Genomic DNA, 57671 nt, shown 5'->3' on the forward strand with positions numbered 1-57671 from the left:
GATCGAACGGCGACCCAGCTCGGGCGGCCACCCGGGCTGGGCCATTCCTCACGGAACGGCTCAATATAATCGATCGCCCTAATACAAGGGTGGGCAAAGGCGCGCAGCGCCGTGCCCACCATTCTCCAGCTACGATCGTGAATGGTGGGCACGCTCCGCTTTGCCCACCCTACCGCACCGCTCTCGCGGCTGCTTTCTTGGTCGATCTCTTCTTCGCTGCAGCCTTCTTTGCAACCTTCGCTGGCTTGCTCGTCGCCTTCTTCTCCTTCGGCCGTGTCTTCACCTTGGCACGCTGGGCGGCGGCGAGTGCCGCCCTCGCCCATTGCACCAATTCCTCGGAATCGTCGAACAGGCGCGCCGGCAGCTCCCAGTAGGAGTTGACCGTCACGGTCTTGGCGCGGGTCGAATACTGGAACGGCTTTGAGCCTTCGGCTTCAAAGTCTGGGATGGTCACCTCGTCGGCGCGGAAGAACAGGCCGGCCCGCAAGGCCAGGGCGAAGTTGATGCCATCGGCGGAGATGCCGTAGCCGGAGAACATCTTGCGGATGGTGACGGGGCCGAAATCGGCGAACAGGTCGGTCAGGAATTCGCGGTCCATGCGCACGCTCCCTCCTGCCCCAGCCGCAGCGCGCCCTGCCATAAGCGCGTTTACGCGCGTCTTCGACGCGCTATGGCGCTGCTGAGCCGGGGCCCAGTCCCTCTACGACGGGAAGTATAGCGTGGGTCCCGGCTCCGCGCAGCAGCGCAAGCGCGCTGCAGCGCGTCCGGGACACGGGAGAGCGTGGAGACGAAACTACCCCTCGATCTTCGCCGGGCGCAGCTCGACCGACTCGCCGCAGCCGCAGGCGGAGATCTGGTTGGGGTTGTTGAAGACGAACTGGGCCTGCATCTTGTCGGCCTTGTAGTCCATCTCTGTGCCGAGCAGGAACAGCACGGCCTTGGGGTCGACCAGGATCTTGACGCCCTTGTCCTCGACGACCTCGTCGGTCGGGCGGACATCGTGGGCGTATTCGACCGTGTAGGACTGGCCGGCGCAGCCGCCGTTCTTCACGCCGACGCGCAGGCCGACGATTTCGGAATCGGCGCGCTGGGTCAGCTCGGTGATGCGCTGGGCAGCAGCGTCCGTCAGCCGCATCACCTGCGGGCGGGGCCGCCGGGGCTTTGGTGTCGAAGCTGGTGTTGCCTGGGTCATGTTATGTATGTGGTCCGTTGCGGAGCGAATTCAATGCGAGCAGAGACCGTCACCACATGTTGAGGACGAGGCGCGCCTCATCGCTCATGCGTTCGGGCGACCACGGCGGCTCCCAGACGACCTTGACGTCGACCACGCCGACCCCGGGCACGCTGGCGACCGCGTTCTCGACCATGGTCGGCAGCTCGCCGGCGGCCGGGCAATTCGGCGTCGTCAGCGTCATCTGGACGTCGACGGAACGGTCGTCCTTGATCTCGACCTTGTAGATCAGGCCGAGCTCGTAGATGTCGGCCGGGATTTCCGGATCGAACACGGTCTTGAGGCCCGCGATGATCTCGGTGGTCAGACGCTCGGTCTCCTCCGGCGGCAGCGCCGAATGGGTCTCCATCGGACTAGCTTTGATTTCGGCCGTGTCACTCATGCGAACAAATCCCGCGCCTTCAAAAGCGCCTGTGCCAGATGATCGACTTCTTCCCGCGTATTATACATGCCGAACGAGGCCCGGCAGGTGGCCGTGACGTTGAACCGCTCTAAAAGTGGCATCACGCAATGGGTGCCGGCGCGCACCGCGATGCCCTGGCGGTCGATCACGGTCGCGACATCGTGGGCGTGCGCGCCCTTGAGCTCAAAGGAGATCACCGGGCCCTTGCCCCGCGCGGTGCCGATCAGCCGCAGCGAGTTGATCTCGCGCAGGCGCTCCTGGGCATAGGTGGTGAGATCGTGCTCGTGGGCGGCGATGCGTTCCTTGCCGATCGAATTGACGTAGTCGATGGCAGCGCCCAGGCCGACGGCCTCGACGATCGCGGGCGTGCCCGCCTCGAATTTGTGCGGGGGATCGCCATAGGTGACGATGTCGCGCGAGACCTCGCGGATCATCTCGCCGCCGCCGTTAAAGGGACGCATCGCGACCAGATGGTCGTATTTGGCCCAGAGCACGCCGATGCCGGTCGGGCCGTACACCTTGTGGCCGGTGAAGACGTAGAAGTCACAGCCGATGTCCTGGACATCGATGGGCAGATGCACCGCGCCCTGGCTGCCGTCGACCAGCACCGGAATGCCGCGGGCATGGGCGATCTTTACGACCTCCTTGACCGGCACGATGGTGCCGAGGGCGTTCGACATCTGCGTGATTGCGACCAGCTTGGTCTTGGCCGTCAGCAGCTTCTCGAACTCGTCGATCAGGAAGTTGCCTTCGTCGTCGACCGGCGCCCATTTGATCACGGCACCCTGGCGTTCCCTCAGGAAATGCCAGGGCACGATGTTGGAGTGGTGCTCCATGATCGAGATGACGATCTCGTCGCCTTCTCCGATATTCGGGCCACCCCACGAAGACGCGACCAGATTGATCGCCTCCGTCGCGTTGCGGGTGAAGATCACTTCCTCGGTTCGGGGCGCGTTGATGAATTGCGCAACCTTGGTGCGGCCACCCTCATAGGCTTCGGTCGCGGCGTTGGCGAGGTAGTGCAGGCCGCGATGCACGTTGGCGTATTCGGACTGATAGGCCTGCGTCATGCGGTCGAGCACGGCGCTCGGCTTCTGCGCAGAGGCGGCGTTGTCGAGATAGACCAGATTCTTGCCGTAGACCTGCATGGCGAGCGCCGGAAAATCCTGGCGCACGCGCGCGACGTCGTAGGCGCCGTTCTTGACCGCCGGATGCGTGCTCATGACCGCCGCTCCAGCCAGTGCTCGGCAATGCCGATCACGTGCTCGCGCAAGCCGTCATCGGCGATCTGCTCGATCGCCTCGCCTACGAAGGCCTGAATCAGCAGCGCCTGGGCCTGCTTCTCCGGCAGGCCGCGCGCCTTCAGATAGAACAGCAGGCTGTCGTCGAGCGCGCCGGCGGTGGCGCCGTGGCCGCAGGAGACGTCGTCTGCAAAGATCTCGAGCTCGGGCTTGTTGTCGGCCTCGGCTTCGTCCGAGAGCAGCAGCGCGCGCGTCATCATCTTGCCGTCAGTCTTCTGCGCGTCGGGACGGACGATGATGCGGCCCTGGAACACCGAATGCGCGCGGTCGTCGATCACGGCGCGGAAGATCTCGCGGCTAACGCAGTTCGGCACGGCGTGGTCGACCACCAGCGTGGTGTCGCCATGCTCGGTCTTCTGCAACAAGTTGACGCCGTTGGCGGAGAGCTCACTGCCCTCACCCGCCAGCGTGATGAAGCCCTGGAGACGGCTGACCGCGGCGCCGGTGGTCATGTTGAAGAAGTTGAACTTCACATTGGCACCGATGGTGACGAAGTGCGACGAGACGTTCACCGCGTCAGGCGCATCGTCCATCAGACGGATATGTGCGACGTCAGCATTGTTGCCGACAGAGACGATCACGGCGTCATTGACCTGGTAGGCCTTGCTGCCCGCCGCAACGAAGCTTTCAACGATGGTGGCACGCGCGTCGTTCCCGATCGTGACCTGCGAGCGGGTGAACGCCGACGCCGACGAAGCGGTCGCGATGTGAATGATCTGAATCGGCGCGGACAGCTTGGCGCCGTCGGCGATCGACAGCACGACGCCGTCGGTCGCCATCGCCGCGTTCAGCGCGATCACGGCATCGGTGGACGCGGTCTTCAGCAGACCGGCGTCCTTATCCAGCGTCTCCCGCAGCGTTTTGAAACCTGCTTCAGAAGCCAGCGCTTTGACGTCCGACAGATCGGCCGCGAACACGCCGTCGACCAGCACCAGCTTGCGGGCGCCGTCGATCGCATGCGCCTTCACCGCATCCGCAGCGCGTTTCAGCGCGGCCGCATCGGGCGCAGCCGCCAGCGTCAGTACCTCGCCGACCAATGCACGCAGGTCAGTGTATTTCCATTCCTCGATCCGGCGGTGCGGCAGGCCGAGACGCTCATACGTCTCGAACGCCTCGCGGCGCACTGCGGTGACCGCGGACGAACCCGGCAGCCGGCCCTCGGCGCTGGTGAAGAGATCGCTCACCGCGCGGCCCTTTCCGGTCTTTGCCACAGCAACGTTCATTGCAAACATCCTTACGCGGCATCCTCGAACTGGGCGTAGCCGGACGCTTCCAGCTCCAGCGCCAGTTCCTTGCCGCCGCTCTTCACGACACGGCCCTTCGACATCACGTGCACGACGTCGGGCACGATGTAGTTGAGCAGCCGCTGATAATGGGTGATCACGACCATCGCGCGCTTGGGCGAGTGCAGCGCGTTGACGCCGTCGGCCGCAATGCGCAGAGCGTCGATGTCGAGGCCGGAATCCATCTCGTCGAGGATGCACAGGCTCGGCTCGAACAGCGCCATCTGCAGCACCTCGTTGCGCTTCTTCTCACCGCCGGAGAAGCCGACATTGACGCCGCGCTTGAGCATGTCCTGCGGGATGTTCAGCGACTTCGAGACCTCGCGGACCTTCTTGAGGAAATCCGGCGTCGAATATTCATCCTCGCCGCGCGCCTTGCGCTGCGCGTTCAGGGCCGTGCGCAGGAAGTTCATGGTGGCGACGCCGGGAATCTCGACCGGGTACTGGAACGCCAGGAACACGCCCTTGGCCGCCCGCATATCCGGCGACATCTCCAGGAGGTCCTCGCCCCGAAACAGGATTTGGCCGTCGGTGACCTCATAGCCGGGCTTGCCGGCGATGACGTGCGAGAGCGTCGATTTGCCGGATCCGTTCGGCCCCATGATGGCGTGGATCTCGCCTTCGTTCACGGTCAGCGTCAGCCCGTGGAGGATCTCACGCTCCTCGACACGAACCTTCAGGTCTTTCACTTCAAGCAAAGCCATAATGTTTTTCCATCTATCCCCTCACCCTGAGGAGCGCCGAAGGCGCGTCTCGAAGGAATGAGGCCAACAATCTTGCGGTATCCATCCTTCGAGACGGCCGCTTGCGCGGCCTCCTCAGGATGAGGCCGGAGCTAGCCGACCGACCCTTCAAGCGAGATCGAGATCAGCTTCTGCGCTTCCACCGCGAATTCCATCGGCAGTTGCTGCAGCACGTCCTTGACGAAGCCGTTGACGACGAGGCCGACCGCTTCTTCTTGGCTAAGCCCGCGCTGGATGCAGTAGAACAGCACGTCCTCGGAGATCTTCGAGGTCGTCGCCTCGTGCTCGAACGTCGCCGAGGAGTTCTTGGCCTCGATGTACGGCACGGTGTGCGCGCCGCATTTGTCGCCGATCAACAAGGAATCGCAGGCGGTGAAGTTGCGGGCGCCGGTCGCCTTGCGATGCGCCGTCACGAGCCCACGATAGGTGTTCTGCGACTTGCCGGCGGCGATGCCCTTGGAGATGATCCGGCTCGACGTGTTCTTGCCGAGATGGATCATCTTGGTGCCCGAATCGACCTGCTGGAAGCCGTTCGAGATCGCGATCGAGTAGAACTCGCCGCTCGAATTATCGCCACGCAGGATGCAGCTTGGATACTTCCAGGTGATCGCCGAACCCGTTTCGACCTGGGTCCAGGAGATCTTGGAACGGTCGCCGCGGCAGTCGCCACGCTTGGTGACGAAATTGTAGATGCCGCCCTTGCCTTCCGAGTTGCCGGGGTACCAGTTCTGCACCGTCGAATATTTGATTTCGGCATCGTCGTGCGCGACCAGCTCGACCACGGCCGCGTGGAGCTGATTCTCGTCGCGCTGCGGCGCGGTACAGCCTTCGAGGTAGGAGACGTAGGAGCCCTTGTCCGCGATGATCAGCGTGCGCTCGAACTGGCCGGTGTTGCGCTCGTTGATGCGGAAATAGGTCGACAGCTCCATCGGGCAGCGCACGCCGGGCGGCACGTAGACGAACGAGCCGTCGGAGAACACCGCCGAGTTCAGCGTCGCGTAGAAATTGTCGGAGGTCGGAACCACCGAGCCGAGATACTTCTGCACCAGCTCGGGATGCTCGCGGATCGCCTCCGAGATCGGCATGAAGATCACGCCGGCCTTCTTCAGCTCGGCCTTGAAGGTGGTCGCGACCGAAACCGAATCGAAGACTGCGTCGACCGCGATCTTGCGGCGGGCCGGGTCTTCCTCGCCTGGCTTGGGTTCCACGCCTTCAAGCATGGCGACTTCCCGCAAGGGAATGCCGAGCTTCTCGTAGGTCTTGAGGATCTCCGGATCGATCTCGTCGAGCGAGGTGACCGTCTTCTTCGGCTTCGGCGCCGCGTAATAATAGAGGTCCTGGAAGTCGATCTTGGGATAGTCGACGCGCGCCCAGGTCGGCTCAACCATGGTCAGCCAGCGCCGATAGGCCTCAAGGCGCCACTGGAGCATCCAGGCGGGTTCGTTCTTCTTCTGCGAGATGAACTTGACGATCTCTTCCGACAGCCCCTTGGGGGCCTTCTCGGTGTCGATCAGGGTTTCAAACCCATAACGATATTGGTCGACGTCGATGCGCTTCACGCGCTCGACCGTCTCTTGTACGGCTGGCATTCCATCCTCCGCTCGCGGTTTCAAGGACCGCGGTGGATCAAACTCGGACGAGTATTACGATGTCTATTACGATGTTTTTTGGTGGAAAGCACGGGCTTAGAACCGTTCAAGCCGTGTTTCGTCGCTTACCCTTTAAGTAGGGTATTACCGAGCTTTCGCCAAGCCTCTAACGCCCTATTGATGTCATCTGGTCCCGTGGACCAGCCCAGACTGAGACGCACCGCTCCCTGGGACACCACCGGGTCATAGCCCATGGCCGAAAGAACGTGGGACGGCTGGACCTTGCCCGAGGAACAGGCCGAACCCGAGGACACCGCGACGCCTTCGAGGTCGAAGCCAATCACGGCAATCTCCGCCTTGAGGCCAGGCGCCGTGAACAGGACGGTATTTGGCAACCGTTCAACCTCGTCCGAGAAGATCGTTGCGCCCGCAATCCCCCGGATGCCATTTTCCAAGCGACTTCTAAGGGTTGCCATGCGCTTCGCATCCTCGCGCAGAGCCTGAAGCGCGGCCTTCACCGCCGCGCCAAAGCCGGCGATGCCGGCAACATTCTCGGTTCCGGCACGACGGTTGAGCTCCTGCCCCCCGCCCCGCAGCACCGGCTCCAGTCCGACGATCCCCTCGGCCACGACCAGGGCGCCGACCCCCTTGGGGCCGCCGATCTTGTGCGCAGAAAAGGTCGCAAGGTCGGCGCCTACAGCCTTGATGTCGAACGGGATTTTTCCCAACGCCTGGATCGCATCGACGTGCAGGAGGCCGCCAGCCTCGTGGACGATCCGTGCGGCTTCAGTGACCGGTTGGAGCGCGCCCGTTTCATTGTTCGCGGCCATGACCGAAACCAGCGCGGGCGGACCGTTCTTGAGCTGCGCCTTCAGATGCTCAAGGTCGATCAATCCGGAGCGCGTGACGCGGATCAGGCCGATCGTGGCACCCGGGAACCGGCCCCCTGCCAGCACCGAGGCGTGCTCAACCGCGGAGACCAGCAGCCGTTCGACAGGACCGCGGGACGGTCCACGCAGACCCGGTGAAAGTGCCAGCGCATTGGCCTCAGTTCCGGCCGAGGTGAAGACGACGTTCCGCGGCACCGCGCCGACTGCCAAGGCAAGTTCGGCGCGGGCCTCCTCGACCAATCGCCGCGCCTCCCGCCCCTCGGCATGGACCGACGACGGATTGCCGAGGAGGTCAAAGGCCGCGACCATGGCCGCCCGCGCCTCGGGGTGCAGCGGCGTGGTCGCGTTCCAGTCGAGATAGACACGGGTCGGCATCTCGCCCTCTTAGCACCTTTTGCCATCCGACCAATCGGACAGCCGCGCGCATCAGGCCGGCTGATGCTGCTCGATCCTGGCAACCGTCCGCGGCACCGCCCGCAATCCGAACAGCGGCCTCAGCCAGGCGATGCGCCGGACGATTTCATAGGTAGCGACACATGTGAGTGCCGTTCCGATGATGACAATGGAGGCCTCGATCCCGGCCGGGAGCCCGCTGTCATGCAATGCATGCGCGATCACGATGATCGCGGTCTGGTGCATGATGTAGTACGGGAAGATCGCGTCGGTCAGATAGCGGCGCACGGGAGTGTCGGTGGTGAGGTGACGTCGCGCAAAGCCCAGCACGGCGGCGATCGCGAGCCATTGATAGCAACCATAGGCCGAGGCCGCGAACCACTTCAGCGCGGACGACGGCGCGAACAGACCGGCGCGAACCAGGATGAAGGCAGAGAAGCAGGCGGCTCCAGCCACCAGTGCCGCCCAGCGCTGGCGCTCGACATTGCGCCAGATCGCCTCCTGCTTCGCCAGCAGGAAACCCAGCAAGAAGGCCGTCGCGTGGTCCGCATGGTTGTACCAGTCACCGAACAGCGCATGCGTCGACGGGAAAGCCGGGAACAGCACCAGGCGCCAGACCGCAAACAGCAGGCAGGGCACGATCAGGAGCCACGGCCCGGCGAGCGCGACAGCCAGCTTCCGACCAAGCCAGTCGGCGCCGGCCGGCCATAGCGCGAGCACGCCGATCAGGGCCATCGTGTAGACCCACAGATAGACCACGAACCAGAGATGGTTCCAGGTCGGCAACACGATGCATGGGTTCGGACAGAATTGCGCACCGAAGGCAAAGTAGTGCCTGGCGTAGAAATCGAAGAAGCCGGCGGGATAGCCGAGGCTTTCCACGATCTGGAGATAGGACTGCGGCGGCACGATCACGAGCATGCCAAAGATCAGCGGAATCAGCAGCCGGGCCGAACGCGCGGCGGCGAGCGTGGCCGGACTGGACTTGCCGAGCATGAAGCGGGTGGCAACCCCCGACACCAGGAACAGCAGCGACAGCCGCCAGGGGTTGAGGAACAACATCACGGGTTCGAGCCAGGTCAGCCGGTGGACGCTCTTGATGTGAAATCCCCAGGACACGTAGAGCATGCCGACGTGGTAGAAGATCAGCAACCCGAAGGCTAAAATCCGCACCCAATCCAGATCGATACGCCTTTCCGGGTTTTGGAATTGCTGTGGTGTTGTCATGGTTTTCTGCTCCTTGACGGGACGACAAATGCGGTTTTCGGGCCATGGCTGACACCGAAAATGCCCCGCCGACGGAGCGCGTCGAGCCGGTTTGGGATCAGAATCGGAGCCGAGGGGATGAGCCGCCGGCGGCTGGGACGAACAGCGGGCCTCTTGGGATCAGCGGCGGCGACCGGACGATGTTCGCTGCGATTGCGGCCGTGGCGCTCGCGATCGGAATCGTCAATGCGTTTTCGGGCGCTCAGGACGCCGCCTGGCGCGGCGACAGCTACGACATCGGCCGGCGGCTGTTCTGGGAGATGTCGAGCATCGCCGTCATCCTGCTGCTGCTGCCGATCCTGGTGCTGGCAGTCCGCCGCATGCGCCGAACACCCGGCCTCGCCGCGGGCGGGAATCGGGGCGATCGCCCTGCTCGGCTTCTCCGCCCTCCACATCACCGGCATGGTCTGGGTGCGGAAGCTTGCGCTTTGGCTGGCCGGAAGCGCCTACGACTTCCGTTTCTCGCTCGCGACGGTTCTGTACGAATTTCGCAAGGACGCCGTGGCCGTTGTCCTGATCGCCGGCACGCTCTGGCTGATCGAAAGCCGGCGTGAGCTGAGGAAGGCCGCAGTCGCTCCGTCGGCGCCGCCCGCCCCGCAACGCTCGTCGTCCCCCGATTTGATCTGGCTGCGCGATGGTACGAGTCGCATTCGCGTGGTGCCGCGCGACATAATCTGGGTCGCCTCCGCCGGCAACTACATCGAATACAGCCTCGCCGACGGCACCCAGCACCTCATCCGCGGCACCCTGGCAGCGGCAGAAAGCGAGCTGGCGCGCTTCGCCATCGTTCGCGTTCATCGGACCAGGCTTGCCAATCTCGACCGGGTGCGCGGCGTGGACCTCAAGGCGTCCGGAGATTTCGAGCTCGCCTTCGACAACGGGCAGACGCTCGGAGGCAGCCGGCGTTACCGGCCGGCGGTCGCCTCGCTCGGAAGCCGAGCCGCCCCGGTGGGAATCGCTCCCGTCGATCGGCCGGAGATCTATAAACAGTCGTGATTCCAATCGGTTGATCGGTGCGCTACGGCGGAGCAGCCGCCCCTGCCATCTCCCGATTGAACCCAGGCAACGTCTCCATCATCCGCGGTAGGCCGGGCATGACGCTGCGATGACTGGCTAAGCTCTTGAGCCCATTGAGAGATGTCGAAGAAGCTTGCTTTTTGACCCTCGCCTCGTGTTAGAAGGCGCGCATCAGTTCACCTGCGCGCCACTCGCGCATCATCCGAGGGCGCGCCTCTCCAACCTCCATTCGTGCTCTTGTCGGCGGCAACGCTGATGGAGCCACAATCGGTTGATTGCGCAGGGATCACCTCCAAGGACTCAATCAGAGACATCCATGCCTGAAGTTATTTTCACTGGCCCTGCCGGCCGCCTCGAGGGCCGCTATCACCCGGCCAAGCAGAAGAACGCGCCGATCGCGATGATCCTGCATCCGCACCCGCAGTTTCACGGCACGATGAACCATCAGATCGTGTACCAGTGTTACTACGCCTTCGCGCATCGTGGCTTCTCCGTGCTGCGCTTCAACTTCCGCGGCGTCGGCCGCAGCCAGGGCTCGTTCGACCACGGAACCGGCGAATTGTCGGATGCGGCCGCCGCACTCGACTGGGCACAGACCATCAATCCCGAAGCGCGCGCCTGCTGGGTCGCCGGCTTCTCCTTCGGCGCCTGGATCGGCATGCAGCTCTTGATGCGCCGCCCCGAGGTCGAGGGCTTCATCTCGATCGCACCGCCGGCCAATCTCTACGACTTCTCGTTCCTCGCGCCCTGCCCGTCGTCAGGGCTGATCGTGCACGGCGAGAAGGATGCGGTGGTGCCGCCCAAGGACGTCAACACGCTGGTCGAGAAGTTGAAGACGCAGAAGGGCATCGTGATCGACCAGCAGGTCATCCCGGGCGCCAACCATTTCTTCGACGCCAAGCTCGAGCCGCTGATGGAAACCATCACGGCCTATCTCGACATGCGCCTCGCCAACGTGCGCTGAGAGACTTGTAGCCCGGATGAAGCGCAGCGGAATCCGGGAAACTTGAACCGCCGAAAACGCCCCCGGATTGCGCTCCGCTCCATCCGGGCTACGGGACTGAGCTCGCCGCTCAAACCAATTTGAGCGTGCTGGAGGCTCTGCGCGTCCCTTGCGAAGCCGCTGCGGTTATAGCATCTGGCCGCCCGAGATATCGAAGCAGGTGCCGTTGGCCCAGCCCATGTCGTCTGAGAGGATTGCGGCGACCGCGCCGCCGATATCGTCCGGCAGGCCGACACGGCCGAGCGCGATACCCTGCGCGACGAAGGCGTTGACGGCCTCGTTGTCGCGCACAGCACCGCCTGCAAAATCGGTCGCGATCGCGCCGGGCGCGATGGCATTCACCCGAATCCTGCGCTCGCCCAGTTCGACGGCCATGAAGCGCGTCAGCACCTCGGTCGCCGCCTTCATTGCCGCGTAAACGCTGTAGCCGGGCAGAGTGAAGCGTACGAAACCGGAAGAGACATTGAGGATACGGCCGCCGTCCTTGATCAGCGGCAGAAGCTTTTGGGTGAGGAAGATCGGGCCGCGCAGATGTGTCGCCACCAGTGCGTCGAACTGTTCTTCCGTCGTCTCTGCGAAATTGGCGCGCACGCCTATCCCGGCATTGTTGACGAGATAGTCGAACTGCTGGCGGCCGAAGGTGCCGTGCAGCGCCGCAGCCACAGTTTCTGTAAAGCGCGGAAAGCCCGACGTGTCGGTGACGTCGAGCGGGATCATCGCGGCCTTGCCGCCCTTCGCTTCGATTTCGTGCTTCAACGCTTCGGCTTCGCCAGCGCCGGTGCGGTAAGTGCCGATGATGCCGGCCCCACGGCCGGCGAGGTGAAGCGCCATGGCGCGGCCTAGACCGCGGCTGGCGCCGCTGATGAGAGCGATTCTGTCAGTCATGTTCTGCCTTTGGGAGAGATGATGTGGCGAGAGGCAAATCACTCGCGATGAGCGCCGCCTGCCTCTGCAAAGTAGCTTCGGCCCGTCCCCCAAACCCGCCTGATCGGATCAACATCTTGCCCGATTGTCTCAACCGGCTTGTCCCCTGCCACGAGAACTGACATGGTCCGTGCATGACCGGGGTCTTCGAACCGCATCTTGACATCGCCTTGCGCCACGCAACGCCTGATACGGCGCACACGCCGATCCCGCGTGTCGAGCTAAGTGTCGGACATCCCTCGACCGGTGAGACGCCGTGCCTCTACCGGTCGATGGTCTGCTTCATCCTTCAGGGCTCCAAACGGGTCGCGATCAACAACAGCGTGCTGAGCTATGACAGTTCGCAATACCTGATCAGTGCCCTCGATCTGCCGCTGATGGGCCAAGTGCTCGATGCCGGCCGCCATCGCCCTTATGTCGGCGTTTCGCTGACACTCGATCCCGCCTTGCTGGCAGAACTGGCGGCTACCATGCCGCCTATGAGGGAGAGCGGCGGCAAGGGGATCGGCCTGTCGATCAATCCGATGACGGTCCAGCTTCGCGATGCGCTGCTTCGGCTGCTTTTGCTGCTGGACACGCCGGCCGACATTTCAATCCTCGCGCCCATGGTTGAGCGGGAATTGCTTTATCGTCTCCTACAAGGCCCTCAGGGACTCCTTCTCCGCCAGATTGCGCAGCCGGAGGGGCCGTTGGTCCGCATCCGGCGCGCCATCGCCTGGATCAGGGACAACCACGACCAGCAATTGCGGATTGATGCCCTGTGCGAGGCGAGCGGAATGAGCCGGGCGAGCCTGCACCGGCACTTTTCGGCGATCACCGGCCTCAGCCCGCTCCAGTACCAGAAGCAGCTTCGCCTGCAGGAGGCACGCCGTCTGCTCCTGGGGGGCGAGTACAGCGCATCGGACGTCGCCTTCGCGGTCGGCTATGAGAGCGCATCCCAGTTTAGCCGCGAATATCTCCGCCAATTCGGTGCGCCGCCCGCCCGAGACATTCGCCAGATGCGGGAACAAATCGATGCCGCATTGGCGGATTGATCCGCCCGTCCGCTAGGCAAGCTTCAGCGCGACGATCCCCATCAACACCAGCGCGATGCCCGCAAGCTTCGTCGCGCTCAAGGTCTCGCCGAACAGCACGACGCCCATGATGAAGGTGCCGGCCGCGCCTATGCCGGTCCACACCGAATAGGCGACGCCGACCTCGAGCACTTTCAAGGCACGCCCGAGCAGGAAGACGAACGCCGCGAGCAGCACGAGCGAAGCGATGCTCCAGCCCACGCGGGTGTAACCTTCCGCGTATTTCATCGAGATCGCCCAGCCGACATCAAGCGCGCCGGCGATCACGAGCATCAGCCAAGCCATGGACGGCGACATCGGAATGCGCTCAGGCCGCGAGCTTGAGCAGATGCGCGTCGTGACGGACAAGGAAGGCGCGCAACAGTTGCGGATAGTCTTCGTCGACAGCAGTGCGGACGCTTGGGCGCTTCGCCAGTTCGGCACGCCATGCACGAACCTTTAGCACATCCTTGAAGATGCCGTGCTCCGTCAGGTCGTCGAACAGGTCGAAATAACGGAAGACGGGTGCGAACACGGCGTCGACCAGACTGAACTGCGAGCCGGCGAAGAATGGCCCCTCGCCAAGCGCAGCTTCAACCCGCGCAAATTTTGCGACCAGCGCCTGACGCTTGCTTTCGAACGTCGCCGGATCCGTCGTCGTTTCCAGGCCCCAGAGATCGCCGAGGATCGCCGAGCCGAACTCCATCCAGGCACGGTGCTCCGCACGCTTCAACGCATCCACCGGATGCAGCTTCGCGCCGCCTTGCGTCTCCTCGATGTACTCGCAGATCACGTTGCTCTCGAACAGCGCGACCTCGCCCTCGTCGGTCGTCACCACCAGCACCGGCACCTTGCCGAGCGGCGACAGCTTTAGAAACCAGTCGGGCTTGGCAGCAAGATCGATATCGATCCGCTCGAACGGGACGCCCTTTTCCTTGAGCGCGATCACGGCGCGCTGCACGTAGGGACAAAGCTTGTGGCTGATCAGTTTGAGGGTAGCGGTCATGGCATGATCCCGAAGGTTTGATGCAACTGCATCCAACATTGATGCATTTGCATCCATTCGTCAAGTTCTATGCAACTGCATCAACCCCGGTTTGCTGGACCTCAGGGCCGCGCGATAACCCCGCCCGTCATCGGCATCGGTACGCCCGTGGTCGCCGGATAGGACAGCGGCAGCCCCTTCAGGCCTCGGGCGGCGAGGAAACCGAAGGCCTGAGCCTCGATAGCGTCGGAGGCCCAGCCGAGCGTCTCGGCGGCCTCGACGGTCGCCGATCCTACCCGTTCCCGGAGCATGCGCAGCATGGTGAGGTTGCGGGCGCCGCCGCCGCAGACGATCCAGTTCCGCGGCCGCCGTGGCAACAACGGGATGATGCGGGCGATCGCCGCCGCGGTGAAAGCGGTCAGGGTCGCCGCGCCATCGGCCGGCGCGACGCCGCCGAGCTTGAGCGCAGCGAAGTCGTTGCGGTCCAGCGATTTCGGCGGAGGCAACGCAAAGAACGGCAGCTCCAGCGCGCGGGCGATCCAGGCCCCATCGACCTTCCCGAGCACTGCGAACTTTCCTTCCGCATCGAACGCCTGGTTCATGGTGCGGTACATGAAATCGTCGAGCAGCGCATTGCCGGGGCCGGTGTCGCAGGCGATCAGCGTGTCGTTGCCGTCGATATAGGTGATGTTGGAAACGCCGCCGATATTGACCACGACGATCGGCCCTTCGCGGTCCAGCGAATGGGCGAGTGCGCGGTGGTAGACCGGCACGAGGGGCGCGCCCTGCCCGCCAGCCTCGACGTCGGCGGCGCGGAAATCGTGCATCACCGGGATATGGATCGCCCTGGCCAGTGCCAGCGCGTCGCCGATCTGCACCGTTAGCCGCTTCTCGGGGCGGTGCAGCACGGTCTGGCCGTGGAAGCCGACGATGTCGACATCCTCCGGCTTCATGCGGTTCTGGGCGAAGAAGGCGGCCACCGCCTCGGCATGCGCCTGTGTCACAGCGCGCTCGGCCTCGGCCAGAATCCCCGGCCGGGCATCGCGTTGCAGTAGGTGTACAGCCTCGGCGAGCGCCTGGCGCAGCAAATTGCGTTCAGCCGGGTGATAGGGCCGATAACCGGACGGCCCGAACGCCTTCACCTGCTTCCCGTCGGTCTCGATCAGCGCGACATCCACCCCGTCCAGCGAGGTGCCGCTCATCAAACCGAGTGCCGTCAACATCATGGGATCAGCGTCCTCAAACACCCTCTCCGGCATGCCGATCTTGTGCCAGAGGGACACATCTTATAATGCCACAGCGCCAAGTGGCGGGCGGCCATCGGGTTCCCACCCAAGACACTTAAATTGCCCCCAAAACAGTAAACCAAGAATTGTCAGGCACGCCGACAGATGACTGCATTTAAATCGGATTTCCTCAATATCCTGCAGGAACGTGGTTTCATCCACCAGTGCTCCGATTTCGAGGGGCTGGACGCGCTCGCCGCCAAGGGCGAAGCGACCGCCTATGTCGGCTACGATTGCACCGCCCGCTCGCTGCACATCGGCAACTATCTGACCATGATGATGCTGCACTGGCTCCAGGAGTCCGGCAACAAGCCGATCACGCTGATGGGCGGCGGCACCACCATGGTGGGCGATCCCTCCGGCAAGGACGAGACCCGCGCGATGCGCACCGTCGCCGAGATCGAGGCCAACAAGGAATCGATCCGCGGCGTGTTCGCAAAGGTGCTGCGCTATGGCGAAGGCAAGAGCGACGCCGTCATGCTCGACAACGCGGAGTGGCTGACCAAGCTGAACTGGATCGAGATGCTGCGCGACGTCGGCCGCCATTTCTCGGTCAACCGCATGCTGACCATGGACTCCGTGCGGCTGCGCCTCGAGCGCGAGCAGGAGATGAGCTTCATCGAGTTCAACTACATGGTCTGCCAGGCCTACGACTTCGTCGAGCTCGCCAAGCGCACCGGCTGCAAATTGCAGATGGGCGGCTCGGACCAGTGGGGCAACATCATCATGGGCGTCGATCTCGGTCGCCGCATGGGCACCCACCAATTGTTCGCGCTGACGACGCCGCTGCTCACGACGGCATCGGGCGCCAAGATGGGCAAGACCGCACAGGGCGCGGTGTGGCTGAACGCCGACCAGTTCTCGCCGTATGATTTCTGGCAGTACTGGCGCAACACCGAGGATGCCGACGTCGGCAAATTCCTGAAGCTCTTCACGACGCTGCCCATAGCCGAGATCAAGAAGCTCGAGGCGCTCGGCGGCTCGGAGATCAACGAGGCCAAGAAGGTGCTCGCGACCGAAGCGACGGCGCTGCTGCACGGCCGCGATGCCGCGAACGAAGCAGCGGAGACCGCGCGTCGCACCTTCGAGGAAGGCGCGCTCGCCGAGAGCCTGCCCACGGTGGAAATTCCGCGTGGCGAGCTCGACGCCGGCCTCGGCGTGCTCAACGCTTTCGTCAAGGCCGGCCTCGTCGCCTCGAACGGCGAAGCACGTCGCCAGATCAAGGGCGGCGGCCTGCGCGTCAACGATGCGCCCGTTACCGACGAGAAGATGGCACTGTCGGCAGGCAATCTGACGCCGGAAGGCGTGATCAAGCTGTCCTTCGGCAAGAAGAAGCACATCCTGATCAAGCCTGCATAGGCGTATGAGCTTTTCGCTGCTTGTCAGGGTGCGCTGAAGCGCGCTCCCTGACCGGCAATGGATCAGAACACGCCCAGGGAAACGAGCAAGGACGGCGTCGCGACGCCGCCGCAAAGCGCCGTGCGCACCGCGCTTGTCGTGCTCGCGCTCTGCTTCACGCTGGCCGTGCTCGGCCGCGGGCTCGGCGACAGTTTTACGGTGTTCCTGAAGCCGATCTCGGAGAGCTTCGGCTGGGACCGCGCGCAGATCGTCTCGGTCTATTCGCTCACCTGGCTCGCGAGCGGTCTCACCGCGCCCTTCGTCGGCCGTCTGTTCGACCATTCCGGACCGCGCATCGTCTATGCGCTCGGGCTGCTGCTGCTCGGCGCGGCGTTCCTGATCGCGGCCCACGCCCAGCATCTCTGGCAGTTCCAGCTTTCGATCGGCCTCTGCGTCGGCATCGGCGTCGCCTTCATCGGCATCGTGCCGAACTCGATCCTGCTCGGCCGCTGGTTCGGGCCCCGTCTGCCGACCGCAATGTCGGTGGTGTATTCGGCAATGGGCGGCGGCGTGCTGGCGTTGCTGCCGGCATCGCAGCTCTTGATCGACCACATCGGCTGGCGCGACACCTATCAGCTGTTCGGCCTCGCAGCATTGGGCCTGCTGGTCCCGCTGATGCTGCTGCCGTGGCGGCTGTTCGCCGCGGGCTCGCCGCATGTCGTGAAGAAGACCGATCCCGACTTCGTTGACAATGGCTGGACGCTTCTCGGCGCCATGCGCCACCACGCCTTCTGGGCGCTGTTCGCGACCTTCTTCTTCACCGCCGTCGGCATGTACGCGATTGCCGCGCAGATCGTGGCCTATCTGATCGATGCCGGCTTCCCGCCGCTGCAGGCTGCGACGGCCTGGGGTTTTTCCGGCGTCGTCCTGGTGTTCGGAATGCTTGGCGTGTCCGCGCTCGACGGGCTGATCGGGCGGCGGCCATCGGTGCTGCTCAGCTACGCGATCTCGATCATCGGCATCTTCCTGCTCTGGCTGTTGCAGTATTCGCCGAACATCCTCCTGCTCACCGGGTTCATCGTCTGCTTCGGCAGCATGATGGGCTCGCGCGGCCCGCTGATCAGCGCCACCGCAATGAGGATCTTCCAGGGCAAGCGCGTGGGAACCATCTACGGCACGATCTCGATCGGCAGTGGCCTCGGCTCGGCGTTCGGCTCCTGGAGCGGCGGCCTGATCCATGACGCGACCCATGGCTACAACGCGCTGCTTGCCTTCGCGCTTGCGAGCGTCGTGCTCGGGATGATCCCGTTCCTGATCGTGCCCGCCTTACGGCGGTAGGTGTCTCAGAGGTAACCTGCACGCATTGACGTCACCGGACAATTACGGATGGGCGTGAGGCGAATACACTCAAAAAACGCGGATCGCACGCGGCTGAAACCTCCGCCCGCGTTGTTTTGTCCGTCATGACAAAAATGTCAGCGCAAATTGACGCGGAGCCGCTTGCGGGGTCGAACTGAATACGGTCCAAGTCGCGCATTGGATGGAGGGCACAAACCAATGGACTTTCCCTATCTCACTCGCTTTCAACCGGTTCTCTTGAGCCTGTTTCGCTTCATCACGGGGTTGCTGCTGTTTCAGTACGGCGTCGCCAAGATCTTCAAGTTTCCGGTGCTTCCCTACTTCGCCAACATCCCGCCGCTGATCTACGCGGCTGGCGCGCTTGAGCTCGTGCTCGGTGCGCTGCTGATGCTCGGCCTGTTCACCCGCCTCACCGCTTTCATCCTCGCCGGTGAAATGGCCTTCGCCTACTTCATGGGCCACATGCTCAAGGGCGAAACGCCGGTGTTCCTGCCGCTGCTCAATGGCGGCACCGCCGCGATCCTGTTCTGCTTCGCCTGCCTCTATCTGTCGGCGGCCGGCGGCGGCTCGGTCAGCGCCGATGCAGCGATGGGCAAGAAATAGCGGCGCGTACGCGTCCATAATTGACCCGCAAGCAGGACGGCACCGGCAGATCCGCCGGTGCCGTCTCAGCGCGCCCCCAGCACGTTCCAGATCAGAACGAGGGCCGCGACGAGCAGCACGGACATGATGATGCGGTGAGCGAATCGGTTCACTGCCGCTCCGGCCGCGCTTGATCACCACCAACTTCCGACATCATTTGTCTCCGCGACCTGACCCGCCACGCGCGGCGAGGCGCGTTCGGCCTGCATGTTTGCGCACGCGGCTGCAGACGCCGCGCGCGGCAGCACGTCGCACGCGTCCATTCATGATTGGTAAGAACTTCATGCTACCGACGCGAGCAATAACAACCATTTCCCATCGAGGCTGCGATGAAGCTGCTGAGTCACCTCAAGATCCGCACCAAGCTTGCCAGCATGGTGTGTCTCGCCGCGCTCACGGTTGCGGCCATCATCGGGGTATCGGCCGTGCTCAGCAAGAGCCGCATGATGGAGGATCGGGTCCAGCAGATGCGGACCGCCGTCGAGCTGCTCTACAACTACGCGCAATCGCTTCAGGATGAGGTTACCGCCGGCAAGCTGACGCTGGCCGATGCCAAGGCCCAGTTCCATCAGCGCGGCCGCCGCATGAACTTCAACGGCAACCAGGGCTATCCGGTGGTCTACAATCAGGACGGCTCCCTGGTCGTGAACGGCGCCAACCAGCAGCTCGAAGGCAAGATCACGGGGGCCAAGGACTCCAACGGCGTGCTGATCGCGGACGCCATCATCAAGGCCGGCAGCGACACCGCGCAGGGTGGCGTGGCCTCCTATCTCTATCCCCGTCCCGGCCAGACCGAACCTGTCCGCAAGACCGTATTCGCGCGCAAATTCGCGCCCTGGAACGCGACCATCAGCTACGGCCTCTACGTCGACGACATCGACGCCGACGTGCGCGCGCTGACGCTGGAGCTGGCCGCGATCGGCATCGGCCTGATGCTGCTGATGGCGGCGCTGTCCTGGCTGATCGCCCGCGACGTGCTCAGCGCGCTTGAGCGCCAAAAGAACCGCATGCAGGAGATTTCCGAAGGCGCCATCGACAAGCCGGTCGAGGAAACCGGCCGTGGCGACGAGATCGGCCGTATGGCCGAGACCCTCGAAGTGCTGCGTCAGACGGCTTTGACGGCGCGCTCGCTGGAAGCCGAACAGGTCGCCACCAAGACGCAGACCGAGCAGGAGAAGCGCGACGCCCTGATCGCGCTCGCCGACCGCTTCGACGCCTCCGTCGGCCAGCTCGTCGGCCTGATGGCGTCCGGGTCCGGTGAGCTCGAGACCACCGCCAAGTCGATGTCCTCGACCGCTGAAGGCACCAACCGCCGCGCCGCATTGGTCGGCTCGGCCGCCACCGAAGCCAGTCAGCGCGTCCAGACCGTCGCGGCTGCCGCCGAGGAGCTCTCCTCCTCCATCACCGAGATCAGCCGCCAAGTCGCCCAGTCCGCAGAAGTCACGGGACGCGCGGTCGACAGCGCGCGCCGCACCGACACCATCGTGCGTGCGCTCTCGGACGGCGCCCAGCAGATCGAACACGTCGCCGAGCTGATTTCCAACATCGCCGCCCAGACCAATCTGCTCGCGCTCAATGCCACCATCGAGGCCGCGCGTGCCGGCGAAGCCGGCCGCGGCTTTGCCGTCGTCGCTTCCGAGGTGAAGTCGCTCGCGAGCCAGACCGCGGAAGCCACCCGCGAGATCGGCGACAAGATCGCCCAGATCCAGGGTGCGACCAAGGAGGCCGTGGACGCGATCGGCGGCATCACCGCCACCATCGAGGAGGTCAGCCGCATCGCGACCTCGATCGGCGCGGCCATCGAGGAGCAAGGCGCCGCCACCGCCGAGATCGCCCGCAGCGTCTCGCAGACCGCGGAGGCGACCAGGGAAGTCACCACCAATATCGGCGGCGTCTCGACCGCTGCGAACGAGACCGGCAATGCCGCCGGAATGGTGCTCGCCGCGGCCTCGAACCTCTCCAAGCAAGCCGAGCAGCTCTCCGGCGAAGTCGGGACGTTCCTCGCAGGCGTGCGCGCGGCGTAGTCTGCACTCAGCACTCCAAACCATGGCCGTCATGCCCGGGCTTGTCCCGGGCATCCACGTTCTTCGTGCTATGTGGTGAGGCGTGGATGGCCGGGACTTGTCGCGGCCATGACGCGGAGACAGCCGTCCCGCGCTTACCGCCGTGCCAGGCTGCAACCGCTCGACAGCTGACGCGCCGAGCCGGTCGAGCCGTCGTTCGACTGCGAGGGGAATTCCTCGAATGGCGAGTTCTGCTTGCCGGTGTTGAACTCGAAGATCTTGCGGAACAGGCCGGGCGCCATCGCCGAGATTGGATTGACGCGCATCACGGGCGCCGCTGGCGTGCCGACCACCTCATAGGTCACGCCGATCAACCCTTCATTGTTGCCGCCGCCGAGGAAGATTCCGAACAGCGGGATCTGGCCGAAGATGTTGTTGACGCCATACATCGGCACGAAGGTGCCGCTCATGCAGACCTGGTTGCCGGGATAGTCGATCGAGCCCTCGATGGTGGCGCCGATCATCGGGCCCTTGACCACGCCGTCGCGGATCGTGAGCGCGCCGTTCTGCCGGGTGAACTCGGCGCGGAGCGCACTGAAGGAGACGCCGTTCCCGGTGCCGTTGGGCGCGCCGGCGGCGACGCGTTCGAGCTGCGCCTCGCCCTTCACCGTGAAGTCACGGACATTGATGAGGCCCTCGCGCGAGGTGTTCGGCTCCGAGGCCGGCGGCTCCATCGCCACCACCATCTGGCCGCCGACCGCCTTGGTGTAGGTGTCGGTGAAGCGCAGCAGCGCGCCGGCATCGTTGGTCTGGAGGTAGATCACCTCGCGGCTGCCCTGCGCACGCCCGCCGCGCAGATCGGCCGCCACTGGCGTATCGCGGCCGATCTTGCCGCTCAGGGTAAAGGCCTTGATGGCGCCGTTGCGCTTCGACATCTTGGCATCGACGCTGCGCATCGCCTCACCATTGAAACCGGCGACGGCACCCAGCTTCACGTCGATGTCGAAATCGACGTTCTTCATCTTGTTCTTGGAATCGTCCTTGGAATTGCCTGAAATCGCCGACTTCAGGAAGCCGCGGCCATCGAACACGTCGCCGCGCATGGTGCCCCTGATGACGCCGTCCTGACCACGCTCAGCCTTCAATGAGGTCTTGTCGCCGTCAGACGGCGAATAGGTCGGGAAATTCACGTTCATGAGGTCGCCATTCGCGTCGACCTCGAGCGAGCCCTTGATCGAGGCGCCGCCGCCTTCGATGACGATGTCCTCCAGGCGCGTCGATTGCGCGGTCGGCACGACCTTGAAGCTGGCCTTGCCTGATTTGCCCGGCAGCTTGACCCAGCCCGGCAGGATATTGTCGAGCTTGACCGACGTCAGGTCGGCCTCAACGCCGAGCTTCGTCGTCTGGTCGGGACCGCCGGCGATCTTGCCAGAGAGCTTGATCGGCAACGATCCGCTGATGGCCGGGCCAAGATCGAATCCCAATCGCGCCCGGCTCGCATCGTCCAGCGTCGCCTGCAGTCTGACATCAGCATCGCCTTCGGTCGGCTTGCGGTAGTCGAGCGAGGCCGCCTGGCCGTTGATCTTGACGTCGCCCTTGACCTGATAGCCCTGGTTGTTCGCGACGATCTTGAGATTGTTGGCCTCGAGCTTCTGGTTCATCACCAGCTTGTCGGCGGCAAAGCCGTTGAGGTCGGCCGACACGGCATAGGTCGTGTCAGACTTGGTCAGTTCGCCCTTGACCGGCATGCCGAGCTGGATGTTCGCCGTGAATGTCCCCTTGCTGGTGTTGGGGTCGACGACTGTCGACGACAGATCGCTCAAGCGATCATTGGAGAGCATTTCGGCCGCTGCTGGCACCGGTCCCTCGACGCGAAACTTCGTTCGCGATGGCGAGGGCTTGGACGCCATGTCAGGCACTTCGAAGACGAAATCGGAAATCGTGACCTTGCGGCCGGCCGGCGTATCGGCAATGCCCTGGCTGATATTCACGGTGGCGGTGCGGCCGGTCACGCGCGCCTTCAAATCGGCATCGTGCACGACAGGCATGCCGTCCACGGGACGCACCGCGACGCCGCTCGCCACGATGTTGACCGAGAGGCCGTCGTCGGGAATGGGCGGGCCCTTGCGCGGAAGGTTCTTCGTCGGCGAATTGACGCCGATCTCGATGCGCTGAAGCGTACCGCGCTCGATCCGCTCGATCACCCATTCGCGCAACTCTGGAACGACCAGCGTCGGCCACATCCGCTTCAGCGCCGAGGCCGACATCGGCGTTCCCGCAAAGCCGAGCGTCAGGCGCGGCTCGCCCGAATAGTCGATGGCACCGGTGCCGGCGACGCCGATCTCGCCATTGCTGATGTCGGCCTGCGTCAGCAGGAAGCGCTTGTGGTCGGTGTCGAAACGGAAGCCGATCGCGATGCGGTTGAAGACGAGCGGCGGCTCGTTGTCGATGCCGCCGAGCAGGATCGAACCGCCGCTGAAGCCGAGTTGCCAGTCGTTGACGGTGCCGTTGGGCGGCTCGACATGGGCCAGCAGCGTCAGGCGGTTCGCGCCCGACAGGATCTTGAACGGTGCGACCAGCACCCGGCGATTGGCGTCCCACTCGACGTTGATCTCGGCCTGGTCGATCGCCATCGGATAGTCGGGCGTGTCGGTGTCGATGATATTGCCCGCGCCAACGGCGATCTTGCCGCGGAAGAATGTCGGCACGCCATCGCGGCCAAGCTCGCCCTTGAGTTCGCCCGTCAGCGGCAGGTCCGCCGTGTAGGTCAGGTCCTTGACCCGCAGCGCCAGCAGAATGTTGGAGGTCGAGACCTTGTCCGCCTTGATGTCGACCGAGCGCACGCCGTTCTCGGCCGGCCCGATCGTGGCGCGCAGCATCCACGGGCGCGCGCCCTCCTCGCCGAGGCTCAGCGTAACGCCACCGCGGCTCGGGCGGCGCAGGCTGAGCGTGATGTTCTCAAACGACCATTTGCTGCCGCGCTGCTGATCGTCGACGATCAGATTGCCGTTCTTCAAACCGATCTCGTTGAGGTTCTGGCCGTCGAGACCGGTCATGCTCAGACTGTCGAGCCAGTCGAGGCCCTGAAGGATGCCGCTCTGTGCGCTCGCCTGAGGCGCGGCCTGGGAGGGGTCTGGGGACGCAGGCGCTGTGGCGAAGGGCGGCGGCGGGACGCCATTGCGCGGGAATGTCGGCGGCAGGCCCGCGTCCTTCTTCGAGGCGACGCCGGTTGCCAGTGGCTTTGCGGTATCGCCAGCGGATACGGTGACAGTGCCGTCGGGCGCGATGCGGATCGCGAGCTCGGCATCGACGAGATTGAGGCTTTCCGCACGCAGATGCCCCATCAGCAGGCCCGCACCCGACAGCTTCACCTCGGCCTTCGGCGCGCTGGCGACGACGGCGTGATCGCGGTCGCGGACGATGATGTCACGGATACGGACGGCGATGCGGATCCGCCCGGCCCGCTCGATCTGGGTGCCTCCTATCTCAACCGTGTTGCCGTGACCGATATTGTCCTCGATCGCGGCCGCCAGCCACGGCGTTGCGATGTCGAGATTGATGGGACCGGCACCGAGCCGCCACCACAGCGCACCGAAACAGCCGACGAAGATGACGGCGAGAGTCCCGACGACAAGGACGAAACGCTTCAGCCAGCGATCGGCGGCGAGCCAGCGGCGCAACGCCCCAAACCCGTCACCGAAGCGATGAAAGCCCGAATTGGAACGCGACAACAGCCGGCGCGCGCGATAGCCCGCGGCCGCCTCCTGATCCGGGTCCCAATCGGCGTCGTCCCATTCCTGCGGCTGTTGCTCGCCGCCGCGCCGATCGAAGTCCCGGTTGTAATCCTGGGGCGACTTATTCCTTGCCATTGCCTCTCGATACAGGCGCCCGTCATAGGATTGAGCGCCGCCGGGACCGCAGCCGCCCTCGGGAAGCGAAGCTCCCTGCGCCGGCATTGCAGCCATACCTCGAATCTTCCTGCTGTTCGTCATTTCGCCCCGGGAGCGCGTTCAACGAGCAGTGGGGTGGTGCGTGGAATTCCTTGTAACCATACTCCGGCGTCGCCAGACTTGCCCAGCCGAGGGCGCGATTCCGGCACGCCGGACGAGAGCTGCAATACCGCTTCGGTTGACCCGCCGAAAGCGTCGAAAGGAAGGCGTATGTCCAAGAAATCCCGAACGAAATCGTCCAAAACGCCCTCCGGCAGTCCGACGGCTAAAAAGAAGACCCTGAAAACGCGGGCATCGAGTCAAACAAGGTCCGCGAAAACGCAGCGGACAGCGGCGGGCAAATCAACCGGGAGCGTAGCAAAAGCAGGATCACATAAGGCCGCATCGAAACAGTTAAATTCCTCCAAATCACCATCCGCGCCCGCGAGCGCGAAGTCCGGTCTGGCCGAGGGCCACAAGGCCCCCGCCTTCCGACTGCTCCGCGACGGCGGCGACGTCGTCACATTGGCCGACTATGCCGGCCAAAAGCTGGTCCTGTTCTTCTACCCCCGCGCCGACACGCCCGGCTGCACCCGGGAGGCGATCGACTTCACCCGCCTGGCCAGCGCCTTCGCGGCAGCCGGCACCGCCCTGCTCGGGATCTCCGCCGATCCGTTAAAGGCCCAGGAGAAGTTTCGCGACAAGCACAGTCTCGGTGTCCCACTCCTTTCGGACGAGCAACATGAGATGCTGGAAGCCTATGGCGCCTGGGGCGAAAAGTCCATGTATGGCAAGACCTTCCTAGGAATTCTTCGCACTACGGTACTGGTCGGGACCGAGGGTAAAGTGGCCAAGGTCTGGCGCAATGTCCGGGTCGACGGTCATGCCGACGTGGTGCTGGAAGCGGCAAGAAGTCTTTAACCAGTCCTTTAAATTCGCCTGTTCCCATTTCCGGAAAATTAACCATGACTGGCCCAGATTGCTGCGGCAATTAGGCCGTACGGACTCATCCGACCGGCGCGGGAGTGCCGATGTCGAAAAGTTCTGCCCAATTTTCGCAGTACCCCCAACATCATCCTCACGACCACGGACGGGCCTTCCAACGCCGGCCCGGCGTCGCGACAGCCGCAGCGATCCCCCTTCCCGCGACCGACGACGCCTACACCATCGTCCACGCCGGCAAGCAGGTCCGCTTTGGGCCCGTGGTGTTCTGGATCGTAATCGGAACGGTGGTGCTGCTCGGTCTCTGGTCGGCGGCAACCGCCACTTATTTTGCTTTCCGTGACGACGTCCTGACCCGGCTGATCGCGCGCCAGGCCGAGATGCAGTACGCCTATGAGGACCGCATCGCCGAGCTGCGCGCCAAGGTCGACCGCACCACCAGCCGCCAGCTGCTCGACCAGGAACAGTTCGACCAGAAACTTGATCAGATCATGAAGCGGCAGACGGCGCTGGAGTCCCGGGCCACGGCGCTCGGGGCCATGCCCGACGTGACCGGCTCGATTCCCCGCGCGACCCCGCAGCGCGGCGATTCGAGCCAGATCGCGCCGAAGCCTTCGCCGATCAGCGACACCGTGATCTTCGTCGCACCGCCGGACCGTGAGGCGCGGCTCGAATCGCGCGCGCCCGCCGTCGCGGCAGCGCCGACCAACCAGTTCGCCAAGAACCAGGGCTTCGACAACGTCCTGATCCGGCTCACGACCTCGCTCGATCAGGTCGAGCGTCGCCAGATGGCGGCGCTCAGTGCCGTCGAGGAAGGCATGGATTCACGCATGCGCCGGATGCGCGGCGTCGTCAGCGATCTCGGCCTCAGTCTCGCCAATCTCGAAGCCGCCGTGCCGCGCACCGCGATGGGCGGGCCGTTCGTACCCGTGAAACTAACAGCCAATGCCGGACCGTTCGAGAAACAGCTCAACCGCATCAACATCACGCGTGCCGAGATGGATCGTCTCAACCGCACGCTGGCGCTGGTGCCGTACCGCAAGCCCGTCATCGGCGAGGTCGAGTTCACCTCCGGCTTTGGCGTCCGCAGCGATCCCTTCCTCGGGCGGCCCGCAATGCATACCGGGCTCGACTTCCGCGCCGCCAGCGGCGATCCGGTTCGCGTCACCGCCAACGGCAAGGTCGTTTCCGCCGGCTGGTCCGGCGGTTACGGCCGCATGGTCGAGGTCGACCACGGCAATGGGCTTTCGACCCGCTACGGCCATCTCTCCGAAATCAACGTCAAGGTCGGCGAAACCGTGAAGATCGGCCAAGTCGTCGGTCTGGTGGGATCGACCGGTCGCTCCACCGGTCCGCATCTGCACTACGAGACCCGCATCGAGGGCGAAGCGGTCGATCCGCAGAAGTTCTTGCGCGCCGGCGTGCGCCTCAGCGCGGGCTAGCGCTGACTCCCAGCTGGCGAGTTACTGGCTGCGCTCGTGGCCGACCTCCCCGGTGATGACGTCGCCGAACAGCTCCCAGGCTTGCCCGTTGAAGCGCATCAGCTGCATCTGCTCGATCGGGAAATAATCGTCAGGCGAAGTGTTGACCATGATGCCGGGTAGCATCAGGTCGGTGTGAAAATCCTTCAGGTTCGCAGCCTGCTTCATGACATTCTCGCGGGTGAGATTGTCGCCGCACTGTTTCAACACCTGCGCCATCGCTTCGGCCTGGACATAGCCATAGACGTTGTTGGAATTGGCCTTGTCGCCATCGGAGTAATACTTGTCCATGAACGCGCGCCAATTCACCACGGCCGGATCCTTGTCCCAGGTCGGATCGGTCGGGTCTTTCAGATAGACCGTCGAGATGATGTCCTTGGAATAGTCGAGGCCGGCGGGCTTGAGCACCGAGGCGACCGAGGTCGCCGTGTTGGCCAGGAAGAATTTCGGCTTCCAGCCGAGCTCGCCGACCTTCCGGATCGCCTGCGCCGATCCTTTCGGCGCGGCCCATGAGAAGAAGATGTCCGCGCCGGAATCGTGAAGTGCAACGATCTGCGAGTCGATCGAGGGATCGCTGACCTCGTAGGATTTGTCCGCGATGATCATGCCCGCCTTGTCGCCGAGCCCGTCCTTCAGACCCTTGAACTGGTCCTTGCCGGCGTCGTCATTCTGTCAGAACACTGCGATCTTGCTGTTGGGGAAATGATCGCGGATGTACTTTGCGTAGATCCGGCCCTCGCTCTGGTAGTTGGGCTGGAAGCCCATGGTCCACGGGAAATTCTTGGGGTCACCGAACTTGGTGCCGCCGGACGCGACGAAGAGCTGCGGCACTTTCTTGGCGTTCATGTATTTCATGATCGCGGAGTTCGAGGGCGTGCCGAGCGGCTGGAAGATCAGCAGGACCTCGTCGCTCTCGACCAGCTTGCGCGCCTGCTCGATCGCCTTCGGCGGCGAGTAGGCGTCGTCATAGCTGATGAAGTTGATCTTGCGTCCGTTGATCCCGCCGTGGTCGTTGATCATCCTGAAATAGGCGGCCTCGGTCTTGCCGATCACCCCATAGGACGACGCCGGCCCGCTATAGGGCATGATGTTGCCGATCTTGATTTCGGTGTCGCTGGCGCCGGGGTCGTATTTCTTCTGCGCCAATGCCGGTGCCGTGACGAGCACGCCGGCAGCAAACATGGCGAGGGCAGCAAGGTTTTCGCGACGACTTGGCATCGTTCTCTCCCCTATGTTTTGTAGTCTTGTTTTGCCAGGAGTGTCGCAAGGCGGCTTGCCGCTGGCAAGCGGTTCGATTTTCCGCGAAATGAAACGAACCTACGTGCCGCGTCGCAGCAGGCTCACTGCGCGCCCGTCAATCACCAGCAGAGCGCTGCCGATGACGATGGCGCCCGCGATCTCGCGCATCGAGATCGGCTCACCCAGCACCAGCCATCCCAGCAGAATGGCCGTGACGGGAATGAGCAGCGTCACCAGCACGACGTTGCTCGCACCCGAGCGCCGCAGGATCTGAAAGAAGACGATGTAGGCGAGCGCCGTCGAGAGGCCGGCGAGGCCAAGCACCGCAAGCCAGGTTGTGAGGCTCGGCATCGGCAGACGCCAAGGCTGTTCCACAGCGCTAGCAACGAGCGCCATCATCACTGTGGACGCCATCAGCTGAAACGTTGCCGTGCCGAGCGGGGCCGAGTCCTTCAGCAATGCCCGGGCCGCCAGTGCCGCAAAGCCGTAGCTCAGTGCGCCACCAAGACAGAGCAGGATGCCGAGCCCCTGCCCCAGCCTCGTCTCGAGGCCCCATCCCCGCAGGACGAACACGCCCGCAAGGCCGAGCGCCACGCCGGCCACGCGTCGTAGCCGCAAGGCTTCTTCGCCCGACGCCGCCATCACGAGAACGGTGAACAGCGGCGTGGTCGCGTTGAGGATCGAGGCCAGCCCGCTCGGAATGAACGTCTGGCCGATCACGATCAGCGAGAACGGGATGACATTGTTGAGCAGCCCAATCACAACGAATGGCGTCCAACCTGAGATGCCCTTGGGGAAGCCGAGCCCCTGCACGCGCAGGAGTGGCACGAGAATGGCCGCCCCGAGCGCGACGCGCAGAAACACCAGCGTCAGCGGCGGCAGTTCTCGCAAGGCCGCGCCGTTGAAGAAGAACGAGCCGCCCCAGAGGATCGAGAGCACCGCGAGCAGCGACCAGTCGCGCGCGTCGATCCTGTTGTCGCTTGGGGGCATGGGGTTCTCACATCGGCGGCCGAGCCCGCTCGCCTAGGACAACGCTGCGAACAGTGCCACCCGATTTCCGATGAAACACCGGTTTACGAAACCGATGCCGGCAATGAATGGGGCGATCGAATTTGTCCCACGCGATGCTGGCCGGCTAGGGCGTGTATTCATAAACCCGATCAGCCCGCGCGGAGGCGGCGCCTTGTCCGTTCAGTTTTCAATAGCGGACATCGCGAGGTCGCCCCAGCTGGTCGGCTAAGTGCCAAAGACGGACCGTTTACTCTCGCTGCGGTTCTGCTCGCGCTCCGCCTTTAGAGATCAATACTTCGCGATAAGCGGCCCGCCAAAACGGTAGCTGACGCGCGCGGTGACGATGTCGATGTCCTGACTGATGCGATCGGTGCGAGAGAACGCGCCGAGAGGGCCGGTGAAGTAGAAACTGTTGTTGCGCGAGCCCATGAAGCCATGGACATAGTCCACGCCGACGACGATGTTTGGTGCAACGCCGAAATCGAGACCGGCGCCAACCGCGCCACCCCAGCGAGTCTCGCTCGCTTTGTCGAAGACGAAGCCGGTCGCAGTGATGAAGCCCTCATACTTGTCGCTCGCGACGATGCCGCCACCCTTCACGTAGAATAGGACATTGCTCCAGGCGTAGCCGACCTGGCCAGTCACCAGACCGAAAGCATCGATCTTGGTGCGGTCGGAGCCTCCGCCACCTGCGAGCAGGCTGGGACCATTGGAGCCGCTCAGGTTGGCCCAATCGCCTTGCCCTTCAAGGCCGAAAACCCACGCGCCGCTCTGCCCGCGATAGCCTAGTTGTCCGCCGACCGCTGCTCCGCTCGCGGTATGGCATCCCTCCGACACAGGTGGGACCACCGCCGCACCGAGGATGTTCGTCACGATGTCCCAGCAATTCCGGCTCCAGCCGCCACCGCCGTTAACGCCGATGTAAAAGCCGCTCCAGTCGTACATTGCCGCGATCGGAGCCGGGGCCTTCGTATAAGGCCTTGCGGCGAGGTCCGCAGCAGATGCCGCGCCAGAGGTCGTCAAAATCGCGAAAAGTCCAGCCCCAGCACTTCCGAAACGACGCATTGCAATCCCCCAATCCAGCAACGGTTGGGTTCTGGCACGAATCCCCTAACTGCGACAGAACGCCTCAGTCCTCGGCCTACGATATTTGTGGCGTGTTGCCGAGTTGCAACGACGGATGCGGGCGCCACAGCAGGCTTGTCGCATCGTCCGCTTCGGGGTCACAAGCCGCCGAACACCTTCAAGGTCGGAGACTTCCGCTTTGCGTTGCTAAGCTGAAGTTTATGAGTACACGCCTTAAGCAGGCTTCTTCGGCCGCGACACCAGCTCGATCATCCTGCCTTCATCATCATCCGGCATCGCAGCCTTCGCCTGCGCGTAAGACTCGACCGCGGCACGCGAGACCAGCGGCTTGTCCGCCAGCAGGCTCTCCGCAAGCTTCACCGCATAGGCGGCATCCTTGTGACGCAGCGCCGCCGTGAACGTCGCGCCGCTGAAATCGCGGGCAACCATGCGCTTGGAGTGACGCTGAACCTGCGGGCTCGCGGCCACGCCCGCCTGGATCGATTCCAGCACCAGGTTCATGTCGAGGCCGGCCTGCTCGGCGATCGCGAGGCCTTCGGCAAGCCCTGCGATCTGGATCGCGCCCATGAGGTTGTTGATGAGCTTGTAGACCGTGCCGGAGCCGACGGCGCCGAAATGGCGGATGGTCGAGCCGATCGGGTCGAGATAAGGCCGCGCGCGCTCGAGATCGGCCGCGTCGGCGCCAACCAGCAGCGTCAGCTTTCCACTGGCGGCCGCGTCGGGCAGCCCCGTCACAGGGCAGTCGAGATAGATCAGCCCGCGCGCGTTGAGCTCGCGGCCCATGTCGCGGGCGTGGTCATAAGAGACGGTCGAGCATTCGATCGCGATGGTGCCTGATTTCGCGGTCTTGGCTGCGCCCTTCGGCCCGAGCCAGACTGCGCGGGAGGCTTCGTCGTCGGCGACCATGGTCACGACGGCGTCGGCATCGATCGCGGCATCCTCAGGCGAGGTCGCCCAGTGCGCGCCGCGCGCGATCAGGTCGTCAGCCTTGGCCCTGCTGCGATTCCACAGAGTCACCGTGAAGCCGGCATCGAGATAGCGGCCGGCCATACCGTGGCCCATCCGTCCAAGCCCGATGAAGGCGATGCGGGGCATAATCAGTCCACGTCCTCGATGTCGGCACCGGTGGTCCCGAAGGCGCGCTGCGCCAAGGTCGCTGCCATGAAGTCGTCGAGCTCGCCGTTGAGAACGCCCGACGTGTCGGAGGTCTGCACGCCCGTGCGCAGATCCTTCACCATCTGGTAGGGCTGCAGCACGTAGGAGCGGATCTGGTGGCCCCAGCCGATATCGGTCTTGGCGGCCTGGTCGGCGGCGGCCTTCTCCTCGCGCTTCTTCAGCTCGATTTCGTACAGGCGTGCGCGCAGCATGTCCCAGGCCTGGGCCCGGTTCTTGTGCTGTGAGCGGCCGGCCTGGCAGACCACGGCAACGCCGGTCGGAATATGCGTCAGCCGCACCGCGGATTCGGTCTTGTTGACGTGCTGGCCGCCGGCACCGCCCGAGCGCATGGTATCGACGCGGACGTCGGATTCCTTGATGTCGATCTTGATGCTGTCGTCGATGACGGGAAACACCTGCACGCTGGAGAACGAGGTGTGTCGCCGTGCGTTGGAATCGAACGGCGAGATGCGGACGAGGCGGTGCACGCCAGCTTCGGTCTTCAGCCAGCCATAGGCGTTGTGGCCCGAGACCTGGATCGTCGCTGACTTGATGCCGGCCTCTTCGCCCTCGGACTCTTCCAGGAACTCGACCTTGAAGCCGTGCGTCTCGGCCCAGCGCGTGTACATGCGCAGCAGCATCTGCGCCCAGTCCTGGCTCTCGGTGCCGCCGGCGCCGGCATGGACTTCGAGATAGGAATCGAACCGGTCGGCCTCGCCCGACAGCAACGCTTCGAGCTCGCGCCGCGCGACTTCCTTCTTGAGGTTCTTCAGTGCAGCTTCAGCTTCCTTGACGACGCCCTCATCGCCCTCGGCTTCGCCGAGCTCGATCATGCCGATATCGTCTTCGAGCTCCTGCTCGACCTTGCCGATGCCGCCAAGCGAATCCTCCAGCGAGGTCCGCTCCTGCATCAGCTTCTGGGCCTTCTGGGGATCGTTCCAGAGGTTGGGATCTTCTGCGAGCTTGTTCAGCTCAGCGAGGCGCGCCGTCGATTTCTCGACGTCAAAGATGCCTCCTCAGCAGCCCGACTGACTGCTTGATCTCTTCTACCAACCGTTCGATTTCGGCGCGCATGTGGTTCTCGTGTCTCGCGGAATCCCGCGTGCAATTCGAGATGGGGATGTAGCGGCGGCGGCTGCAAAGCGCAACCGCCGGAACCGTGATCGTCTGTGTTATCCGGCCTTAGTACAACCCGCCGGTGCCGGGCCGCATGAAGAAGCCGGAATCCGGCTGCTGCTGCTGCGAGGCCGGCATGCGTCCGTCGGCGTCGGCAACGCCGATGACGGAGTAATTGTCCGGCGGCGCCGTGCCCGGCTTGAAGGCTTCGAGGATGGTCCCGCCGGTCTCGCCGGGACCTGCGCGCATGCCGGTCTTGGAGACGACGCGCACGAGCTTGATGCCGGCAGGCACCTTGAACGGAACCGCCGGCTTGTCGGCAAGCGCGAGCTTGAGGAAATCGCGCGCGATGGGAGCCGCCAGATGGCCGCCGGTTGCGGCGTTGCCCTTACCCAGCGGACGCGGCTTGTCGTAGCCCATATAGATGGCGACGGCGACGTCGGGCGAGAAGCCGACGAACCAGGCGTCCTTGGCCTCGTTGGTGGTGCCGGTCTTGCCGGCAACCGGCTTGCCGACTTCCTTGATGACCGTGGCCGTACCGGCCTGCACCACGCCTTCCATCAGCTCGGTGATCTGATAGGCGGTCATGGAATCCAGCACCTGCTCGCGGCGGTCGATCAGCTGCGGCTCCGCCTGGTTCTTCCAGCCGCCCGGCGCATCGCAGCCGCGGCATTCACGCTGGTCGTGCTTGAAGATGGTGTGTCCGTAGCGGTCCTGGATACGGTCGATCAACGTCGGCTTCACGCGGCGGCCGCCATTGGCGAGCATCGAGTACGCCGTGACCATGCGCATCGCCGTCGTCTCGCCGGCGCCCAGCGCGTACGAGAGATAGTTCGGCAGTTCGTCATAGACGCCGAAGCGGCGGGCATATTCGCCGATCAAGGGCATACCGATGTCCTGTGCGAGGCGCACCGTCACCGTGTTGAGGGACTGCCGCAGCGCGTTGCGCAGGGTCACCGGTCCCTGGAACTTGCCCGAGGAGAAGTTCTCCGGCCGCCACACGCCTGCGCCCTGCCCCTGATCGATTTCGATCGGAGCATCGAGCACGACGGTCGAGGGCGTATAGCCGTTGTCGAGTGCGGCCGAATAGACGATCGGCTTGAACGACGACCCCGGCTGCCGGTAGGCCTGCGTGGCGCGGTTGAACTGGCTCTGGTCGAACGAGAAGCCGCCGACCATCGCGAGCACGCGGCCGGTCCAGGGATCCATCGCCACCATGGCGCCGGACACTTCGGGGATCTGGCGCAGCCGGTACTGGCCTTCGACCGGCTGTCCCTCCTTGCTGTAGAGCGGATCGGCATAGATCACGTCGCCCGGCGCAAGCACCTGCGCCACGGACGTTGGCGTCTTGCCCCTGGCATTGCCCTGGGCCGCGCGCGCCCAGCGCACGCCATCGAGTGTGACGAGGCCGGTCTCGCGCTGCTTGCTGATGGCGCCGCCAAGCTCGCGGCTCGGTTGGAAGCCGATGCGGGCCGACTGGTCGCTGGTCTCCAGCACCACCGCCATGCGCCATGGCGAGATGTCGGACAGCGATTTGATCTCGGCGAGCTTCACGCCCCAATCACCCGAAACATCGAGCTTGCTTATGGCGCCGCGATAGCCCTGCTGCTCGTCATAGTTCACGAGGCCCGAGACCATGGCCTTGCGCGCCATGACCTGGATCTTCGGATCGAGCGTGGTGCGGACGGAGAGACCGCCCTCGTACAGCTTCTTCTCGCCATAGCGCTCGAAGATGTCGCGACGGACTTCCTCGGCAAAATATTCGCCCGCGAAGGTGTGGGCGCCGTTGGAACGGCTGGTGACGGCGAGCGGCTCCTTGCGCGCCTTGTCGGCGTCGGCCTGCTTGATCCAGCCGTTCTCCACCAGACGGTCGATCACGTAGTTGCGGCGCTCGACGGCGCGGTCGCGGTTGCGGACCGGATGCAGCGTCGCCGGCATCTTCGGCAGCGCGGCGAGGTAGGAGGCTTCAGCGACGGTCAGCTCGTTCACCGACTTGTCGAAATAGACCAGCGAAGCGGCTGCAATGCCGTAGGCGCCGAGGCCGAGATAAATCTCGTTCAGATACAGCTCGAGGATCTTGTCCTTCGAGTAGGTCTTCTCGATCCGCATCGCCAGCAAGGCTTCCTTGATCTTGCGGGCGAAGGAGACCTCGTTGGTCAGCAGGAAGTTCTTCGCAACCTGCTGGGTGATCGTGGAAGCGCCCTGCGGACGGCGGTTAGAACCGTAGTTCTGGATGTAGACAACGCCGGCGCGCGCCATGCCGGTGTAGTCGATACCGCCATGCTCATAGAAATTCTTGTCCTCGGCTGCCAGGAACGCGTTGATCACGAGCTTGGGCACGGCCTGGATCGGCAAATACAGCCGCCGCTCCTTGGCGTATTCGCCGAGCAGCGAACCGTCGACCGCGTGCACGCGGGTCATCACCGGCGGCTCGTAATCCTGAAGCTGAGAGTAATCAGGCAAGTCCTTGGAGAAATGCCAAATCAGGCCTGCCACGGCCCCGACACCGACAAGGAACACCACCGTTCCCGCGGCGAACAGGAAGCCCATGAACCGCACCAGCAAGCGCATTATCTGTTTATCCGTTCAAACTCTGGATCAGCCCAGTATCAGCCCAGTCTCGGCCCCTTGGCACCCCAAACAGGCGCCAACTTCACGTCGCGAATTCACCGGCTTACGCAATACCATCAGTGCCGGACTTAAGACGCTTGCCGAACGGGGTTCTCGCCGATTCCGGAACCCCCCTGCGGCATTTTTATAAAGCGCCCGCTGTGGCCAAACTAGGGCTTTTGCGACGGGACGGAAAAACCCTTTCAGTTTGAAGACCCCAGGGTCGCCCAATTGGGGATCCCCCGGGTCGCCCCTTTGGGCGATCCCGAGGTCGTCAATTTGACGATCCCAGGGTCGTCAATTTGACGATCCCGCCGTAGCCAACCGCTTGGTCAAAAACCCGTCGATTGCCTGCGCCATCGAGCCCACAGCGCGGGACCGCCAGCCCTCGGAGACCAGATGTTCGAGGTCGCCCCTGTTGGAGACATAACCGATCTCGACCAGCACCGAGGGCACATCGGGCGCCTTCAGGACCCGGAAGCCGGCCGACTTCAGGGGATGCTTGTGCATCCGCACCGTCGACTTCATTTCACCCATCAAAAGGCGGGCGAAACGGTTTGAAAAGGTACGGGTTTCGCGCTGCGTGAGGTCGATCAGGATGTCGGCGACGTCGGTCGGTTCCTCCGCCAGGTTGAAACCGGCGATCGCATCGGCCCGGTTTTCCGCATCCGCCAGCCGCTGGGCCTCGGCGTCGGACGCCTTGTCGGACAGCGTATAGATGGTCGCGCCCTGCGCATCGCCTTCGGCACGAGGCAGCGCGTCGGCATGAATCGAGACGAACAAGGCGGCCTTGAGATTGCGGGCGATCTTGGTCCGGTCATTGAGGGGAATGAAGGTGTCGTCGTCCCGGGTCATGACCACACGGTATTTGCCGGCCTTCTCCAGCTTGTCGCGCAGCGCCAGCCCAAAGGCCAGCACCAGGTTCTTCTCGCTCTCGCCGCTCGACTGCGTGCCATTGTCGATGCCGCCATGGCCGGGATCGATCACGACCACCGGGCGGCCATCGGCCTTCTGCTGCGCCGTTTCCGGGGCTGTCGTCGCGGGAGCCATTGCAGGCTTCGCCTCGGCGATGGTGGGCCGTAGCTGGGGACGATTTTCGGGCGCGAGCGACTGTGCGAAGGCGGCCCGGTCGACCTCTTCCAGCTCCAGCACAAGCCGGGCTGGCTGGCCGTTGGCGGCCTCCACCACGTAGGACTTGGCGATCCTGGCCGGTCCCGCCAGGTCGAACACGATTCGCGAGCCGCCTGGCATGACGAGCCCGTAGCGGAACGCCTTGACCAGTCCACGCCCCCCGGCCCCTGTGCCCGCCGGCAGCTGAAAATTGACCTGCGGCACGTCAACGACCACCCGGTACGGGTCGGCCAGCGTGACGGCGCGGAAGGTGATGGCCTGGTCGATGTCGAGAACGAAGCGGGTCTGCTTGCCGTCACCGGCCAGCCGGGCGGCCGAGGCAATCGGGAAATTCGCTACCGCAACAGCGGGTTGCGGCTGGCTCTCCGCCGCCCTCAGGCGCGAGGAATCAGCACATGGCAATGCTGCAGCGCACAGCAGCGCGCATCCCAGCAGAATCCGTCGATTTGTGCGGCTCGCCACCGATTCCGCGCCTCCGAGCAGCCCTTTTAACGCAATAGAACCACAGGGTTAATCGATCCTTAATGACAGAAATGCGAAACTCGCTGACTGTGACCGCCGTGCGACGCTCCCTTGCACGTATGGCTCATTCCTCGTATGTACGGAATGCTGACGGCCGATATTTCCGGTTGTGTCGCATTCAGCCTGCCGGTGCATCGCCGGAACTCTCAAGGTTTGAGAATTCCAGCGTTTTCCGTTTCCCTCTAAGACCAGCGCGGTGCGCGGCAGCGAGGTGGAGCGGGTCAAGCGTCGGCGGCGGACGGTCCTAAGTTACCACTCGCGTGACCGGGACAGTTCTTCTGACAGCGACGTAACCCATTACCCGGTCCCTTGATCCCAAGGGAGCGGTTCGTGATCCCCAAGGCGAGCGCGCTCGCGCCATGCCTGGCCAGCAGCAACTGATTGAAGGGCGGCCTCGCCGCCCAATGTTTCATACGGGCCGACGCTTGATGCGCCAGACTGTGCCGACGAATTCTGAAGGACCATTCGCGACGCTGCGGAGTGAAAATCCCGCACGCCGCCGTGGTCCTGAAGCTTCCGGTTCGGCAAGGCGCGAGAGACGGCGTTTCGGCCTTCCCCTCACCCCCGAATCAGGTGGACCGTCGCGTCACCCGGCGGCGCGATACGCGCCCACGGTGAATCGCGCCCGCCGCCGCCAAGAGTTAAGACATGCCCAACAAGATGTTGATCGATGCCACCCACCCGGAAGAGACCCGGGTCGTCGTGGTCCGCGGCAATCGCGTCGAAGAGTTTGATTTCGAGACCGCACAACGCAAGCAACTGCGCGGGAATATCTACCTCGCCAAGGTCACAAGGGTCGAACCCTCGCTCCAGGCCGCCTTCGTCGAATATGGCGGCAACCGCCATGGCTTCCTCGCCTTCAGCGAAATCCATCCCGATTACTACCAGATCCCGGTCGCGGACCGGCAGGCGCTGATCGAGGCCGAGGAACAGGCCCATCGCGAGGCCGAGGAAGAGAGCGAGAACCGCTCCCACGGCCGCCGCCGTTCGCGCCACCGCAACTCACGCCGCCGTAGTCATGGCGAACGCGTCCGCAGCGACATTGTCGAAGGCGCCGATCCCGCGGCCCAACCGGTCCAGGGCGAGGCCCTGCCCGAAGGCGCCTTGCACGAGGGCGAGCACCTGCACGCCGGCGCGGAGCATCACGGCGAGCACGAAGGCCACGATCACGACGATCATGACCACGAGGGACATGATCACCAAGGACATGGTCACGACGACCATCATCATGTCCATGGTGACGATCATCACGCCCACGATCATGACGACCATAGTCATCACGGCGAGCACGATCATCACGACCATGAACATGCCGACGAGACGCCTGCACCTGTCGCAGCAATCGGCGCCGAGCCCGTGGTCGCCACCGGGGTCGTTGCCGAGCCGCAAGAGGTTGCCTCCGAAGCACACGCCGAGGATCTCGCCGAGGCCGTGACATCAGCGGCTGAACCGGCCGACGCCGTGTACGCCGCCGGCGAGAACGCCGAGGCTCCGCATCACGACTCCGAAGCGGCTGCCGGAGACGACGACGCCGAGGAAGACGAAGACGACGAGGAAGCCGAAGAGGAAGTCGTCGAATCCGTCGGCGGAGACGACGTGCTGGAGGAAGTGCCGGAGCGCACCTTCCGTCCGCGCCGCCAGTACAAGATCCAGGAAGTCATCAAGCGCCGCCAGGTGATGCTGGTGCAGGTCGTCAAGGAAGAGCGCGGCAACAAGGGCGCGGCGCTGACGACCTACCTGTCGCTCGCCGGCCGCTATGCCGTGTTGATGCCCAACACCGCGCGCGGCGGTGGCATCAGCCGCAAGATCACCAGCGCCCAGGACCGCTCGCGCCTGAAGGAAGTGGTGCAGGATCTCGACGTGCCCGAGGGCATGGGCATCATCCTGCGCACCGCCGGCGCTGCCCGCACCAAGCCGGAGATCAAGCGCGACTTCGAATATTTGATCCGGATGTGGGAGACGGTGCGCGACCTCACGCTGAACTCGCAGGCCCCGACCCTCGTCTATGAGGAAGGCTCGCTGATCAAGCGCTCGCTGCGCGACCTCTACAACAAGGAGATCGACGAGATCTCGGTGGCGGGTGAATCCGGCTACCGTGAAGCGCGCGACTTCATGAAGATGCTGATGCCCGCCAATGTCGGCGCGGTGAAGCAGTATCGCGACGGCCAGCCGCTGTTCTCGCGCATGGGCGTCGAGAGTCAGCTGGACGCGATGTTCTCGCCGACCGTGCAACTGCGCTCCGGCGGCTACATCGTGATCAACCAGACCGAGGCGCTGGTCTCGATCGACGTCAACTCCGGACGATCGACGCGCGAGCACCACATCGAGGACACCGCGCTCAAGACCAATCTGGAGGCGGCCGAAGAGGTCGCCCGCCAGCTTCGCTTGCGCGACCTCGCCGGCCTGATCGTCATCGACTTCATCGACATGGACGAGAAGCGCAACAATCGCGCGGTCGAGCGCAAGCTGTCCGATTGCCTCAGGCAGGATCGCGCGCGCATCCAGGTCGGCCGCATCTCCCATTTCGGCCTGCTCGAGATGTCGCGCCAGCGCATCCGCGCCAGCGTGCTCGAGAGCTCGACCGATCCGTGCCCGCATTGCGGCGGCACCGGCCATGTCCGCTCGGTGTCCTCGGTGGCGCTCCAGCTGCTGCGCGGCCTCGAAGAGATCCTGATGAAGGGCGCGACCCACAATCTCGTGGTCCGCACCCGCACCGACGTCGCGCTCTATGTGCTCAACCACAAGCGCGGCCATCTGCGTGATCTCGAGAACGGCTTCAAGGTCACCCTCTCGGTTATCGCAGATTCCAGCGTCAGCGGGCCGCAGGCCTATCTCATCGACCGCGGCGAGCAGGTGCATACGCTGGAGGCCGCCAAGGCGCTGCTCGTGGCGCAGGCCGCCGCGAGCCCGCCGCCCCTGGCCGAAGAAGCTTACGACGACGAGGAGTTCGATCCGGAGACCGAATCCGAGGTCGAGACCGAGGAGACCGAAGGCCTCGCCGAGGAGCAGGCCGCAGGCGACGCCGCCTCCGAGCAGGACGGCCAGCGCCGCAAGCGCCGCCGTCGCCGCCGCGGCCGCGGTGGCCCGCGCGACGGCGAGTTGCGCGATGATGGCGCCCCCACCCCTCCCGAGGCGGCCGTAGCGACCGGCGAAGGCGAGGACGATGCCGAGCCCGAGCAGGAAGGCGAAGAAGGCGAAGAACAAGCAGCCCGTGGTGAGCAGCAGGGCAGCGGGGACCGCCGGCGCCGGCGTGGTCGTCGCGGCGGACGCCGCCGTCGCGGTGGCGAGGAAGGTCTTGCCGGCTCCATCGGCGACGAACTCGGCACCAATCAGCCATCGGAAGCTGCCGACGCGGTTGCCGATTTCGACGGCTTCGGCGGTGAGGCTGCGCCCTCGATTGCGCAAGCCGAGCACAGCGCTGAGCCGCAAGTCTCGCAGCCTGAGCCGCGCGCCGAGCTGCAGACCGAGGCGCCGGCCCAGCCCGAACCCGTTGCCGCGGAGGAAGAGCCCGCCGACGACAAGGCCGCACGGCGCCGCTCCACAGTCCGCGAGAAGGTGAGCTTCCTGTCGAGCAGCCCGAGCGAGCCGGCAACGCCGGTTGCGCAAGCGGCCGAGCCAGTCACCGCGCCGGAAGCTGAACCGGCGCCGGAAGCGGCAAGCGAAACGCCGGCCGCACCGCGCCGCGCCGGTTGGTGGTCCCGCCGCTTCGGCGGCGGCGAATAAAGCCGAACACCCAATGCAAAACGCCCGGCACTGCCGGGCGTTTTTGTTTCGCCGTTATCCCGATGTGCTAAGCCGTTTTCGCAATCAGAATGGGGACGGCATTGTCAGAGCTTTGCGATTCCGGTGCCGTCGAGCTGCGCCGCCTATTGGCCGCACGGGCGATCTCGCCCGTCGAGCTGCTGGATTCCTGCCTGTCGCGGATCGGCACCGTCAATCCCGCCGTCAACGCCGTCGTGACACTGGACGAGCCAGGTGCACGTGCCGCTGCCAAGGCGGCCGAAGCTGCCATCCTGCGCGGCGAGGATCGGGGCGCTCTGCACGGCCTTCCCGTCCTCATCAAGGACACCCAGGACACCGCCGGGATGCGGTCCACCTATGGCAGCCCACTGCTGAAGGATAACGTCCCAGCCGCTGACCAGAGCTCGGTTGCGCGCCTGCGCGCCGCCGGCGCCATCATCTTCGGCAAGACCAACACGCCGGAATGGGCGGCCGGCGGCAACACCCGCAATCCCGTGTTCGGCGCGACCGGCAACCCCTTCGATCCCATGCGCTCGGCGGCCGGCTCCTCCGGCGGCTCGGCGGTGGCGCTCGCCTGCGGCATGGCTCCGCTCGCCTCGGGCTCGGACACCGGCGGCTCCTTGCGCAATCCGGCCGGCTTCGCCGGCATTGTCGGCATGCGCCCGTCCTACGGCCTCGTCGCCAGCGAAAAACGCGCGTTCGGCTGGTCCAATTTGTCGACCGACGGGCCGATGGCGCGCAACGTCGCCGACACTGCGCTGATGCTGTCGGTGATGGCGAGCGATGATGCCCGCGATCCGCTCGCCTATACGCTGCCCGGCGAGCCCCTGCGCGGCCGCGCCGAGCGCTGGGCCGCTCCGCGCTCCGCAGAGCTCGGCAGGCTGCGCCTCGCCTTCACCGAGGATTTTGGCTTCGCCCCGACCGAGCAGGCGATCCGGCGCGTGTTTCGCGCCCGCATGAAAAAGCTTGCGCCTCTCTTCGCGGAATCCCGCGAGGCGACGCCGGATTGCTCCGGCGCCGACGACGCCTTCGCCGTGCTGCGCGCGGGGATGTTTTTGGCGACGCACGGCAAGAACTACAAAGAACGTCCCGAGATGCTCGGCCCCAATGTCCGCGCCAATGTCGAGGAGGGGCTCGGCTACACGCTCGAAGACCACGCGCGGGCCACGACGACGCAGACGCGGATCTATCGCGCTTATCAAAGCTTCTTCGAAACCTGCGACGTGCTGATCAGCCCGACCATCACGCTGAGCCCGCGGCCATGGTCGGAGCCTTATCCGGCAGAGATCGACGGCGCGCCGACCAAATCGTACTTCCACTGGCTCGCGCTGGCCTACGCCGTCACGCTTCCCGGCCATCCCGCCATCAGCATTCCGCTCGGCCTCGATGAAGCCGGACTGCCCTTCGGCCTCCAGATCGTCGGTCCGCGTGGCGGCGACGCCATCGTGCTCTCGGTTGCCGCGAGCGTTGAGGCTGCGTTCGTGGGCGATGCGCAATTGTGCCGGCCCGTGCCTGACCTGGCACGGCTCGCCGCAGCACCGACTCTATCGTCCGCTCCCGGCTTCCTTACTTGGGAATAACCGACAGGAGAATTCTTCCGATGCAAAGCGCAATCGTTCTCGGCGGCGGCATGATCGGCGTGAGCGCGGCGCTGCACCTGCAGCAGCGCGGCTGGACCGTCACGCTCGTCGATCGCAGGGAGCCGGGCCGCGAGACCAGCTATGGCAATGCCGGAATGATCCAGGCCGAGGCGGTCCGCCCCTATCCGATGCCGCGCGACCTTGCGACGCTGCTGAAGATCGCGACCGGCCGCACCAACGATGTGCGCTACAGCCTGTCGTCGCTTCACCGCCATGTCGAGCCCCTGCTCCGCTATTGGTGGCACTCGGCGCCGAAGCGGCATCGCGAGGCGATCGAGGCCTGGGCACGGCTGATCGCCTACGCGACCGCAGAGCACGACATCCTCATTCGCGAAGCCCATGCCGACAATCTGATCCGCCGCGCAGGCTATCGCATGCTGCATCGCGATGCCGCTTCATTCGACCTCGCGATCAAGACGGCGGAGGAAGATCAACGTGAATTCGGCGTGAATTTTCGCGTGCTCTCCGGCAGCGAGCTTGCCAAGGCCGAGCCGATCCTGCGCGACGATCTCCCCGGCGCGATCCACTGGCTCGACACCTGGACCGTGTCCGATCCAGGGGCGCTCGTCACGGCGTATGCCGAGCTGTTCGAGCGTCTCGGCGGCACCATAGTTCTCGGGAATGCCCAGAGCCTGCGGCAGACCGCGACCGGCTGGTCCGTCGATACGGACCAGGGGCGCCTCGACGCCCCCCATGCCGTCGTGACGCTCGGACCATGGTCGCCCGATCTGCTGCACAAGTTCGGCTATCGCATTCCGCTGGTGCGCAAGCGCGGCTACCACATGCACTACAGCGGCGGCGCCTCGCTCGACCTGCCTCTCGTCGACAAGGGCGGCGGCTACGCCATGGGCCCAATGGCCAAGGGCATCCGCATTACCACGGGAGCTGAGCTGACGAGCCCGGACGCGCTCGCAACGCCCGTGCAGCTCGCCAGCGCGGAAGGCTCCGCACGCGAGCTGATCGACCTCGGCAAGCGCGTCGAGCCCGATCCGTGGTTCGGCACCCGCCCCTGCACACCCGACATGCTGCCGGTCCTCGGGCAAGCGCCGCGTCATCCCGGCCTCTGGATGAATTTCGGCCACGGCCATCAGGGCTTTACCCTGGGACCCGCGACCGGACGGCTGCTCGCCGAGATCATGAGCGGCGAGACGCCGGCGATTGATCCCGCGCCGTATCGGCCGGAGCGGTTCTAGACCCCAAAAGGAAAAGGGCTGATCGGATCTCGATCAGCCCTGATTTCGCGAAGCCTGACGAAGCAGCTTGCCGATCAGTCCGTCGTGATCGCCGTCTCCATGTCGGTCGGATCGATCTGCTTGGAGAGATTGGCGTTGAGCTTGTCGCGGTCGAGCTCACCCTCCCACCAGGCGACGATCACGCAGGCGACGCCGTTGCCGCACAGATTGGTCAGCGCGCGGCACTCGCTCATGAACTTGTCGATGCCGAGCACGATCGCCATGCCCGGCACGAGGCGCGGATCGACCACGGCCAGCGTCGCCGCCAGCGTGATGAAGCCCGCACCGGTGATGCCGGAAGCGCCTTTCGACGTCAGCATCGCCACGACCAGGATCGTGGCCTGTTGACTGAAGGAGAGATCGTAACCGAGCGCCTGGGCGATAAAGAGCGTCGCCAACGTCATGTAGATGTTGGTGCCGTCGAGATTGAACGAGTACCCGGTGGGCACCACGAGGCCGACCACCGACTTGGAGCAGCCGAGCCGCTCCAGCTTTTCCATCAGGGACGGCAGCGCGCTTTCCGAGGACGAGGTGCCGAGCACGATCAGCAATTCGTCCTTGATGTAGGCCAGGAACTTGAAGATCGAGAACCCTGCCAGGCGTGCGATGGTGCCGAGCACGACGAAAACGAACAGCGCCGCGGTGACGTAGAACGTGGCGATCAGCCCGACCAGATTGAGGATCGCGCCGGTGCCGAACTTGCCGATCGTATAGGCCATCGCACCGAACGCGCCGATCGGCGCCGCGCGCATCACGATGGAGATGACGCCGAACACGGCATGAGCGGCGTCGTCGATGAAGCTGCGGATAGTGTGACCGCGCTCGCCGAGGCTCATGACCGCGAAGCCGAACAGCACCGAGAACAGCAGCACCTGGAGGATCTCGCCCTGCGCGAAGGCGCCGACCACGGTGTCCGGAATGATGTGCAGCACGAAGTCGACGGACTTCTGGCCGGCGGCCTGCTTGGCGTAATTCGCAACGGCCGCCTCGTTGGCCGCTCCACCCCCGAAGCCTGCGCCCGGCTTCACCAAATTGCCGATGATGAGTCCGATCACCAGGGCAAAGGTCGAGACGACCTCGAAATAGACCAGCGCCTTGACGCCGATGCGGCCGACTTTTTTGGCATCCTGGATATGGGCGATGCCGGAGACGACGGTGCAGAAGATGATCGGGGCGATCACCATCTTGATCAGCTTGATGAAGCCGTCACCGAGCGCCTTGATCCATTCGTTGGTGGCGAGCTGTGGCCAGAGCCAGCCGACGATGGCGCCGAGCACGATGGCGATCAGCACCTGGATGTAGAGAACCTTGTACCACGGCTTTGCTGCGGGCGGCGCGATCGGCGCCTCCGCCATCGTTGTCGTCGTCATCGTTTCACTCCCCCTCAAAACTTTGGGCCAGCCAAGATCAACTTGGCCGGCCCTGTCAATCGGAACCGCTCGCTTTTGCCGGTTTTACCTTCGGCGCTCGATCAGCCTGCGCGCGGCTGGCATCAACGTCGCGCCAAGCGCGTTCTTGACCAGCGAAGCCGCAACGAACGGCACGATGCCGACCTGCCAGGATTTCGCAACGCCCAGCCCGAGGCCGAACGCCAGCCAGCCGAAGCCGGCGGCCAGAATGACGATATGGCCTACAGCCATTGCTGCAAACAAAAGCGGCACGCTGCGATCCCAGCCGCGCTCGGCGAGCCAGCCGGTCACGAAAGCGGCCGCAATGAAACCGAACAGATATCCCGCGGTCGGGCCGAGCAGCGGTGCAATGCCACCCACCGGCCCGGCAAATACCGGCGCGCCAAGCGCACCTTCGGCGAGGTAGGCCATCATGGTTGCGCTGCCAAGACGCCAGCCATAGGCAGCACCGATCATCAGCACCACCAGCGTCTGCAACGTCATGGGGACATAGGGCAACGGCAGGCTGACCTTCGCTGATAGCGCCATCAATGCGGTGCCGAGCGCGATCAGCACCACGGCGCGCAAGCTGCCTACGGTTTCGCCGGGCCGGGTCGGCCACATCAATGCGGCGAGAGAAAAGTGCGGCGCAGCCGCGGTCGGGGCAGATCGATCAGACAAGATGAACTCCGGAAGTGGTCGAAAACTGGCGGCTATTTAAGCCAGTGAGCGATCCGGTCAACTGCCTCGCGCATCTCCCCGGGCGACCGCGCATAAGAAAGACGAATGAACGAGCGTCCGTGAACGGGATCGAAATCAAGGCCGGGCGTTGCCGCAACGCGTGCCTGCTCCAGCATCTGCTTGGCGAACTCGAAACTGTCGGAGGTGAAGTCCGAGACGTCGGCATAGAGATAAAATGCACCGTCGGCCGGCAGGAACTTGGCTAGGCCGGCTTTCGGCAATCCCTCGATCAAGATCCGCCGGTTCTCCTGATAGCCGTGCTTGATCGCCTCCATCTCGGCGGCGCCGTCGAAGGCGGCCTCTGCCGCGATCTGCGACAGCGACGGCACCGAGATCGACAGGTTCTGCTGCAACCGCTCGATCGGCCGCACCAGGATTTCAGGTACGACCATCCAGCCGACGCGCCAGCCCGTCATGCAAAAATACTTCGAGAACGAGTTGATCACGAGTGCGTGCTCGGAGAGCGCGGCGGCGGTGACGGCCGCAAACGCATAATCGAGCCCGTGATAGATCTCGTCCGAGATGAAGCGAATTCCCGCGTCTTCGGCGGCCGCAATCAGACCAGCGAGCGCTTCGCGGGACATCATCGTCCCCGTCGGATTGGCGGGGCTGCCGACCAGCACGCCCTTCAACGGCGCCTTGCGATGGGCCGCGAGCAATGCCTCGCCGGTGAGCGCATGGCGCGTCTCGTTGGTGGTCTCGATCAGCACCGGCTCGCAACCGAGCGCGGTGAGGATATGACGATAAGGCGGATAACCCGGCACCGTCACGGCAACGCGGTCACCCGGCTCGAACATCGACAGGAAAGCCAAGATGAACCCACCGGAGGAGCCGGTGGTCACCACGATCCGCTCGGGGCTGACGTCACAGCCATAGGCGTCGCGATAATGGCGTGCGATGCGCTCGCGCAGACTGGGGATGCCGAGCGCGGAGGTATAATCGATCCGCCCGGCCTCGAGCGCGGCATGGGCGGCCGCAATCGCGGTTTTGGGCGCGCCGGCCGCGGGCTGGCCGACCTCCATGTGGATGACATGGCCGCCAGCGGCCTCGATTCGGGCCGCCGCGGCCATGACGTCCATCACCATGAACGGGGGAACATCGCTCCGGCGGGAGGGCTCGAGCCATTGCCCCAACCGGTTCCTCAATGTCGCATCGTGCATCGATTTCTGCTATTCGCTGGCGGACCGGTCCGTCCGGTCCGGGAAACGGGGCGCTTGCGCCCCAGACTGGCCGCATTGTACGGGTCATAAGGGGAACGGCCCGCAAGGGCATATCGCGTATCCGGTCCGCCGCCAATCGCCAAAACCAATCACGAACTGCTTGATCAAGACGTTTGACCCAGACCGCCTGATGTTGCTCCAGATCGCATTGCGCAAGAAGGCCTCCGCCCTCACCGCCCTCGTCATGTCTGCGGCGATCGCGCTGACGCCGTTCTCGGCCGCGCATGCGCAAGCCAAGGGGCCACCGGTCCTGCGTGACACCGAGACCGAGCAGCTGCTGCGCGAATACACGCGCCCGATCCTGCGCGTCGCAGGTCTGGAGAAGCAGAACATCCAGATGGTGATCCTCAACGACGGCTCGTTCAACGCGTTCGTCGCGGACGGCCGCCGCATCTTCGTCAATTACGGCGCGATGCTCCAGTCGGAGACGCCGAACCAGATCATCGGCGTGCTCGCGCACGAGACCGGGCATCTGGCCGGCGGCCATTTGTCCAAGCTGCGCGAGCAGCTCGCCACGGCCCAGACCCAGATGATCATCGCGATGCTGCTTGGCGCCGGCGCGATCGCCGCAGGCAGCACCCAGCGCAGCAGCGCTGGCAACAACGGCCTCGCCAATGCCGGCGCGGCCGCCATCGCCGCGCCGCAGGAGATGATCCGCAGGTCGCTGCTGTCCTATCAGCGCCAGCAGGAGGAGAACGCCGACCGTGCCGGCGTAAAATTCCTGACGGCGACCCAGCAATCGCCGAAGGGCATGTACGAGACCTTCAAGCGCTTCACCAGCGAGAGCCTGTTCGCCGCGCGCGGCGCCGATCCCTATCTGCAATCGCATCCGATGCCGGCCGAGCGCGTCGCCGCGCTCCAGGAGTTCGCAAGCTCCAGCCCCTTCTGGAACAAGAAGGACGATCCCGCGCTCCAGCTCCGCCACGACATGGTGCGCGCCAAGATCTCCGCCTTCATGGAGCGGCCGGAAACGGTGTACCGCCGCTATCCGCAAACCAACGACAGCATGCCGGCGCGCTATGCCCGCGCCATCAGCACCTATCTGCACGGAGACCTGCGCAGCGCGCTCACCCAGATCGACGCGCTGATCCAGGTCCAGCCGAACAACCCGTACTTCTACGAGGTGCGCGGCCAGGCGCTGCTGGAAAGCGGCAAGCCGGCCGAGGCGATCCCGGCCCTGCGCAAGGCGGCGCAGCTCTCGAACAACTCGCCCCTCATCGAGATGTTACTTGGGCAGGCTCTGGTTGGAACCGATAATAAGGCCTACACCGACGACGCTGTTCGGATTCTCCGCGCCGCGGTGGCGCGAGAGCCCGAGGCGGCGCTCGGCTATACCCAGCTCGCGATGGCCTATGGCCGGAAGGGCGAATATGCCGAGGCAGATCTCGCCTCGGCGCAGGCCGCTTATCTGCGCGGCGACAACAAGACCGCCCGCGAGCTCGCCACGCGCGCGAAAACCCGTTTCGCCGTCGGCACCCCCGGATGGGTCAAGGCCGACGACATCGTGGCGGCGAAGCCGCCGCGCAATTGAACATCGTGGCGGCCAAGCCGCCACGCGATGAAATGCCTAAAACGACGCCCGACACCGCGACGTCACGACGCCGAGCCTGAGGCCGCCGGGACGTTTCTCGAAACCTGCTTTGGATAAGAGGATTTGCCTATGCCTTCGCTGCGCCTGCTTGCTCCTGCGTTGTTTGCGCTCGCCCTGTTCGGCGCAGCCGCGCCCGCGTCGGCCGACAGTTTCTCCGATAGCCAGCGCACCGACATCGAGGCCATCATCAAGAACTATCTCGTCAGCCATCCCGAGGTGCTCGAGGAGGCCATGGCCGAGCTCAGCAAGCGTCAGGCCGCAGCCGAGACCCAGAAGCACGAAGCCAGCGTCGCGCAGAATGCGGATGCGATCTTCAACTCGCCGCGCCAGGTCGTGCTCGGCAACAAGGAGGGCGACGTCACCTTCGTCGAGTTCTTCGACTACAATTGCGGCTACTGCAAGCGCGCGATGGACGACATGCTTACGCTCATGAAGAGCGATCCGAAGCTGAAGGTCGTGCTGAAGGAGTTTCCGGTGCTGAGTCAGGGCTCGGTGGAAGCGGCCCAGGTCGCGGTCGCCGTGCGCATGCAGGATCCGTCCGGCAAGAAATATCTCGACTTCCACCAGAAGCTGCTCACCGGCCGCGGTGCCGCCGACAAGGCGCGCGCGCTTCAAGCAGCCAAGGAAGCCGGCCTCGACACCGCGAAGATCGAGAAGGACATCGCCAGCCCCGAGGTGCGCGCCACCATCGAGGAGAACTTCAAGCTCGCCGAAGCGATGGGCATGAACGGCACGCCGAGCTACGTCATCGGCAAGCAGATCGTGATCGGTGCCGTCGGCGTCGACGGTCTCAGGGAAAAGATCGGCATTGCCCGCTGCGGCAAGGCAACCTGCTGAACACGTTTTGCGATACTGGAAACACGAAAGGCCGGCTGAAAAGCCGGCCTTTTTTCTTGACGCCGAACGTTGGCGCCTTCGTGCAAAGTCGTTCATCTGGCATTCAACAAACAAATGCCGCGGAACAGGCGAAGTTCCGGAACAACTGAAATCTCCTTTCGTTGTCGGCGCGGGCAATGACGCAATGAACACGTGAGGAGAATTTCGATGTTGAACCGCTTTATGATCTCGGTTGCCGCAATCGCGCTCGTCGCGGGCGCGGGACTGGCAAGCGCACAGAACAATATGGGCCGCGACAGCGGCGGTGGCGCCGGCGGCGCGCAGACGCAGCAATCGCAGCCTTCCGGTGGTGCCGCCGAACGCGGTGGCTCGACGGGCCGCGACTCCATGAGCCACGACAAGGGCACCGTCGGCCAGACCGGCGGCTCCAGCACGATGAAGTCCGATCGCGCTTCCGAAGACAAGTCGGGCGCGATGAAGGACGAGCGGTCCCCGGGCGGCGCGATGAACAAGAACGCGGCTGAGGACAAGGCTGGCGCGACCAAGGGCCAGCGCACCGACGAACGCGCTCAGGACAAGTCCCAGCAGGACAAGTCCAAGAGCATGAGTCAGGACACCACGAAGTCCGGCAAGGACCAGAAGGACATGAAGGCTGAGGGCAGCAAGAGCGGCACCTCGACCAACAACGCCGAGAACCAGAAGGGCACCGGCACGAGCACCAACCAGAACGCTCAGGGCCAGACCGGTACTAGCACCAAGCAGAACGCGCAGGGCCAGAGCTCCACGTCGACCACGGTCGGCCAGGCTGGCGCGGGTGCGAAGCTCTCGACCGAGCAGCGGACCCAGATCACGTCTGTGATCCGCGAGGAGCGCGTGGCCCCCGTGACCAACGTGAACTTCTCGGTCTCGATCGGTACCCGCGTGCCGCGCGAGGGCATTTCGCTGCACGCCCTGCCGTCCCGGGTCGTGACCATTTATCCGGAGTGGCGGGCTTATAAGTATGTTCTGGTCCGCGAGCAGATCGTGATCATCAATCCGGACACCTACGAGATCGTCGCCGTCCTCGATGTGTAAGGCCGATGGCGATTAAACCTTAAGGGGGCGGGCAGCAATGCCCGCCCCCTTTGCGGTTGGCCGGCAGCCATGCTTCGGACTGGTTAACAAGCGATTTCCGTGGTTTCCACACAGGTTTTTGCGCACTGGATGAGGTACTTGAACCCCTCCGGGAGGCCGTCAAGGCTTCCCCTCACGCGCATTGTTACCTATAACCCCCGCCACGCCGAGCACCTCTTCCGGGATTGGAATGGCTGAACCTGCAACCGACACGATCCTCGTCCTGAACGGGCCGAACCTCAACATGTTGGGGACGCGCGAGCCGGAAAAGTATGGCCACGCGACGCTGGCCGACGTCGAGGCGCTGTGCCGGGAGACGGCGGCGGCCTTCGGTCTCAAGGCCGATTGCCGGCAGTCCAACCGCGAAGGCGAGCTGATCGATTTCATCCACGAGGCGCATGCGCGCAAGATGAAGGGCATCATCATCAATGCCGGCGGCTATTCGCACACCTCGATCGCGCTGCACGACGCGCTGCTTGCGGTGCAGATCCCGACGGTCGAAGTGCATGTGACCAACATCCACGCCCGCGAGAGCTTTCGTCACCATTCCTACACCGCGCGCGCGGCCTTCGCCTCGCTTTGCGGTTTCGGCATCGAGGGCTACCGCCTCGCTATCCAGGGCCTTGCCGCCAAGCTTGCCATCAAGCCCAAAGCCTGAAGCTCCTCATCAAACAGAACATTCGGATCAAAGAACATGGCGCGCCAGCCAGACGACAAAGCAGCCGCAAAGTTTTCCAGCGAGGATTCCGCGCTCGTCCGCGAGCTCGCTTTGCTGCTCGATGAGACCAGTCTCACCGAGATCGAGATCGAACGTGCCGGTCTGCGCCTGCGCGTCGCCCGCAACATCAGCGTTGCTGCGACCATGCCTGTGCCGATGGCAGCTGCTCCCGCCGCCCTGCCAGTAGCCTCCGCCGCGCCTGCCGCCGCCGGGCCCGACCTGTCGAAGCATCCCGGCGCCGTCAGCTCGCCGATGGTCGGCACCGCCTATTGGGCGCCGGAGCCGGGCGCCAAGCCGTTCATCGAGGTTGGCAGCAAGGTCTCGGTCGGACAGACGCTGCTGATCATCGAAGCCATGAAGACCATGAACCAGATCCCCTCGCCGCGCGCCGGCACGGTAACGCAGATCCTGATCGAGGACGGCCAGCCGGTCGAGTACGGCGAGCCGCTGGTGATTATTGAGTAGGCGAATGGGGAGTAGCGAATAGCGAATGGCACTTGCCGTCCCTATTCGCCATTCGCCACTCGCCATTCACTGCAGGACATCATGTTCGACAAGATCCTCATAGCCAATCGCGGCGAGATCGCCCTTCGCATCCTCAGGGCCTGCAAGGAGCTCGGGATCGCGACCGTCGCCGTGCATTCCACCGCCGACGCCGACGCCATGCATGTGCGCCTGTCGGACGAGAGCGTCTGCATCGGGCCGCCGGCATCCAAGGACAGCTATCTCAACGTCCCCGCGCTGCTCGCGGCCTGCGAGATCACCGGCGCCGATGCCGTGCATCCCGGTTACGGATTCCTGTCTGAAAATGCCCGCTTCGCGGAAATCCTCGCGGAGCACAATCTGCATTTCATCGGTCCCAAGGCCGAGCACATCCGCCTGATGGGCGACAAGATCGAGGCGAAGAAGACCGCCAAGCGCCTGGGCATCCCCGTGGTGCCCGGCTCCGACGGTGCGGTCGGCCCCGATGACGACGCGATAGCGATCGCCCGCAAGATCGGCTTCCCGGTCCTGGTGAAGGCTGCGGCCGGTGGCGGCGGCCGTGGCATGAAGGTCGCGCACAGCGAGGCCGACCTCCAGGTGGCGCTGTCGACGGCAGCCAATGAGGCCAAATCCGCCTTTGGCGATGCCTCCGTCTACCTCGAAAAATATCTCCAGAAGCCGCGCCATATCGAGATCCAGATCCTCGGCGACGGCCGCGGCGGCGCCATCCATCTCGGCGAACGCGACTGCTCGCTGCAACGCCGCCACCAGAAGGTCTGGGAAGAAGGCCCCTCGCCCGTTCTCGCCGCCGCCGCGCGCGCCAAGATTGGCGAAACCTGCGCCAAAGCCATGCGCGAGATGAAATATCTCGGCGTCGGCACCATCGAGTTCCTGTTCGAGGACGGCGAGTTCTACTTCATCGAGATGAACACCCGCATCCAGGTCGAGCATCCCGTCACTGAGAGCATTACCGACATCGACCTGGTGCTGGAGCAGATCCGCATCGCCGCCGGCGGCGACCTGCCGGCGAGGCAGGAAGAGGTCCAGGTCATCGGCCATGCGATCGAGTGCCGCATCAACGCCGAGCATCCCCAGACCTTCCGTCCCTCGCCCGGCCGCATCCTGCAATACCATCCGCCCGGCGGCCTGGGCGTCCGGATCGATTCCGCCGTCTACCAGGGCTACACGATCCCGCCCTATTACGATTCCCTGGTCGGCAAGCTGATCGTGCATGGCAAGACCCGCGCCGAATGCCTGATGCGGCTGCGCCGGGCGCTCGACGAGATGGTCGTCGAAGGGATCGAGACCACGCTGCCGCTGTTCCGCGCGCTGGTGCGTGAAGACGACATCATCAACGGCGATTATCACATCCACTGGCTGGAACAGTACCTGGCCGGCAAGGCGGAACCCGCGCCGAGATAATCTCGCCCTTGGTGGAACCCTTTAGCCTCAATCGCGTTCTGGACGGTTGGGGCCAGTTCCAAGGGGGCGATTTGAATTCCACTGAATGTAGACCGGTGAATCGTCGTGACGGCTGATGCCCAACGACGGCGCGCGTTCTGGCAGATCCTGCTGTTCTCGGCGGGTCTTTTGGTGCTGACCGTGATCAGCGCCGGTTCGGTCTACCTCGTCAACAAGGCCCGCGGCGACAGCAAGTGGGTGATTCACACCATCGAGGTGGAGAATCAGATCAACGCGTTGCTGCTCGAGGTCCGCCGCGCCGAAAGCGCCCTGCGCGGCTACCTCCTGACGCTGGGTCCGGAATTCCAGGCGGATTACGAAAAGGCCGTGGCGGCGATCATTCCAGCGCTCGACAGGGTGACGCGCCTGAGCGGCGACAACGCCGCGCAACGCGAAAGCACCGAGAAGCTGAGCGCGGCAATCGAGACTCGTCTCGGCCAATTCGCGCGCGAGATTGACGCCATCAAGCAGGGCCAGCCGGACATGGCGATGGCACTGGCACGGCAGGCGGCCGCCGAGGGCAGCACCACCACGATTGGCAATGTGGCGGCGGCAATGATCGGCGAGGAGGAGCGGCTGTTTCGCCTCCGCACGGCCAATGCCGACCGCAGCCAGACGCTCGCCGCATCAATGACGGGGATCGGCTCCGGTCTCGTCGTGCTGTTGGCCCTGATCTCGATCTGGCTGGTGCGGCGCTCGGCACTCGCCCGCGACGAGGCCGAGAATCGCCTGCGCGAGGCCTACGCCAACCTCGAATCCGTCGTCGACGAACGCACCGCGGATCTGCGCGAGGCCAACGACGAGATCCAGCGCTTTGCCTATATCGTCAGCCACGATCTGCGCTCGCCGCTCGTCAACATCATGGGATTCACCAGCGAGCTCGATGAGCTCGGCAGCGACATCTTTCGCCGCATCGGCAGCCTCGCCCAAGTCCCTGCGGACGGACCACCGTTGGCGCCTGCCGGACCAGGCGAGATCGCGCTCGAGGGCGCCGACAAGCAGCTCTCGGAGGATTTTTCCGAAGCGCTCGGCTTCATCAAGTCGTCGATCGCCAAGATGGACCGGCTGATCTCGGCGATCCTCAACCTCACCCGCGAGGGTCGGCGCGAATTCCAGCCCGTGAAGATTGACACAAGCGAGCTGATCGAGGCCATCGTGTCGACGCTGGCGCACCAGGCCGCCGAGGCGCAGGCCGAGATCCATCTCGAGGCGCTGCCAAATGTCGTGAGCGACCGGCTCGCGCTCGAGCAGATCTTCTCCAACCTGATCGACAATGCGATCAAGTATCTGAAGCGCGGAGTGCCCGGTGAGATCAGAATTCGCGGGCGGACCAAGCTCGGTTACGCTATCTTCGAGATCAGCGACAATGGCCGCGGGATCGACGCTAGGGATCACCAGCGGATCTTCGACCTGTTCCGCCGCGCGGGAACCCAGGACAAGCCCGGCCAGGGCATCGGGCTTGCGCATGTGCGTGCACTTGTGCGTCGCCTCGGCGGCACCATGTCGGTATCATCGGAACTGAATGCGGGCAGCACCTTCACCATCACGCTGCCGATCGCCTGGAACGTAAGCAACCGGAACGCAGATCGATGACCCAGCCTGTCACCATCATCATGATCGAGGACGACGAGGGCCACGCCCGCCTGATCGAGCGCAACATCCGCCGCTCCGGCGTCAACAACGAGATCGTCTCCTTCAAGAACGGCACGGACGCGATGCTGCACCTGTTCGGCGCCGACGGCTCTGGGCTCGTGCAAAAGGGCAATGCGCTGCTAATCCTGCTCGACCTCAATTTGCCCGACATGACCGGGATCGACATCCTGAGGCAGATCAAGGAAAACAAATATCTGAAGGCTTCGCCCGTGGTGGTGCTGACCACCACCGACGATTCCCAGGAAATCAAGCGCTGCTACGAGCTCGGCTGCAACGTCTACATCACCAAGCCCGTCAACTACGAGAATTTCGCCAATGCCATCCGGCAGCTCGGCCTGTTCTTCTCGGTCATCCAGGTCCCGCCCGCCGCCCCATGAACCAACGTACACCCACACTGCTCTACATCGATGACGACGCTGCGCTGGCGCGCCTGGTCGATCGCGGCCTGACGCGGCGCGGCTACAGGGTCGTCCATGCCGCGAGCGGCGAGGAAGGCCTGGAGCGCATCCGCCGCGCGAGTGCCGAAGGCGGCATCGACGTGGTGGCGCTCGACCAGTACATGCCCGGCCTCGATGGACTGGAGACGCTGGAGCAGATCATGGCGATCCCGGGGGCGCCGCCGGTGGTGTTCGTCACGGCCTCGCAGGATTCCAACATCGCGGTCACCGCGCTGAAGGCCGGCGCAGCCGACTATCTCGTCAAGGACGTCACGGGCGATTTCATTCCCCTTCTCCACGTCGCAGCCGAGGGCGCGCTGCGCCAGGCCGAATTGCAGAAGGCGCGCGAGGAAGCCGAAGCCGAGATCCATGCCTCGCGTGACCGCTATGCGGCGCTTGCCGCCGAACGCGAGCTGCTGCTGCGCGAGGTCAACCACCGCGTCGGCAACTCGCTCCAGATCATCGCTTCACTGCTGCACCTTCAGGCAAGCTCCGCCGCGCACGACGAGGTCAAGGCGGCACTGACCAATGCGATGGGCCGCGTCGCCGCGGTCGCGCAGGTGCACCGGCGTCTCTACACCTCGCAGGATCTGAAGAGCGTGGTCCTGAACCAGTATCTGGACTCGCTGCTCGAGGATCTCCGCCGCTCGGCCGAAGGCAACCGGATGTCGCGCCTGACGCTGAAGGCCGAGCCGATCGAAATCGATCCTGACCGCGCGGTCGCCGTCGGCATCATCGTCAACGAGCTGGTGATGAACGCGGTGAAATACGCCTATCCCGACGGCGCCGGCCCGATCCATGTCGAGCTGAACTCGAAAGGCGACGATCTCCTGCTGTCGATCACCGACAACGGCGTCGGCGACAACGTCAAGGCTGACCCGCGCTCGACCGGCATGGGCCAGCGCATCGTCGCGGCCATGGCCTCCAAGCTCGACGCTTCGGTCGAGCGCGATCCCGCGCATTCCGGAACCCGGATCATTCTGAAGTTCGGTCGCGTGCCGGCAAGCCCCGGCAAGACCAGCACCGCCGCCGCGAGTTGAGCTCGCGCCCTGCTGCGCACCCCATCGCAACCGCATCGCGATCCTGCTATGATTGCGAACCATGACTTCGCGCGACTCCGCTCCGTCTGAAATCACACCGGCCGTGCTGCTGCGCGCCTATGCCTGCGGCATCTTCCCGATGGCGGAAAGCGCCGACGATCCGACCCTGTTCTGGGTCGAGCCGGAGTTGCGCGGCGTCATCCCCCTCGATGGGTTTCGCGTGGCCTCGCGGCTCGCGCGCACCGTGCGCTCGGATGTGTTTCGCGTAACCGTCAACACCGCGTTCAGGGCGACCATCGCCGGCTGCGCCGCGCCGCAGGTTGGCCGTGAGGACACCTGGATCAACAAGCGCATCCGTGACCTCTATGGCGGCCTGTACGAGCTCGGTCATTGCCACAGTGTCGAGGCCTGGCAGGGCGAGGATCTCGTCGGCGGCCTGTACGGCGTAAGCTTGGGACGGGCCTTCTTCGGCGAGAGCATGTTCCACACCGCACGCGATGCCTCGAAGGTCGCGCTGGTGCATCTGGTCGCGCGCCTCATCCATGGCGGCTTTGAGCTGCTCGATACCCAATATGTCACGGAACACCTGAAGAGCTTTGGCGCGGCAGAGATCTCGCGGCGGCGCTACACCGCACTGCTCGACAAGGCGCTCGCCGGCGAGCCCGGCGATTTCCTCAGGCTCTCGCCCGGTGACGCGATTCCGGGCGCACGCGCGCTCGAGATCATCGCCTCGCGACAATAATGGACAGCTGGGTTAGCGGCCGAACCCCGGGGGATTGGCCTAGCGGCCAAACCCGGCGGGATTTGGCCTAACGGCCAAACCCGGGGATGCCGAACAGACCTGGCCGCTGCTCCGGCGGCGGGGGCGGCGGCGGTGCCGGTTGCTGCTGCTGGATCGGCGGCAAGGGCTGCGGCGGACGCTGCTGGACCTGCTTGGGCGCGGCCTTCTTCTGCGCGGGCGGCGGTGGCGCGGGCTTGGTCGCTGGGTCTGGCGCGGCGGTCGCAATGGTCTGCTGCGGCTCTTTGCAGTCGGTGAGCCAGATGTCGTAGATCGGATGCTCGACACCGTGCAGACCGGGGCTCGCGGCATACATCCAGCCCGAAAAGATGCGCTTCACCTCGCCCTGCAAGGTGATCTCGTCGACCTCGACGAAGGCGTCGGTGTTGGTGGCCTCCGTCGCCGGCCGCGTGTAGCAGGCGTCGGTCTTGACGCGCAGCGCGCCGAACTGGACCGTCTCGCCGATCTCCTCGTCGAAATTGATGATGCGCCCGGTGATCTTGTCGAGACCGGAGAAGGTCGCCTTCTTGTTCACGATCTTCTGGGCCGGCGGTTCGGTGACGACCTCGTCACCCGGCTGCAGGCTCGCCGGGGTCTGCGGCACGGCACCCGGAGCGCCCTTCTGCTGGGGCTGGCGCTGACCGGGCGCACCCGGGGCTCCCGGCGGA

46 protein-coding genes and 1 pseudogene (1 of these 47 running past the window's edge) are annotated in these 57671 nt (G+C 64.6%); 22 read left to right on the forward strand and 25 right to left on the reverse strand.

Translation table 11 applies throughout. The annotated features are described in order from the left end of the window. Positions 1-169 precede the first annotated feature (169 nt). The 9 genes from IVA81_RS12235 to IVA81_RS12275 form a co-directional block, all read right to left on the reverse strand. Positions 170-598, reverse strand: a complete 429-nt coding sequence (locus IVA81_RS12235) for a TfoX/Sxy family protein (RefSeq protein ID WP_247316745.1) — start codon at positions 596-598, stop codon at positions 170-172. Positions 599-793: 195 nt separating this feature from the next. After that, on the reverse strand, positions 794-1192 hold the full coding sequence (locus IVA81_RS12240) for an iron-sulfur cluster assembly accessory protein (protein WP_247316753.1): 399 nt from the start codon (positions 1190-1192) through the stop codon (positions 794-796). Between the two features lie 49 nt (positions 1193-1241). Continuing rightward, positions 1242-1613 carry an SUF system Fe-S cluster assembly protein gene (locus tag IVA81_RS12245; protein WP_018323035.1) on the reverse strand — a complete coding sequence of 124 codons (372 nt, stop codon included), beginning with the start codon at positions 1611-1613 and terminating at the stop codon, positions 1242-1244. Then, entirely contained in the window at positions 1610-2857 is a 1248-nt protein-coding gene (locus IVA81_RS12250; protein WP_247316755.1) for a cysteine desulfurase, read from the reverse strand. Before IVA81_RS12250 ends, IVA81_RS12245 begins: the two co-directional genes overlap by 4 nt. Further along, the gene (gene sufD / locus IVA81_RS12255; RefSeq protein WP_247316762.1) at positions 2854-4158 is read right to left on the reverse strand and encodes a Fe-S cluster assembly protein SufD; all 1305 of its coding nucleotides are present in this window, start codon (positions 4156-4158) and stop codon (positions 2854-2856) included. The genes IVA81_RS12250 and sufD overlap by 4 nt, the downstream gene beginning before the upstream one ends. An 11-nt stretch (positions 4159-4169) precedes the next feature. Next, positions 4170-4922: a Fe-S cluster assembly ATPase SufC gene (sufC, locus tag IVA81_RS12260; RefSeq protein WP_247316764.1), complete on the reverse strand. Its 753-nt coding sequence runs from the start codon at positions 4920-4922 to the stop codon at positions 4170-4172. 131 nt (positions 4923-5053) lie between these two features. Then, entirely contained in the window at positions 5054-6550 is a 1497-nt protein-coding gene (sufB, locus tag IVA81_RS12265; RefSeq protein ID WP_247316770.1) for a Fe-S cluster assembly protein SufB, read from the reverse strand. 125 nt (positions 6551-6675) lie between these two features. Then, entirely contained in the window at positions 6676-7815 is a 1140-nt protein-coding gene (locus IVA81_RS12270) for a cysteine desulfurase family protein (RefSeq protein ID WP_247316772.1), read from the reverse strand. Positions 7816-7866: 51 nt separating this feature from the next. Beyond that, positions 7867-9060: an acyltransferase family protein gene (locus tag IVA81_RS12275; RefSeq protein ID WP_247316773.1), complete on the reverse strand. Its 1194-nt coding sequence runs from the start codon at positions 9058-9060 to the stop codon at positions 7867-7869. Between the two features lie 441 nt (positions 9061-9501). On the opposite strand from IVA81_RS12275, the gene IVA81_RS12280 reads away from it, so the two are divergent. Continuing rightward, positions 9502-10095, forward strand: coding sequence for a LytTR family DNA-binding domain-containing protein (locus IVA81_RS12280; RefSeq protein ID WP_247316775.1), 594 nt, complete (start codon positions 9502-9504; stop codon positions 10093-10095). Between the two features lie 337 nt (positions 10096-10432). Then, a complete protein-coding gene (locus tag IVA81_RS12285) occupies positions 10433-11080 on the forward strand; it encodes an alpha/beta hydrolase (RefSeq protein WP_014495555.1) in 648 nt (215 codons plus the stop codon). Between the two features lie 165 nt (positions 11081-11245). On the opposite strand, the gene IVA81_RS12290 is transcribed toward IVA81_RS12285, so the two are convergent. Further along, positions 11246-12004, reverse strand: coding sequence for an SDR family oxidoreductase (locus IVA81_RS12290; RefSeq protein WP_247316777.1), 759 nt, complete (start codon positions 12002-12004; stop codon positions 11246-11248). A 173-nt stretch (positions 12005-12177) separates the two neighbouring features. Here IVA81_RS12290 and IVA81_RS12295 point away from each other — a divergent pair, with 173 nt between their 5' ends. Continuing rightward, positions 12178-13077, forward strand: coding sequence for an AraC family transcriptional regulator (locus IVA81_RS12295; RefSeq protein WP_247316779.1), 900 nt, complete (start codon positions 12178-12180; stop codon positions 13075-13077). A gap of 12 nt (positions 13078-13089) precedes the next feature. Here the strand turns inward: IVA81_RS12295 and IVA81_RS12300 are convergent, their stop codons facing one another. The 3 genes from IVA81_RS12300 to IVA81_RS12310 form a co-directional block, all read right to left on the reverse strand. Then, positions 13090-13413 (reverse strand): multidrug efflux SMR transporter, encoded by a 324-nt coding sequence (locus tag IVA81_RS12300; RefSeq protein ID WP_247316781.1) that lies wholly within the window; start codon positions 13411-13413, stop codon positions 13090-13092. Positions 13414-13423: 10 nt separating this feature from the next. After that, positions 13424-14101 (reverse strand): glutathione S-transferase family protein, encoded by a 678-nt coding sequence (locus IVA81_RS12305; protein WP_247316786.1) that lies wholly within the window; start codon positions 14099-14101, stop codon positions 13424-13426. Between the two features lie 101 nt (positions 14102-14202). Further along, positions 14203-15306, reverse strand: a complete 1104-nt coding sequence (locus IVA81_RS12310; RefSeq protein WP_247316787.1) for an anhydro-N-acetylmuramic acid kinase — start codon at positions 15304-15306, stop codon at positions 14203-14205. A 165-nt stretch (positions 15307-15471) separates the two neighbouring features. On the opposite strand from IVA81_RS12310, the gene tyrS reads away from it, so the two are divergent. The 4 genes from tyrS (at position 15472) to IVA81_RS12330 (ending at position 20729) form a co-directional block, all read left to right on the forward strand. Continuing rightward, the gene (gene tyrS, locus IVA81_RS12315; RefSeq protein WP_247316788.1) at positions 15472-16725 is read left to right on the forward strand and encodes a tyrosine--tRNA ligase; all 1254 of its coding nucleotides are present in this window, start codon (positions 15472-15474) and stop codon (positions 16723-16725) included. A 57-nt stretch (positions 16726-16782) separates the two neighbouring features. Beyond that, positions 16783-18042, forward strand: coding sequence for an MFS transporter (locus tag IVA81_RS12320; RefSeq protein ID WP_247316789.1), 1260 nt, complete (start codon positions 16783-16785; stop codon positions 18040-18042). 219 nt (positions 18043-18261) lie between these two features. Continuing rightward, positions 18262-18666, forward strand: coding sequence for a DoxX family protein (locus tag IVA81_RS12325; protein WP_247316790.1), 405 nt, complete (start codon positions 18262-18264; stop codon positions 18664-18666). Positions 18667-19034: 368 nt separating this feature from the next. Continuing rightward, the gene (locus IVA81_RS12330) at positions 19035-20729 is read left to right on the forward strand and encodes a methyl-accepting chemotaxis protein (RefSeq protein ID WP_247316791.1); all 1695 of its coding nucleotides are present in this window, start codon (positions 19035-19037) and stop codon (positions 20727-20729) included. A gap of 134 nt (positions 20730-20863) precedes the next feature. On the opposite strand, the gene IVA81_RS12335 is transcribed toward IVA81_RS12330, so the two are convergent. Beyond that, positions 20864-24664 (reverse strand): AsmA-like C-terminal region-containing protein, encoded by a 3801-nt coding sequence (locus IVA81_RS12335; RefSeq protein WP_247317815.1) that lies wholly within the window; start codon positions 24662-24664, stop codon positions 20864-20866. Positions 24665-24868: 204 nt separating this feature from the next. Here IVA81_RS12335 and IVA81_RS12340 point away from each other — a divergent pair, with 204 nt between their 5' ends. Both IVA81_RS12340 and IVA81_RS12345 read left to right on the forward strand, forming a co-directional pair. After that, on the forward strand, positions 24869-25558 hold the full coding sequence (locus IVA81_RS12340) for a peroxiredoxin (RefSeq protein WP_247316792.1): 690 nt from the start codon (positions 24869-24871) through the stop codon (positions 25556-25558). 110 nt (positions 25559-25668) lie between these two features. Beyond that, positions 25669-27021 carry a M23 family metallopeptidase gene (locus IVA81_RS12345; RefSeq protein ID WP_247316793.1) on the forward strand — a complete coding sequence of 451 codons (1353 nt, stop codon included), beginning with the start codon at positions 25669-25671 and terminating at the stop codon, positions 27019-27021. Positions 27022-27042: 21 nt separating this feature from the next. Here the strand turns inward: IVA81_RS12345 and IVA81_RS12350 are convergent. The 7 genes and pseudogenes from IVA81_RS12350 to IVA81_RS12380 form a co-directional block, all read right to left on the reverse strand. After that, positions 27043-28278, reverse strand: a pseudogene (locus IVA81_RS12350) (ABC transporter substrate-binding protein). 99 nt (positions 28279-28377) lie between these two features. Beyond that, on the reverse strand, positions 28378-29289 hold the full coding sequence (locus IVA81_RS12355) for a DMT family transporter (protein ID WP_247316794.1): 912 nt from the start codon (positions 29287-29289) through the stop codon (positions 28378-28380). Between the two features lie 309 nt (positions 29290-29598). Further along, entirely contained in the window at positions 29599-30375 is a 777-nt protein-coding gene (locus tag IVA81_RS12360; RefSeq protein ID WP_247316795.1) for an outer membrane beta-barrel protein, read from the reverse strand. A gap of 234 nt (positions 30376-30609) precedes the next feature. After that, positions 30610-31491, reverse strand: coding sequence for an NAD(P)-dependent oxidoreductase (locus tag IVA81_RS12365; RefSeq protein ID WP_247316796.1), 882 nt, complete (start codon positions 31489-31491; stop codon positions 30610-30612). A gap of 2 nt (positions 31492-31493) precedes the next feature. Continuing rightward, a protein-coding gene (gene prfB, locus IVA81_RS12370) for a peptide chain release factor 2 (RefSeq protein WP_246921661.1) occupies positions 31494-32625 on the reverse strand; the annotation gives its coding sequence in 2 pieces (ribosomal slippage) (positions 31494-32555 and positions 32557-32625; 1131 coding nt in all). A 108-nt stretch (positions 32626-32733) separates the two neighbouring features. Beyond that, complete coding sequence (locus IVA81_RS12375) at positions 32734-35238, reverse strand: penicillin-binding protein 1A (protein ID WP_247316797.1); 2505 nt, start codon at positions 35236-35238, stop codon at positions 32734-32736. Positions 35239-35574: 336 nt separating this feature from the next. Further along, positions 35575-36870 (reverse strand): N-acetylmuramoyl-L-alanine amidase, encoded by a 1296-nt coding sequence (locus tag IVA81_RS12380; RefSeq protein WP_247316798.1) that lies wholly within the window; start codon positions 36868-36870, stop codon positions 35575-35577. Between the two features lie 708 nt (positions 36871-37578). Here IVA81_RS12380 and IVA81_RS12385 point away from each other — a divergent pair. The 3 genes from IVA81_RS12385 to IVA81_RS12395 all read left to right on the forward strand — a co-directional run bounded on the left by IVA81_RS12385 (position 37579) and on the right by IVA81_RS12395 (position 43504). Next, the gene (locus tag IVA81_RS12385) at positions 37579-40653 is read left to right on the forward strand and encodes a ribonuclease E/G (protein WP_247316799.1); all 3075 of its coding nucleotides are present in this window, start codon (positions 37579-37581) and stop codon (positions 40651-40653) included. A 101-nt stretch (positions 40654-40754) separates the two neighbouring features. After that, positions 40755-42251 carry an amidase family protein gene (locus IVA81_RS12390; RefSeq protein ID WP_247316800.1) on the forward strand — a complete coding sequence of 499 codons (1497 nt, stop codon included), beginning with the start codon at positions 40755-40757 and terminating at the stop codon, positions 42249-42251. A 20-nt stretch (positions 42252-42271) separates the two neighbouring features. Next, positions 42272-43504: an FAD-binding oxidoreductase gene (locus IVA81_RS12395; RefSeq protein ID WP_247316801.1), complete on the forward strand. Its 1233-nt coding sequence runs from the start codon at positions 42272-42274 to the stop codon at positions 43502-43504. Between the two features lie 74 nt (positions 43505-43578). Here the strand turns inward: IVA81_RS12395 and IVA81_RS12400 are convergent, their stop codons facing one another. The 3 genes from IVA81_RS12400 to IVA81_RS12410 form a co-directional block, all read right to left on the reverse strand. Further along, entirely contained in the window at positions 43579-44913 is a 1335-nt protein-coding gene (locus tag IVA81_RS12400; protein WP_247316802.1) for a dicarboxylate/amino acid:cation symporter, read from the reverse strand. Positions 44914-44997: 84 nt separating this feature from the next. Continuing rightward, positions 44998-45555, reverse strand: coding sequence for a biotin transporter BioY (locus IVA81_RS12405; RefSeq protein WP_247317818.1), 558 nt, complete (start codon positions 45553-45555; stop codon positions 44998-45000). A gap of 89 nt (positions 45556-45644) precedes the next feature. Further along, the gene (locus IVA81_RS12410; protein WP_247316803.1) at positions 45645-46832 is read right to left on the reverse strand and encodes an aminotransferase class I/II-fold pyridoxal phosphate-dependent enzyme; all 1188 of its coding nucleotides are present in this window, start codon (positions 46830-46832) and stop codon (positions 45645-45647) included. A 190-nt stretch (positions 46833-47022) separates the two neighbouring features. On the opposite strand from IVA81_RS12410, the gene IVA81_RS12415 reads away from it, so the two are divergent. From IVA81_RS12415 to aat, 10 genes are all read left to right on the forward strand, one after another. Next, on the forward strand, positions 47023-48423 hold the full coding sequence (locus IVA81_RS12415; protein WP_247316804.1) for a M48 family metalloprotease: 1401 nt from the start codon (positions 47023-47025) through the stop codon (positions 48421-48423). A gap of 129 nt (positions 48424-48552) precedes the next feature. Continuing rightward, positions 48553-49320, forward strand: coding sequence for a DsbA family protein (locus IVA81_RS12420; RefSeq protein WP_247316805.1), 768 nt, complete (start codon positions 48553-48555; stop codon positions 49318-49320). Positions 49321-49527: 207 nt separating this feature from the next. Continuing rightward, positions 49528-50394 (forward strand): DUF1236 domain-containing protein, encoded by an 867-nt coding sequence (locus tag IVA81_RS12425; protein ID WP_247316806.1) that lies wholly within the window; start codon positions 49528-49530, stop codon positions 50392-50394. A 229-nt stretch (positions 50395-50623) separates the two neighbouring features. Beyond that, positions 50624-51091, forward strand: a complete 468-nt coding sequence (gene aroQ / locus IVA81_RS12430; protein ID WP_247316808.1) for a type II 3-dehydroquinate dehydratase — start codon at positions 50624-50626, stop codon at positions 51089-51091. Positions 51092-51127: 36 nt separating this feature from the next. Beyond that, entirely contained in the window at positions 51128-51616 is a 489-nt protein-coding gene (gene accB, locus IVA81_RS12435; protein WP_247316816.1) for an acetyl-CoA carboxylase biotin carboxyl carrier protein, read from the forward strand. Between the two features lie 81 nt (positions 51617-51697). Continuing rightward, a complete protein-coding gene (gene accC, locus IVA81_RS12440; RefSeq protein ID WP_247316836.1) occupies positions 51698-53056 on the forward strand; it encodes an acetyl-CoA carboxylase biotin carboxylase subunit in 1359 nt (452 codons plus the stop codon). Between the two features lie 105 nt (positions 53057-53161). Beyond that, positions 53162-54688, forward strand: a complete 1527-nt coding sequence (locus tag IVA81_RS12445) for a CHASE3 domain-containing protein (RefSeq protein ID WP_247316841.1) — start codon at positions 53162-53164, stop codon at positions 54686-54688. After that, the gene (locus tag IVA81_RS12450; protein WP_247316847.1) at positions 54685-55125 is read left to right on the forward strand and encodes a response regulator; all 441 of its coding nucleotides are present in this window, start codon (positions 54685-54687) and stop codon (positions 55123-55125) included. Before IVA81_RS12445 ends, IVA81_RS12450 begins: the two co-directional genes overlap by 4 nt. Then, a complete protein-coding gene (locus tag IVA81_RS12455; protein WP_247316849.1) occupies positions 55122-56225 on the forward strand; it encodes a histidine kinase dimerization/phosphoacceptor domain -containing protein in 1104 nt (367 codons plus the stop codon). Before IVA81_RS12450 ends, IVA81_RS12455 begins: the two co-directional genes overlap by 4 nt. Positions 56226-56286: 61 nt before the next feature. Next, complete coding sequence (gene aat, locus IVA81_RS12460) at positions 56287-56967, forward strand: leucyl/phenylalanyl-tRNA--protein transferase (RefSeq protein ID WP_247316858.1); 681 nt, start codon at positions 56287-56289, stop codon at positions 56965-56967. A gap of 67 nt (positions 56968-57034) precedes the next feature. Here aat and IVA81_RS12465 read toward each other — a convergent pair whose 3' ends face one another. After that, a protein-coding gene (locus IVA81_RS12465; protein WP_247316860.1) for a DUF2155 domain-containing protein crosses the window boundary here: on the reverse strand, positions 57035-57671 show its 3' portion. Its footprint extends 398 nt past the window's final position; only the last 637 of its 1035 coding nucleotides appear in the window; its start codon lies beyond the right edge, outside the window; the stop codon is at positions 57035-57037.

The organism is Bradyrhizobium sp. 141 (assembly GCF_023074055.1).
In the GTDB taxonomy this organism is placed as follows: Bacteria; Pseudomonadota; Alphaproteobacteria; order Rhizobiales; family Xanthobacteraceae; genus Bradyrhizobium.

Bases quoted from the DNA above. Each gene is read 5' to 3' on its own strand.
- IVA81_RS12240 (WP_247316753.1), bottom strand. From the start codon at position 1,192: ATGACCCAGGCAACACCAGCTTCGACACCAAAGCCCCGGCGGCCCCGC.
- IVA81_RS12310 (WP_247316787.1), bottom strand. From the start codon at position 15,306: ATGATGTTGACGGCACTCGGTTTGATGAGCGGCACCTCGCTGGACGGG.
- sufB (WP_247316770.1), bottom strand. From the start codon at position 6,550: ATGCCAGCCGTACAAGAGACGGTCGAGCGCGTGAAGCGCATCGACGTC.
- IVA81_RS12415 (WP_247316804.1), top strand. From the start codon at position 47,023: ATGTTGCTCCAGATCGCATTGCGCAAGAAGGCCTCCGCCCTCACCGCC.
- IVA81_RS12450 (WP_247316847.1), top strand. From the start codon at position 54,685: ATGACCCAGCCTGTCACCATCATCATGATCGAGGACGACGAGGGCCAC.
- sufC (WP_247316764.1), bottom strand. From the start codon at position 4,922: ATGGCTTTGCTTGAAGTGAAAGACCTGAAGGTTCGTGTCGAGGAGCGT.
- IVA81_RS12410 (WP_247316803.1), bottom strand. From the start codon at position 46,832: ATGCACGATGCGACATTGAGGAACCGGTTGGGGCAATGGCTCGAGCCC.
- accB (WP_247316816.1), top strand. From the start codon at position 51,128: ATGGCGCGCCAGCCAGACGACAAAGCAGCCGCAAAGTTTTCCAGCGAG.
- IVA81_RS12325 (WP_247316790.1), top strand. From the start codon at position 18,262: ATGGACTTTCCCTATCTCACTCGCTTTCAACCGGTTCTCTTGAGCCTG.
- IVA81_RS12280 (WP_247316775.1), top strand. From the start codon at position 9,502: ATGGTCTGGGTGCGGAAGCTTGCGCTTTGGCTGGCCGGAAGCGCCTAC.
- IVA81_RS12425 (WP_247316806.1), top strand. From the start codon at position 49,528: ATGTTGAACCGCTTTATGATCTCGGTTGCCGCAATCGCGCTCGTCGCG.
- IVA81_RS12360 (WP_247316795.1), bottom strand. From the start codon at position 30,375: ATGCGTCGTTTCGGAAGTGCTGGGGCTGGACTTTTCGCGATTTTGACG.
- tyrS (WP_247316788.1), top strand. From the start codon at position 15,472: ATGACTGCATTTAAATCGGATTTCCTCAATATCCTGCAGGAACGTGGT.
- IVA81_RS12405 (WP_247317818.1), bottom strand. From the start codon at position 45,555: ATGTGGCCGACCCGGCCCGGCGAAACCGTAGGCAGCTTGCGCGCCGTG.
- accC (WP_247316836.1), top strand. From the start codon at position 51,698: ATGTTCGACAAGATCCTCATAGCCAATCGCGGCGAGATCGCCCTTCGC.
- aat (WP_247316858.1), top strand. From the start codon at position 56,287: ATGACTTCGCGCGACTCCGCTCCGTCTGAAATCACACCGGCCGTGCTG.
- aroQ (WP_247316808.1), top strand. From the start codon at position 50,624: ATGGCTGAACCTGCAACCGACACGATCCTCGTCCTGAACGGGCCGAAC.
- sufD (WP_247316762.1), bottom strand. From the start codon at position 4,158: ATGAACGTTGCTGTGGCAAAGACCGGAAAGGGCCGCGCGGTGAGCGAT.
- IVA81_RS12355 (WP_247316794.1), bottom strand. From the start codon at position 29,289: ATGCCCCCAAGCGACAACAGGATCGACGCGCGCGACTGGTCGCTGCTC.
- IVA81_RS12395 (WP_247316801.1), top strand. From the start codon at position 42,272: ATGCAAAGCGCAATCGTTCTCGGCGGCGGCATGATCGGCGTGAGCGCG.
- IVA81_RS12245 (WP_018323035.1), bottom strand. From the start codon at position 1,613: ATGAGTGACACGGCCGAAATCAAAGCTAGTCCGATGGAGACCCATTCG.
- IVA81_RS12400 (WP_247316802.1), bottom strand. From the start codon at position 44,913: ATGACGACGACAACGATGGCGGAGGCGCCGATCGCGCCGCCCGCAGCA.
- IVA81_RS12235 (WP_247316745.1), bottom strand. From the start codon at position 598: ATGGACCGCGAATTCCTGACCGACCTGTTCGCCGATTTCGGCCCCGTC.
- IVA81_RS12365 (WP_247316796.1), bottom strand. From the start codon at position 31,491: ATGCCCCGCATCGCCTTCATCGGGCTTGGACGGATGGGCCACGGTATG.
- IVA81_RS12250 (WP_247316755.1), bottom strand. From the start codon at position 2,857: ATGAGCACGCATCCGGCGGTCAAGAACGGCGCCTACGACGTCGCGCGC.
- IVA81_RS12270 (WP_247316772.1), bottom strand. From the start codon at position 7,815: ATGCCGACCCGTGTCTATCTCGACTGGAACGCGACCACGCCGCTGCAC.
- IVA81_RS12320 (WP_247316789.1), top strand. From the start codon at position 16,783: ATGGATCAGAACACGCCCAGGGAAACGAGCAAGGACGGCGTCGCGACG.
- IVA81_RS12305 (WP_247316786.1), bottom strand. From the start codon at position 14,101: ATGACCGCTACCCTCAAACTGATCAGCCACAAGCTTTGTCCCTACGTG.
- IVA81_RS12300 (WP_247316781.1), bottom strand. From the start codon at position 13,413: ATGTCGCCGTCCATGGCTTGGCTGATGCTCGTGATCGCCGGCGCGCTT.
- IVA81_RS12340 (WP_247316792.1), top strand. From the start codon at position 24,869: ATGTCCAAGAAATCCCGAACGAAATCGTCCAAAACGCCCTCCGGCAGT.
- IVA81_RS12285 (WP_014495555.1), top strand. From the start codon at position 10,433: ATGCCTGAAGTTATTTTCACTGGCCCTGCCGGCCGCCTCGAGGGCCGC.
- IVA81_RS12420 (WP_247316805.1), top strand. From the start codon at position 48,553: ATGCCTTCGCTGCGCCTGCTTGCTCCTGCGTTGTTTGCGCTCGCCCTG.
- IVA81_RS12345 (WP_247316793.1), top strand. From the start codon at position 25,669: ATGTCGAAAAGTTCTGCCCAATTTTCGCAGTACCCCCAACATCATCCT.
- IVA81_RS12455 (WP_247316849.1), top strand. From the start codon at position 55,122: ATGAACCAACGTACACCCACACTGCTCTACATCGATGACGACGCTGCG.
- IVA81_RS12385 (WP_247316799.1), top strand. From the start codon at position 37,579: ATGCCCAACAAGATGTTGATCGATGCCACCCACCCGGAAGAGACCCGG.
- IVA81_RS12330 (WP_247316791.1), top strand. From the start codon at position 19,035: ATGAAGCTGCTGAGTCACCTCAAGATCCGCACCAAGCTTGCCAGCATG.
- IVA81_RS12275 (WP_247316773.1), bottom strand. From the start codon at position 9,060: ATGACAACACCACAGCAATTCCAAAACCCGGAAAGGCGTATCGATCTG.
- IVA81_RS12290 (WP_247316777.1), bottom strand. From the start codon at position 12,004: ATGACTGACAGAATCGCTCTCATCAGCGGCGCCAGCCGCGGTCTAGGC.
- IVA81_RS12375 (WP_247316797.1), bottom strand. From the start codon at position 35,238: ATGCGCTTGCTGGTGCGGTTCATGGGCTTCCTGTTCGCCGCGGGAACG.
- IVA81_RS12295 (WP_247316779.1), top strand. From the start codon at position 12,178: ATGACCGGGGTCTTCGAACCGCATCTTGACATCGCCTTGCGCCACGCA.
- IVA81_RS12335 (WP_247317815.1), bottom strand. From the start codon at position 24,664: ATGCCGGCGCAGGGAGCTTCGCTTCCCGAGGGCGGCTGCGGTCCCGGC.